Consider the following 56,647-nt stretch of genomic DNA (forward strand, 5'->3'; position numbering starts at 1 on the left):
GCTGGCGCAGTCTCTGCCGCACGCGGCTTGCCGTCCTTGCCCGTCTCCGCGCTGAAGCTCATCAGGCTGAGCTGTCCGCCTTGCGTTTCCGGCGCTCCTTGCGGTGGCTGGACAGCTCCGCCGGTGCCGACGCCGGGTCCATAGGCAGGTGGCGGTGGCAGTGGCGGCGCGGCGGCAGGTGCCTTCGCAGCTTCGCTCAGCTGTGATCGCAGATTGGCATTCTCGGCCGAGATCGCGTCGATCGCCGCCTGGCCGTCGGAGCGCATCTGCGCGTTCTCGCTGCGCAGGGCTTCGAGCTCCTGTTCGATCTCGGGGCGCGGCAGCTGGGCCTGCTGGAGATCCTTGATCGCGCGGCCCTGTGCATCGAGCCGGTTACCGTAGCTCGCGACGAACTCGCGCTGCGAGAGGTTACGATTGACGAGGCCGCCGGTGTCGATTGTCGCCGCACCATTGGCATCGGTGCCAGCCTCGTCGCCGTCGCCGCCGAAAATGAACATGCCGCCGCCGATGAGCGCGATGGCCCCGATCCCGGCGAGCAGCATCTTCTGGCGCTGTGCGATCTGCGAATTGAGGTTGCGCCGTCCGCTTTCTCGCGCTTCCGGCGAGCCCGGCAGAGGCCTCTTTCCGGCGTCCTTCTGTGGTGCCTCGGCCATCAGTCGAGTCCTCCCTTGGCAAAGACTAGGAAGGCACTGGTCGCTTCACCGGGAGCGAGTGCATCGCGGCCATAGGCAAAAGCGAGCGCGCCTGCGGCACCTTCGCGCTCGGAGCCAAGCGCAAGGCTTTCCTGGCCGAGGTTGCGCACGAGGAAGCGCTGTCCGGTAAGTTCATCGCCCTGGTATTCGGCGACCAGCTGGACCTCGATCCCGCCGGTACGGCGCGGATCCGACAGTTCGGCGCGGGCAGTGAATCCGGGCAGGACGGCATCGCTCGCCATCGCCTCGATCAGGCGGATCGCGGCGTCCTCGGGACCGGTCTCGGTCTCCCATTCGGTGGCCGCGGCTTTAGCGAGCGCGGGATTGGTGATGAAGAGCTGGGTCGCTTCCTCGCCGCCGAGACGGCAGGCGAACTTGTAGACGTAGCCCGCCTTGCTGGTCGCAAAGAAGCTGACCCGGGCAGCGGCAAATTGCGGGGGCACGGAGATATAGATGTCTCCGCGCACTGGCTCGTGCGTCACCTGGAAATCATTGTAGGGAAAACCGCTCGCGATCTTCGAGACATTGGCAAAGCCGTCATCGATAAGCGCGATCCGGGTGAGTTCGCCGCGAGCGAGCTCGCAGTCGATGGTCGCGTTGTCGGCCGCTTCGACGAATTGGTCGGCATACGCCGGGACCGGCGCGAGCGCGAAGGCAAGCACGGCGAGGCCGGTCAGCTTGAGCCCGGGATCGGGGCGCCTTGTCGCGCCGATCGCGAAACAGGCAAGGCCGGTTCCGGCAAGCGCAGCAGCGAGGGGAGATGGGAGAAGGCTCATTGGCCGGGTTCCTCCTTGTCGGTGGGAAGTTGCTCAAAGCCGGCGAGCGCAAGGCTGAGGCCACGCTTCGACCAGCGGAAACGGAAGGAGCGGCGCTGGCTCGCGATCACCTGCGTGCCGACAAAGGTCTTGAGCGTGCCGGTGACGGTCGAGGTCAGGGCCTTGGGGTCGACGTGCATTTCCGCGATCACGAAGGCCTGGCTGATGTCCGAGCCGCGCTGTTCCTCGACGATTTGGACGAGCTCGGCCTTGAGGCGGCCGTGCGCGGCGGGATCGGCGAGCTTCAGGATGTTCGTCATCCAGTAATCGAGGCTTTCGGGCGCCCGGTTGAGGAGCATCAGTGCCGTGTCGCGGGTGACAAGTTCGAGATAGGGCGCGTCGATCCCGCCGCTCGAGACGGTGATCCGCTCTGAGGTGATCGGCACCAGCACAACCTGCTCGTCGCGGGTGACCGCGGCGCCGAGGCTGACCAGCGTGGTCAGGCCCAGGACACCTGCCAGCACGGCAAAGCGGTTGCGTTGCCGCAGGTAGGTCTGCGCCTGTTCGTGCGCGAATTCTGCTCGCATGGTTCGCCTCCCTCAGCCCGCCAACAGGCGGCAGTGGGAGGGCGGCGTGGCCTTCAACCCGAGAAAGCTCCCGGGCAGGTACCAGTACGCAGCATGCACCAGTGCCGAACCGGCGCCGCGTGCCTTTGCCTTCCGCAAGGCAAGCCAGGCCCCGGCGGCCAGGCCGATACCGATGAAGATATGCTGCGAGAGAATGCCCCAGGCGAAGGGAATAAGGATCCCTGCAAACTCGTCGATGGTCCAGAAGCCGATGAGCTCCGGGTCGTCGAGCCGCCGTGGAACGAGGTACCTGTCGGCCATGCCGCCCTCCTGTCGTGACCGGATCCGCTGATCAGATGACCGCGGTCACGACCGAGGTGACGATCGGAACGCCGGTGCCGACACCGATGCCGACGCCGACCGGCACCGCGACCTGGCCGAGCGAGAAACGCCCGGAGGCGAGACCGATCAGGCCGCCCGCAAGGCTGAGCACAGTGATGATCTTGCCGCCCGAACCTTCGAGGAAGTCGGTGAACTTGGTCAACGCGGGATCGAAGGTGGTATCGGCCCCGGCAAAGGCGGCACCGGCGCAGGCCAGCGCCACGCAGGCGGGAAGAATGTAGTCGCGGCCGCGAGCCCCGTTGGGCGAGCGCTGCTGGACCGGAAGGGCAGTCTTGGTGGTCATGGATGGAAACTCCGAGGATTGAACATCAGCCAGCGATGCGTTCGCTGTATGTTCTTTCCTCTCCCCGGAGCCGGGCTGTAGGAAATCGGGAATTGGATTTTGGGGCTTTCGACCAAGCAAAAAGCGACATCGGGAGGTGCGATGCACGGGATTCGCGCAGGCTGATCGCGCAACAGCGCTGACTGTGCCGGCATCTGAGCGAAGAGAGCCGCGATATGCGCGCAGGCGACCGAAATTCGCGCGAATCGTCGGAGGAAGCTGATCGTTCCTTCCTCTATGTTCTCTAAATGTTCTTTTTGTTTTCCTACAGGCTTCCTTCGCGGTTAGCCGGAGAGTCGATCACTCTGGAGATAAGGATTCGTCGATGACCAACATGGCGCTCTTTGCCGAACAACAGGTTCGCGCCGACCTCGCCCGGCTGCTTTTGGCCGCCGTCGAAGCCAGCGGCCGTGCCCGCTGCGACATCGCTCGCGACGCGCAGATCCATAAGGATGCCCTGCGCCGTGTTCTTGCGGGCGAACGCTCGGCCAGCCTCGGCGAAGCCTTGCGCATTCTTGCCGCGAGCGGCGTCGCGCCGCACGCACACCTGCTCCTGTTCCTCGTCAGCGGCGGCGATCACGCGATTGCGTGGCTGCAATCGGACCTCGCGCAATTCTTCGAGGACTTTTCCGGCGAACTGCCTTCAGCGCTCGAGCGTGTCTTGGGCAACCAGGTTCACGATGTGAAGCCGCGCTGGGCCAAGGGGACCGCGCACCGCGTCGCCCGCTTGCTCTCCGACCACATCGACGAGCTCGAACGCAAGGATGCGCTGCTTGGCGATGTCTTTGCCGGTGCCGAGGGAGGCCATCGTGGGTGAAGAGATAGACAAAGGAGCGACCGAAACCCGGCGGGTGACGCGGCTCATTCGCCTGCCCGAAGTTCAGCATCGCGTCGGGCTTGGCCGTTCGACAATCTATCGCTGGATGGCCGAGGGCAAGTTTCCGAAGCCCGTGCAGCTGGGTGGATATGCGGTCGCATGGGCAGAAGACGAAGTGGAGGCCTGGATTTCGGACCGCCTGAAGTGACCGCTTATTGGTCTGGAGCTGACTGGTTGGAGGCGGACGTGCCATCGACAGGGGCAGTCAAAGGCATCCTTTGCGCGGTCGCCGGATCGAAGCAGTCGGCCCGATACCCTCGAGTATTGGGAGCGCTCGTCGCTGCAAGAACCGAGCTGATTTCGGAAGCCACCGGCGCCTATTAAGGAACATACAATATTGAGTAGGTCGAGCCGATCATGACAAAGTGCATCGAACAAGATTTCCCGTGTCAAAATCAAGAGTACGATGCGTTCGATCAAATAGCGCTCTTAGAACTAAGCCAGCCAATTTCTGCCCATGAGTTGGTGAACGAGAGCGCATTTTGTGCGGAACTGCCGGTCGACGACGAACTTCGTATTGGGAACATAACGTACAAGCTCTATCTTAAATTCCTCCGTGGTCAGACAGGCCTCTATCACCTGTGGGTAGACTATGACGCCTGCGACGACCATGGCAATTACACGATGTTATGCGTGTATGTCGGGAAAGGGTTTGCTGAGCTTCGCGTTGATAGCCACGTCAAAAAAATGGCCGAAGAATGCCCAGCTATACGTGACATTCACCAGCATGGAGAATCGTCTCTCTAAGTACTACGAGCAATTGTTTCTCGATGTGTACGATTTCGAATTAAACAACATTGAGAATTCTGGCGCAGAACATCTGTTTGCGGTTTGGGATGAGGAACGCCATCACTTGGAAACGCACTTGAATGAGGTTTCCAATCTGAGCAAAATTCAAAGTTTCGACGACTGGTAAGAAGTCGTAATCCGACCGGCCTCAGGTCGAACGAACTCCAGTCTACAGCCCACGCCGTTACCGGTCTGGACGTCTGGTGTTTTGGCGCAGAGCGGCGGCTATATTACACCCCAAAAGCGACCGCCGAGCACGAATATGGCCGCATGATTCTTCAAGAGATCGCACACCTGCGTGGAGCAATGAGAGCTTCCGGATCAGATCGGCTTAATGCCTTCGAATTGGACATCGGCAGCGTGTCCCCGCCAGATGGGCCTTTCAACGTTTTCCGCCAACGCAAAGCCAAAAGATGCGAAATTCCCCAAGTGACTGAGAGCTTCGCATTGCTTAGCGATGGCCTCTACGTTGCTCGGGATCTGAGCCACCTTTTCTGGATATCGCGCTGCTCGTACGATTACCCACTCGGGTCCATTGTCTCCGACAAATCAGATGTTCGGATCGACGTTGGGATTTGAGTGAGTGGACATGATCTCGAAACCCTTCCTTTGGAGCCATTGCTTGACAACTTGAACTGCAAAATCAAGTAGTTCCCAGTCGGTAACCTCAATGAGTTCATCTGAGGCCAGGGAAAACGGATCGACCGATTGCGCGTTTCTAAGGTCGATCAAGCCCCAACCGCCCAACTGCGGTTTCCAGCCTGTCAGCGTCCTTCCCATCGGCCAGAGGTGACCTTCCCCCCGAAAAGTGGTCCGTTTTGAGAGTTAGGATTTCGGCTATTTACGGCTTGAAAGGGGCTGATGAATGGCACGGAAGAGATACACGCCGGAACAGATTATCGGGATACTGCGTGAGGCCGAAGTTCGGCTCTCGCACGGAGAGAAGATCGGGGAGATCAGCCGATCGCTGGGGATTTCGGAGCAGAGTTACTATCGCTGGCGACGCGAGTACGGTGGGCTGAAGGTCAGCCAGGCTCGGCGATTGAAGGATCTCAAGAAGGAGAACCAGCGGCTCAGGAAGGCGGTGTCTGATCTTACGCTCGATGCGCTGATCCTGAAGGAGGTTGTCGAGGGAAAGTACTGAGCCCTTCACGGCGTCGGCTGGCCATCGACCATGTGCAGGAGGCATTGGATATCTGCCAGCGCCGTGCCTGCCGGGTCGTTGCCCAGCACCGCTCGACCCAGCGCAAGCTGCCCGCACCACCAGCCGACGAGAAGCCGCTGACAGCTGCAATCATCCGGCTGGCCCAGCAATATGGTCGCTACGGCTATCGCCGGATCACGGCGCTGCTGCGCAATGAAAGTTGGTTGGTGAACGCCAAGCGGGTCGAGCGGATCTGGCGCCGTGAAGGGCTCAAGGTTCCGCAGAGACAGCCAAAGCGCGGGCGTCTGTGGTTCAACGATGGATCATGCGTGAGGCTGCGTCCGCAATATAGTGGCCATGTGTGGAGCTACGACTTCGTCATGGATCGCACCCATGACGGCAAGGCCTTCCGCATGCTTACCGTGATCGACGAGTACAGCCGCCAGTGCCTGGCGATCCATGTCCAGCGCAAGCTCAAGAGCGATGATGTCCTGGCCGTGCTGACCGAGCTGTTCCAACGCCATGGTCCGCCTGATCACATCCGTAGCGATAATGGCGCTGAGTTCACTTCTCATGCCGTGCGCGACTGGCTCTGGCGGATTGGTGTGAAGACCCTCTACATCGAACCCGGATCACCATGGGAGAATGGCTACAACGAATCCTTCAACGGCAAGCTCAGGGATGAGCTTCTCAACGGGGAGATCTTCTACACTCTGAAGGAGGCAATCATCCTGATCGAGCGCTGGCGTATCCACTACAACACCGTCCGGCCACACTCTTCGCTGGGCTACCAGCCGCCGGCCCCACAAACGATCTTGCCTCGTCCTGCCATGCTGCCTTACGCTGCGCTCCAGGCCGCCCAGCAGGGCGACCCCAACCGCCGGAACTCTAACTTAACCGGTGGACCACCCTGATGGGGCAGGTCAGCAGCATGGTGGCGGCAGGCACCGCTTCGGCAGGTTTCTGTTCGGTCATTTCCACTCTTCTCCCTTGATGTAGCCAATATCGGTGCCGGGCGGCCGTGGTCTAAGCGTTCATTGTGTGTGGTCTTATCAGTTCCATCTAGGAATGAGTGCTATTCCCGCGAAAGCCAGAACAATTCCTGCCAGTAACAACGATTGGTCGGCCAGCAATGCGGCAGAGATGATCAACGCTGCCACCACCGGACCCTTGACGGGGGTGCTGCGGTCCTCTTCCCGCGTCAGATGGTTCAGACTGGCTGGGTCGATGGATACCTGAATCGTACCTGATCGAGCGACCGAGGCAACGTTATCGATTAGCTCGGGCAGCGATGCCGAGAAATCAAGCAGGCCACTGCGGACCTTGGCCAAATGATCCCGCGCGGCTCCGATCGAAAATCGCTCGGCAAACAATTGCATCACGATCGGCTTCGTTTCTTCGGCGATATTGTAGTCCGGCGCCAAAGAGCGAACGAAGCCCTCTGCGGTCAGCAGGGTGCGCAGCAAAATAGCGAGGTCGGGCGGCAATACGAGGCGATAATCGCGCAACAATCCGAAAACCCGATCGAAAATTGCCGCGAATTCTATCCCGGCAAGAGCTGTGCCGCTAAATTCCGCGATCAGCTCATCCAGGTCCATCACCAATTGCGCGCGATCCACGAGTGGATTGCCTGCCCAGTCGAGCAGCAGATCGGCCACCTTGTCTATCTGTCCGTTCGCGATAGCGAAAATCAGTCGGACGATTTCCTGACGCCGCGCGCCGCTGAGAAAGCCGACCGAGCCGAAATCGATGAAGCCTACCTGGTTCCCTTCCATCCAGAAGACGTTGCCGGGATGCGGGTCGCCATGAAACTCTCCATTGAGAAGGATCATCCGTAGCACTGCATCGGCATAGCGCTTCGCGAACTGGGCATTCCCTGCCGGATCAGTTGCCGGGTGCCGCGACGCGGGCTTTCCGCCCAGGGCTTCCTGCACATTGATCGTCAAGCCTGTGAGTTCCCAGTGGATCGCGGGCGTCTTCACCCCAAGCATCTCCAGATAACCGCCAATCCTTTCACAGGCACGTGCTTCTGCCGCCAGGTCCATCTCCCGCGCTAAATTCTTGGCGAATGTCTGAAGGAATTCCACGGGTCGATAGCGGGCAATGTCGCTTGACCGACGCTCGGCGAGGCCCGCGAGCCGTGTCAACAGCCTCATGTCCGCCTCGATCCTGGACGCCATGCCGGGTCGGCGGATTTTCACGATAGTCTCGCTTCCGTCCAGCAGGGTTGCGACATAAGTCTGCGCGATAGAGGCTGAGGCGATCGGGTTTCTCTCGAAAGCGGCGAATTCACGTTCCCAGTCGCTGCCCCAAGCCGATACAATCACCGGTTCGATCTTATCGAACGGCAGCGGTTCCACCTGGTCGTGGAGAGTGCCGAACGCGGAAATCCAGGGTTGTGTAAACAGATCGCTTCTGGTCGCCAGGAGCTGGCCAAGCTTTATTCCGACAGGGCCGACATCGCGCAACAGCGCCACCACCGATGCAGGACGCAAGTCCTCGGTATCTGGCTCATTCTCCGAAACCGGCATAAAGCCAAGCAAGCTTCCGAGATTTTTCAGACCGTGCCGGGCGAAAATCTGACCGAGTTCTGCTAGCCGCGTCAGTTCACCGACACTGTTTTCCAGATCATGCTTCATCGGCTTTCTTCGCAAGTGTCAGCCTGCTTCTGATTCTCCGCAACTTTTCGAAGCATCGTACGCAGGAGGTCGATTTGAGGCGCAGACATTCCCTTCCAGAGAATTTCGTGGAGTCGATCAGCCGCTTCGCGCAGTTCCGGCCAGATGGTTCTTACTTGCTCGGTGAGGTGGAGGTTCCAAACCCTTCGATCGTGCGCCGCCCGCTCTCGCTCGATCAAACCTTTTTCAACCAAAACTGCGACAGCCTGTCCTATCGTCGCCGATTCAAGCTCGAGCAGGCGAGAAATCTCGGTCTGTGTTAGCGTAGGTTCTCGCAACAAGGACGCGATGATCCGCCATTGTGTTTGATTGAGGTCGAGCCCCACGATCAGAGCGTCGAAGGTCCGCCGAGCGGTCCTGTTCACCTCTTCTAGCAAATAAAGGATGTCATCCTTTTCGTTGGGGGCGTAATCACGTATCTCATCTTTCGGCATATGCTTATCCATAGCGCTATCTTGGAAGGCTCGCGCATGCCTGGCGTGTTCAAGCTCAGCGTCAACCATATTCGCTAGCAGTGCCGCCATGCAAACACTCGCTGATTTCACGCTACAGCAGAAACTGAATCCGATGGTCGCTCAAGCTGATAAGGAACCGAACGGCGCTGGGTGAGTGCGGGGGCTCCGGCCACCTCGCCTGCCACGACTGCCGGGATGTTATGATCGCATGCGCTCGGCGTCCCTCATCTGAGCATCAGACCCCCTGAAGGGCAAACGCGGGCGTGAACGCGGGGCATGGGCTCGATTTCGAGTGATTATGGCTCGCTGCCCAGATTGTCATGCATCCTAGCCAGCGATCCGCGTAAGCGCTCCAGTTCCCCAAAACGGATCCCCCCGAGCAAGCGAGCATACATTGCATCAGCTTCTACTCGCATCTTGGGAAGTAGCTCGATTGCGGCAGGGCGTAAATGAACCCGCCAAACGCGCCTGTCGTTCTTCGCGCCTGCGTCTTTCCACCAGCTCAAGTTCTTCCAGGCGATCAATAGTCTGGCCGATGCTAGCGCGCTCTAGCTTCAGTTCCCGAGCCAGCTCTGTCTGGGTCATGCCTGGGCTCCGAAAGATAAGCCAATATACTCCATTGCGTCCGCGTGAGCCCGAATTGTTCAACCGAAGAATCGGCGGTCCTGCGCAAACGCCGGGTCACTTCCTCCATAAGAAAGAACAGCCGATCGGTATCGGTGAGGGAACTTGCCCCCCTTTGTATCCGCGTCATAGCCCGTCATGGCAGCCATCTAGGGCAACCTACCATAGCGGATCAGGAAATAAAGCCGTTTACTGTAAATCGATTTACAATATGAGGTTGCGGTATGCAGTCGCAAACTTTCCATATCGGGGGAAATGGTGGCATCTCCATAGCAGCCGAAGCGACCGGAAATGCCGATGCTTTACCGGTCTTGCTCGCGCATGGGGGCGGCCAGACCCGTCACGCATGGAAACGTGTCACAGCCGATCTCGCCAATGCGGGATTTCGTCCGATCGCAATTGATATGCGCGGTCATGGCGACAGCGAATGGTCTGCCGAGGGCGCTTACGAAACGCGCGACTTCGCTTCAGATCTCGTTGCGATCGCTTCAAAAATGGACCGCAAGCCAGCGCTCGTCGGGGCCTCCCTTGGCGGGTTGGCCGGACTGATCGCCGAAGGACACCTTGCGCCGGGCCGCTTCGCGTCGCTCACTCTCGTCGACATCGCGCCGCGTATGGAGACGGGGGGCGTTATGCGCGTAGTCGGCTTTATGGAGGAGCACGTGGAGACCGGTTTCTCTTCACCGGACGAAGCGGCAGAGGTCATCGCGCGCTACATGCCACATCGCCGCAAGCGCGGAGCCGGCAAGGGCTTACGGCGCTATCTGCGAGAGAAGGAAGACGGCCGCTACTACTGGCATTGGGATCCGGCCTTTATCCGCAACATCACACTAGCCAAGCGAAGCGATCCGGCTCATCAGGAACGCCAGTTTGATGCGCTGAACGATGCAGCCAGCAGGCTTTCGCTGCCATTGCATATTATTCGCGGCGGATCGAGCGATCTGGTTTCCGAAGACGCGGTCGCGCAATTGCTCGAACTTGTTCCACACGCTGAATACACCGACATCGCAGAGGCAACACATATGGTGGTTGGCGATGCCAACGATGCCTTTTCGGCAGCGATACTCGATTTTCTCAAGCGTAATCACAGTCCGCAGGGAGCCGTTACATGACCGATAATCTGACAAGGATCGATCCTAAGCGCCTCGAAGAGATCCTGCAGATTGCCCCGTTTCACCGGTGGCTTGGCCTCACTTTACGGTCATGCTCGAACGAGCAGCTTGAACTGGAGATGCCTTGGCGCGACGAGATCGTGTCAAACCCGGCAATCGGTTCAGCGCATGGCGGCGTGCTCGCCTCTCTGATCGATTTAACCGGGCTCTACACCTTATTGTCGCAAGGTACAGGGGCCAAGGCGACCGCCGATCTGAGGGTCGACTACCACCGCCCGGCAACCTCGGGACCACTCGTAGCATCGGGCAAAATAATCAAGATCGGTAAAAATATCTCGGTCGCTGAAACACGTGTATACGGTCCTACTGGCAACCTTTTGGCTAGCGGCCGCGGTGCCTACGTATGCTAACAGCGTTATCCTAATGGAACTAACTGCAGGGCGAAAATTAGCAGGTCTGTTCCTCGAAGACCTGCAAAATAGTCCCACGACTTTCAGAGCGAATTGCGTCGCGATAGCCGCCTTCCAATGAGTGACGTGACCCCCTGATCTTCCCCCCAGCCGGGATTAGAGCCGAGCCGCGTTGATGCGTATGAGCGCGGTTGAAGCAATGGGCTGCGCAGCGGAGCCCGTAGGGCGTGGCGAAGCAGGCCATTGCTTATCTAGTTCGGCGGCGAACGCCGCCGGTGTCGCGTAGCCAAGGGATGAGGGCGGTCTCTCTCGGTTGTAGTCTTCCACCTGACCTGCCCCATCAGGGTGGTCCACCGGTTAAGTTAGAGTTCCGGCGGTTGGGGTCGCCCTGCTGGGCGGCCTGGAGCGCAGCGTAAGGCAGCATGGCAGGACGAGGCAAGATTGTTTGTGGGGCCGGCGGCTGGTAGCCCAGCGAAGAGGGATTCCTGCAGCGAACACCGCTGCCGGCCTCTCCCTATCACATCATCGACGATATTGAGCACACGGAACTTTTGTTCGGACGCCACCTAGTCGTGAGCAAATAAAAGTTCGAAAAAGAGGGCTCGACACAGCGAAGCGCCGAACCCTCTTGCAATTAGCGAGTAAGTTTAAAACTTGCCGCGCACGGTGATGCCGTAAGTCCGGGGTTCCGCAAGAAAAGCGGAGAACGTTTGTTGCGGAGCCACGAAAGGCGTGTTGAAGGCCACCTGCGTATACCCAACGTCAAACAAATTATTGACCCATCCCTCGATCGCGAAGCGATCCGCAATATTGGTCAGACCCACACGCCCGTTCACTACGACGAAGCTGTCCTGTTCCTTGCCGAAGAGCAGGTCGGAGCCGGTGTTGTAATCACCAGCCATACGAGCGTTCACGAAGACCAGGCCTTCGAGCCCACTGTCGCCGATTGGCGGCGTCCACGTAAGCGACGATGTTGCCACGATCTCTGGTGCATTCGACAGGTTGTCGCCTGGCAGCAAGCGTAGTGCGGGGTCGAGCGGTGCCCCGGTATCGTCCCCGATAAGATTGTCTTCAAAGCTCGTATCAGAATAGGTGACGCCAAGGGTAATATCCAAATCACGAGCGGGCCGTAGATAGGTTTCGATCTCGACACCTTGAGCGATCAGACCTGGTGCAACTTCATCGGAAGAGCATGCACCGGTTGTCGCGCTTGCGTCTCTGTCGGCCCCGCCGAGATCGCTATCGCAACTATTGACCGTCTGCACAATGTAGAACGCCCCATTGAACGTGTTCAACTGGAAGTTACTGAACTCTTGCCGGAAGCCTGCAATGCTAACCCCGAACTCGCGTGTCGAGTATTTGAGGCCGATCTCATATGCATCGACTGTTTCTTCATCGAACTGCAGCGCGGCTGCCGAGATATTGGCCGGATCGAACGCAAGCGGATTTGACAGTGCAGACCTGTCGAGGTTGAAACCGCCCGCCTTGTAGCCGCGTGAATACGAACCGTAGACTAGCAGATCGGGAGTTGGCTTCCAGCTCAGGATAGCCGTGCCGGTAAACTCCTCTTCTTCGCGCGAGTCTTCGAGAGAAACTCCATCGAGCTCCGATGTCGAATTGCCTTGGCAGGAAAGGCTGATGATACCACCGGCCAGAGGTGCCAAAGTCGGAACACCCAGAAAGCCTCCGAGCAGATTGCGGTTTGTCGGACAAACCGTGTTGTCGTTGCGGAAAGTTGCGTCGAAGTCCTTGGTTTCGTTTGTATAACGAAGCCCCAGCGTCAAATCGAGCGTATCCGTGATCGCAAAGATATTATGCGTGAAGAACGCGAAGTTCTCACTCGTCTGATTGTAGACCTCGCTGACCGTTCCCAAATCGCTGATGCTTGCAAGGTTGTTGATACCTGCGAGGATCGCCGGGGTTGCAGCGCCGAATGCCGGGCTTCCGGTCAGCGTACCGTCCAATGCCGCCACGTTGGCACCCAGGCAATTGGAAGCCCCCGGATTGACCAAAGCCGGGTTGATCGCGATAGCGATGCGGCACGCTACGAAATTGCCGTACTGGGTGCCGAACCGCAGATTGTCACGCACCTGCAGTTCTTCATTGGCGTAATACGCGCCGATCAACCAATCGAGTTTGCCATCGAAGGCCTCACCGGTAAGGCGCAGTTCCTGAGTGAATGTTTCAAAGTCTCGAGCAAGAGCATTCTCGGTCGGAGCGCGGTAGAGAATATCGACAGTAGTGTAATCGGTGTCAGATCCCTGGCTGTTGGCATATTCACGGTAGCCCGTGATAGACGTCAACGTGACGTTCCCGAAATCCCAATTGATCTCAGCCGAAATACCGTAGTCTTCGGTTTCGCCTTCATAGCTTCTGCCCGGCGTAGGGTACAGGTCGCGGTTGAATGTATCCTGGGTGAGGGCACGCGGATCCTGCCCAAGCGCAAGCAACACGGGAACGATCGGATTTGCGGTACTCGTCAGGGCGGCCCCATCCGATGGCCTCGTAAAGGGATCAAATCCAGCGCTGATCCGTGCAAGCGGAGCAAACTCGGGCTGGACGAACGTCGCGGCACAGCACGCTTCGTCCTTTTTGGAATAATCCCCGACAAGGCGAATGGACAGGTCGTCATTGGGTTCGAACAGGAGCTGACCGCGGACCAGATAACGATCGCGATTGTTGATCGTCCCGCCGTTGGTAATATCGTTGTAGAAGCCGTCGCGCTCAAAGTAAACGCCGTCCACACGCGCAGCTACGGTGTCGCCAAGCGGAGCGTTTATGCCACCTTCGACGCGGATCGCATCATAGTTGCCATAAGTGAAGGCCCCGTATGCGCTGAAATCGAACTCGGGCGGTGCGGTGTAGATATTGATCAGGCCTGCCGATGAGTTCCGCCCGCCCAGAGTACCTTGGGGACCGCGAAGGATTTCGACCCTGTCGATAGGGCCGAGCTCACTCAGGGCGCTTCCCGAACGAGAGCGATAGACTCCATCGACAAAAACCGCGACCGAACTTTCCAGACCAGGGTTGTCGCCGACCGTGCCGATACCGCGAATACGCGCGGAACCGTTAGCTTCGTTGCCGGTGGAAGACACCAGCAGGGACGGTGCAACCTGGTTCAGCTCACGTATGTCGCTGGCGCCCGAATTCTGGAGGGTTTCTCCGGAAACAGCTGACACGGCGACTGGAACATCCGCCAAGACCTGCGATCGCCCTTGCGCGGTAACAATGATTACGTTTTGGTCTTCGACATCGGCCCCTTCAACCAGATCCGCATCGGGTTCGCCAACATCCTGGGCGAAGGCGGCTGTCGGTGTGAAGGCAAGTGCCGCTGCCAATGCACCAAGGGCGCAATGGTGGCGTGATGGAAATCTTTTCATGTGCCTCTCCTCTAAGAATGTGCCCCATCCTAGGCACTAGTCGATGTTAGAAACGATGCCGATAAGCGCGTTTCATTTCAAGACTTGGTAGATGAATTGACGGATTATTTCACATTGTCGACAAGCATGTGGCAAAAATGCCATGCAGGTCACTACATGCAGGTTTCTAGTAGCCAGAAAGCTTGGAAAATCGGTCCTTTAACCAGCTCGACGAACCGAAGCTCTGCTCCAGCACGCGGGCGCGCTTGAGATAGAAGCCGACGTCGTACTCATCGGTCATGCCGATCCCGCCGTGCAGCTGGATGCCCTCGTTTGCCATGGTGTGCATAACGCGGTTGGCTTCCGTCTTGGCGATGGTCGCCGCGCGCGCCACGCCGAAGCCGGCATCGACGGCTTGCAGGCCCGCCTCGACCGCGCTGCGCATCTGGGCGAGATCGGCGAAGAGGTCCGCCATGCGGTGTTGCAGCGCCTGTAAGCTCGCCAGCACCTGGTTGAACTGCACGCGCTGCTTCAGATAGTCGAGCGTGTCGTCGAACACCTGCTGCGCCATGCCGAGCATTTCGGCTGCGGTGAGCACGCGCGCGCGGTCGAGCACGTCATCGAGCAGGCTGTCGCCGCCATTGGCGAGCTTCTCCGCCGCCGCGCCGTCGAAGGTGACGTCGGCATGGCTGCGCTGGTCGGTCAGCTTGCGGGTGGTGAGCGCGACGCCGTCGCCTTTCTCGACCAGGTAAAGCCCGTCCTTCGCCGCGACGACGAACAGGTCCGCACCATGCGCTTCATGGACGAAGGCCTTGGTGCCGCTCAGCTTGCCGTCGGACACACTGGTCTCGATCTTCGCAGGATCGTGGCTCGGCCCTTCGTCGACGGCGAGGGTGGCGATGGCCTCGCCGCTCGCCAGCCTGGGCAGCCACCTGGCCTTCTGCTCGTCGCTGCCGCCAAGAACGATCGCCGAGGCGGCGACGGTGTTCATCACCAGCGGGCTGGCGGTGAGCGTCTTGCCGAGTTCCTCGACGACGAGGCCCGCGGACAGGAAGCCGAAGTCCGACCCGCCATGCTCTTCGGGGATGATGACCCCGGCCCAGCCCATCTGTGCCATCGTCGCATAGGCGTCGCGGTTGAAGGCTTCGGGCTCGCCGCTGGCGCGGACCTTGCGGAATTCGGTGACCGGGCTTTCGTTGACGGTCCATTCGCGCGCCATGTCGCGCAGCATTTCCTGTTCTTCGTTGAGAACGGCCATTGTCCTTGCTCCCCTCTCTTACTGGTGGTCGAGCATGCCGAGCACGCGCTTGGCGATGATGTTGTTCTGGATTTCGGTCGAGCCGCCATAGATGGTGGTCGCCTTGCCGAAGAGCCACGCGCGCACGGCCTCCAGCTCGCCGTCCGAAAAGCCGTCGCCTTCCCAGCCGAGGCCCTGCAACCCGCGGATTTCGATCAGCAATTCGCTGCGTTCCTGGCTCAGCTTGGTGCCGAGCTTCTTGAGCACAGAGCTGATTTCGGAGACGCCGCCAGCTGCCTTGCTCTCTTCCATCGCGCGGCGCGCGGTGAGCAGGAAGCTGTTCCAGCGGATTTCGAAATCAGCGATCTTGTCGCGCAGCACCGCATCGGCGAGTTCGCCGTCGGCGCCCGTCGGCTGGTACTTCTTGGCGATATCGCCAAGGCTCTGGCCCATGAGACGGGCGAGGCTGCCGCCGCCCGAGATATTGGTGCGCTCGTGCTGCAGCAGGCGCTTGCCGATGGTCCAGCCCTGGCCTTCCTCGCCGACGAGGTTTTCCTTGGGCACCTTCACGTCGGTGAAAAAGGTTTCGCAGAACGGGCTGGTCCCGCTGATCATGGTGATCGGGCGAACTTCGACACCGGGCTTGTCCATGTCGATCAGCATGAAGCTGATGCCCTTGTGCTTGTCGCTCTTGTCGGTTCGCACAATTGCAAAGCACTTGTCGGCCCATTGGCCGCCGCTGGTCCAGGTCTTCTGGCCGTTGACGAGGTAGTGGTCCCCCTTGTCCTCGGCAAAGGTCTGGAGGTTGGCAAGGTCGGAGCCGGCATTGGGTTCCGAATAGCCCTGGCACCAGCGGATCTCGCCGCGGGTGATCGGCGGGATGTGTTCCTTTTTCTGCGCCTCGTTCCCGTATTCGAGCAGCGTCGGCCCGAACATCATGACGCCCATGCCGCCGATCGGGTTGTAGGCACCCGCCTTGGCGAATTCCTGGTCGATGATCTTGGCCTGCGCCTTGGTGAGGCCGCCGCCGCCGTATTCCTTCGGCCAGGTGGGGGTGCCCCAGCCGCGCGCGCCCACGGCTTCGCGCCACTTGGTCTGCGCCGGCGTTTCATTGGTGGGGCCGTCCACGCCGGCCAGCGCGTTCGACTGGCCCTTGAGTTCGGCGGGAAAATTGTCCGCCAGAAACTGCTGCACTTCCGCGCGGAAGGCGTCTTCGTCGGTCTGGGTTGCGGGCTCGATTTGTGTGGCCATGGGTGTTTTCTCGAAGAATCAAGGAAAGACAGATAAGAATGTAGGCTACGGGGACGAGGATCCCTCCGTCAGTATTGTTGTTCGGGTAGGTGAAGAACCAATCCATCCAGCATCGGCTTCATCGGAATCTGACAGGCAAGGCGACTGTATTCAGTGGTGCCTTCGGCGAACTGCAAGAGGTCGGCCTCCATTCCATCATGCATAAGCCGACCCACCTTGTCGATCCATTCGGGATCGACATGCACATGACAGGTCGCGCAAGCACATACCCCTCCGCAATCGCCATCGATACCCGGCACGTCATTGTATAGCGCCGCTTCCCTGGCTGTCTCGCCTTCTTCTATTTCGACCTCCCGTCGCTCACCATCGCTAGCCACGAACGTAATTTTGATCATCTTGAACTCCGCATTTCGATCTCGAGAGTCAGCGGGCGCGGAGCCGCACCGGCAGCCTGGTGATTCCGCGGACGAGGTTTGAAAAAAGACGCTCTGGTTCACCTGTAACCTCGACCCGGGAAAAGCGCTTGTGAATTTCTTCCCAGATGATCCGCAGCTGCAGTTCCGCGAGCCGGTTTCCCATGCAGCGGTGAATGCCATAGCCGAATGAGAGGTGATGGCGCGGATTTTTGCGGTCGATGATGAACTGGTCCGCGCGCTCGATAGCACTCTCGTCGCGGTTGCCTGACAGGTACCACATCACCACCTTGTCGCCCTTCTTGATCTGTTTGCCGCCGATCTCCCAATCTTCCAGCGCGGTGCGGCGCATATGAGTGAGGGGGGTCTGCCAACGGATGATTTCCGGAACCATTTTGCTAATGAGCGAAGGATCCGCGTCGAGTTTCGCGTACTCGTCCGGGCTTTGGTTCAAGGCGAGCACGCCGCCGCTGATGGAATTGCGTGTTGTGTCGTTTCCACCGACGATCAGCAGCATAAGATTGCCGAGAAACTCGAGGAACGGCATGTCGCGCGTGGCGGGAGAATGAGCCATCATCGAGATGAGGTCGTTCTTCGGCTCCTCGTTTATCCGTTCGTCCCACAGAGTCTTGAAATACATCGCGCAACCGATGAGTTCTTCGCGCCGCGCCTCGTAGGATTCGACGATCCCGGTTTCAGGTGCCGCAGTTGCTACATCGGACCAGCGCGTCAGCTTGCGCCGCTCCTCCCAAGGGAAATCAAACAAGGTTGCCAGCGTCATCGTCGTCAACTCGATCGCAACCTTATCCACCCAGTCGAAATCTTCGCCAATCGGGAGTTCATCGAGAATCTCTCCCGCGCGCTTGCGGATGATCGGCTCGAGCAGTTGCAGGTTGGACGGAGCCACTGCCGGAGTCACCGCCTTGCGCTGCTGATCGTGCTTGGGCGGGTCCATCGCTATGAACATTTCAAGTTCGAGCGCGCCTTCCACCGAATGCATGTCCTGGATTGCAATTCCGCCTAGCTTCGCTTCCGAAGAGAAGACCTTATGATTGGTGTCCACCGACATGATGTCGTCGAACTTGGTAATGGACCAGTAAGGGCCGACATAGCTCTCGCGGCAGTAGTGGACAGGTTCTTCGGCGCGCAACCTGTCAAAAAATAGACCGATGGTATCGTTCTGAAACAGGCTTGGCCGGGCCACGTCGATTTCCTCGATCGGAATTGACGCGATCCTCGCCGCGGCATCCGGCTCGGCGATCTGGCTGTCCATAAGAACTATTCCTTCTACATCTCAGGCCTGATCGGCCTTCAGTCATCCTTAAGGGAGACATCTCGTGCAGTCAATAAATCGTATACTCTTTTAGTCCCTTGCAGACACCAATCCCATCGGATAGTGTGCCGATCCAGCGAAGGTTTGCTAATATCCTTATACTGTTTATTCGAGAGGTGCGGGTGTGCTGATGAGTGGCGGATGCCGGCGATGAAGAAGGCCAAGCGTGCCCTTTCTCTTGCGCAAAGCATCGTGAGGGACATCGAGGCGGGTCGCCATAACCCGGGTGACAGGCTTCCGCGCGAGGATGAAATGCTCGCGCGTTACGAGGTTGCGCGCGCAACTTTGCGGGAGGCTTTGCGGTTCCTGGAATTGCAAGGGGTCATCCATCTCCAGCTCGGCCGTGGTGGAGGTCCCGTCGTAGCCCGTCCGCAGACCGGCGATTTTGCAAGCAGTTTGTCATTGATTCTGCATTTCATGGAAGCCGATTTGCGTGGTTTGCTTGAATTGCGCGAAGCAATTGCTCCCGATGTCGCAGGGTATGCAGCCCAGCGTGCAACTACCGCTGATCTCAGCGCGTTGGCAGGGTGTCTGGCGGAATTGAGGCATCATGAAGCCTCTGATCAATTCGAGGAACTTAATCGCAGATTTCACGACTTGTTGGGTTGGGCGAGCGGCAATCCGCTGTTCGGTTTGCTGACCTCTGCGATGCATCTGTTGACCCGCGAGTTTTCCCATTCGCTGGGATATTCGGCACAGGAACGGGCGGTGCAGATGAAGTTTCTGGTGCGGGTGCTCGAGGCAGTGCGGACTGGCGACAGCGCCGCGGCCCGTCAAGCAATGAGCCGGTTGGTGGCCGGCTCTGCCGTCTATCTTTCGGAGCGCAGTCCCGAGCTGGTCTCGCAGCGGGTGCGGTGGGGGCAGCTGTAGAATTTTCAATAGTTTGAGTGTGCGTTTAGGCAAGTGGCTGGAGAGGAAGAATGGCGTTGAAGAGCCGAATATGCGAAATGCTGGGGATCCGGTACCCGATCCTGCTTGCCGGGATGGGCGGAGCGAGCGTTCCGGCGCTGGCGGCTGCGGTTTCGAATGCCGGCGGGCTCGGGGTCCTGGGTGCCGCGGCGTGTTCGCCCGATCAGTTGCGTGACTGGATTCGCCAGACCCGGGAATTGACCGACAAACCTTTCGGTGTCGATACGCTGCTCCCCGCGTCGGTCAGGCGCGGCTCTGCCCCTCAAAGCGGTGCTGCACCCCAAAATCCCATGGATCTGATGGGTGAATATCAGCAGTTCGCGCGCGACTTCATGGATCGTGAAGAGCTTCCGGAGGTCGATGCTGCCGCCGCCATGCGGGCGGCGGGCGCGCCTGAAATGGGCAAGGGCGGCCCGCAGTTGTTCTCGAAGGAATTCTTTGAGGCGCAGATGGAAGTGGTGATCGAGGAAAAGGTGCCGGTTTATGCTGCCGGCCTTGGCAATCCTGAACCCTGGATGGATCGGCTCCATGCCAATGGCACCAAGGTCATGGCGGTGATCGGCAAGGTCAAGCACGCCGAACAGGTCGTCGGGTCGGGCATCGACATGATCGTCGCGCAAGGGCACGATGGCGGAGGTCACAACTCGCCGATCGGGACTATTTCCTTGATTCCCCAGGTGGTCGACGCCGTTGGCGATCGTGTTCCTGTCCTTGGGGCCGGCGGTATCTCGGATGGCCGGGGTGTTGCCGCTGCGATGATGCTGGGGGCAGAGGGCGCGTGGGTCGGCACGGCATTTCTCGCGACCGAGGAAGCGGGCATCGAGCGCTTCCAGAAAGAGGCGATCACCGAAAGCGGCGATACCGATACGGTCGTTAGTCGATCGCTTACCGGCAAACCGGCGCGCATGATCCGGAACAAATGGGCCGACGCCTGGGTGCAGGCCGGAAAGGAACCTCTGCCGATGCCCTATCAGTCGATGATCTCCGGCCCGGTCATGGCCTCCGGGATCAAGGCCGAGCGCAAGGATGTCATCCCCGGCTTCGCGGGGCAAGGCATCGGCCTGATCGATTCGATCCGGCCTGCCGCCGAAGTGATGCGCGACCTGGTCGATGGAGCCGAGAAGGCGTTGGCGTCCGCTGGTATCTACAAGTGAAGCGCAGGAGGCAAGAAGATGGCTTACGCCAAAGGTCATGAATTGCGCCGCCCCGTAGAGCCTCTCAGAGCGCTGGGGCAATGAGGCAGTTGATTGCCGACAAGGAGGATACGGCGCAGGTGTTCCGTATCGTCAAGGCATTGTCGGGCAATTCCTATTATCGGAATTTCAATCGCTTCATGAAGTCGAGCGATGGGCGGCGTATCGCTTCCGACCGGGCCGACCTACTTGAAACCTTGTGCGATCGCAAACGCCTTGCGACCTGTGCGTCTGGCACGCTTGGCCGAGCCTACCTCGATTTTGTTTACGGGGAGGGTCTGACAGCAGAAGGTCTGGCGGAAGCCAGCGAGGCCGGAGGTCTGGAGGACCTCGGCGACCCCGATGTTTCCCTCTATCGTCGGCGCCTTCGCGATTCGCATGACCTGTTTCATGTCGTCACCGGATACGGCAGGGACGCACTGGGCGAATTGTGCGTGCTGTCCTTCGGAAACGCGCAATTCTATAATCACGGGATCGCTTTCATCGTGGGCGTCGGCATTCCCAAGATGAAACTGGAAGCTGCCCAGTTGCCAGTGGCGCGCGCTGCATTTGAAGCGTGGCGCCGGGGCCGGGCTGCAGCCGATCTGACCACCTTCTACTGGGAAGAAAATCTCGATCGTCCGTTGGAGGATGTCCGCCGCGAGTTGCGACTGCGTCCGCCGGAGACCTATCAGAGGGTGCGCGCTCTTTCCGAACAGCTCGAACGCGATTACCAGGCGGTCAGGCAGGCATGAGCTTAAGCGACAAATCGGCCATCACCGGAGTGGGCGAAACCGCTTTCGTGAAAGGCACCGAGAAAACCGCGGTCGACATGATGCTGGAAGCATCGCGCAAAGCCATAGCAGATGCAGGGCTGAAGCCGTCGGATATCGACGGCATGGTTCCTCCGCCGATCTACACCACCTCGGAAGAGATGGCGGCTAACCTCGGTATCGAAGTTCTGCGCTATGCCTCTACGGTCCACATGGGCGGGGCGAGCCCTACCACGGCACTCCAGAACGCCGCGATGGCAATTGCCAGCGGCTTATGCGACCATGTGCTGGTGACGCTCGGGTGGAACGGTTATTCCGCCTTGCGGCCCAAGCCTGGCGCACCGCCGACGCGGCCGATGAACATGAACACCCTGACGAATACGATCCAAGGCTATTACATTCCGTATGGCGTGTTCCTGCCGGTGCAGATGTATGCCTGGCTCGCCACCCGGCACTCCCGAATTTACGATATCGGCCCGGAAGCGATGGCGGCCGTTGCACTGGCGTGCCGTCGCCATGCGCAGATGAATCCGCAGGCCTTCACTTATGGCCGGGAACTGGATGCCGAAACCTACCATTCCGCGCGCTGGATATCCGAACCCTTTCGCCTCTACGATTGCTGTCTGGAGACTGACGGGGCATGCGCAGTCGTGGTTTCGCGAATAGACCGCGCCAGGGACATGCCGCATGTTCCCGTGAGCATCGCCGGTGCGGCTGAAGGGCATCCTTACCCCGCCGACGATATCCCTTCGCGTCCCGACCCCTTCAAGATCGGCCTGAGCTACGCCGCGCCGCGCGCGTTCGAAATGGCGGGGGTCGATCGCGAAGACATGGATTTTCTGCAGATCTACGACTGCTTCACCTACGTGGTTCTCCTTCAGCTGGAGGCCCTGGGCTATTGCGAACCAGGTGGACAGGCAGAGTTCGTCGCGAATGGCCAGATCGAGCTGGGCGGGCGCTATCCCGTCAACACCCATGGCGGCCTGCTGAGCGAGGCCCATGTTTGGGGACTGAACCATGTCGTCGAGGCGGTGCGTCAGTTGCGCCACGATTGTGGGGAGCGGCAGGTCGAAGGCGCCCAGACCGGCCTGGTGACCGGCTGGGGCGATCTGGGTGACGGCAGTATAGCGATTTTGAGGAGGTTTGCGTGAGCGACGAGAAAGATCTGCCGCCCAAGATGCGCCCCTCGGCGCAGGCCGCACCAGCCAAGCCAAAGCCGCGCCCGCAGGATCCGGTGGAGCAGGAATTCTGGAACCGGTGTCAGGACGGCAACCTTTACTTCCAGCAGTGCGAAGGATGCGGCAGTTTTCGGCATTTGCCGCGCTATATGTGCGCCCGATGCGGTTCTCCTGAATGGTCGTGGGAGCGTAGCACCGGCAATGGCACGCTGTTTTCCTGGACGGTGACCCATCAGGCACTGCATCCCGCCTTCGCCGGCGAGATTCCCTTCATCGCTGCGGTGGTGGAACTGGAGGAGGGAGTGCGCATGGCAACCCGGCTGGTCGATTGCGCGCTCGACGAGCTTGAGCTCGATCTGCCGGTCACGCTGGATTTCGAGCCGATCTCCGAAGATTTTCGCCTGCCAGTATTCCGACCCGTCGCGATCGCGCGCGCAGAAGGATAGACCAAGATGGATCTCGACTACGGACCCCAGTATGACGCGTTTCGCGAGGAAGTGCGCCAGTTCCTGCAAACCCACGGTCACCGCGCACCCGATGGCCAAGGCCGTGCCGCGCGCCCTTCCCCCGAAGCCGTCGAATGGCAAAAGCTGTTGATCCTGCATGGTTACACGGCGCGTACGATTCCCAAGGAATACGGCGGATACGGAGCCGAGCCGGACATCCTGAAATCGCGGATCATTGCCGAGGAATTTTCGCGCGCTGGCATCCCCGCAGGCCTTGCGAACCAGGGCATTTCCATGCTCGTTCCCACGCTGCTGGAACTCGGAACCGAAGCCCAGAAACGGCAATGGATCGAGCCGACCCTAAATGGCGAGATAGTCTGGTGTCAGGGATATTCGGAACCTGGAGCGGGATCGGACCTCGCCGCGCTCAAGACCAGCGCCCGCGTCGAAAATGGCGACTTTGTCATCAACGGACAGAAGATCTGGACCAGCACGGCCAAGCAGGCGGACATGATCTTTTGCCTTGTTCGGACCGAACCGGACGCGCCCAAGCACGGCGGCATCTCCTACTTGATCTTCTCGATGGACACACCAGGGATCGAGGTCCGACCACTCAAGACCATGACCGGTCATGCCGAGTTCAATGAAACGTTCTTTACCGACGTGCGGGTTCCCCTGGATCAGATCGTCGGGCAGCGCGGGCAGGGGTGGTACGTGGCCAATGCCACACTGGGCCATGAACGTGGCATGCTGGGCGACCCCGATGCACTGGAAAACCGGCTCCAGGCGCTGGTCAGGCTGATGCAAAAAGAACGCATCGGCCAGGGTTGCGCAATGGACAACGCCGTTCTGCGTGACCGGCTGGTTGCATTGCAAGCCGAAGTCGCGGCGATGAAATTCAACGGCATGCGCATCCTGTCGAACAGCCTTAGGGGGGATGCCGGCGGCATGGCGAAACTTGTCGTGAAGCTGCAGAGCTGTGAGCTCGCCCATCAGATTTCCGCGCTCGCGATCGACGCAATGGGCGAGATGGGCATACTCTATCACGGAAGCGAGCGCGAGCGCGAAGACGGTGCCTGGCAGTGGAACTACATGTTCCAGCTTGGTCTGATCATCGGTGGAGGCACCGCCCAGATCCAGAAGAACATCATCGCCGAACGCGGGCTGGAAATGCCGCGCGAACCCAAGTTCGCAACGCCTCCCGCCGTCGAACAGGCGACGGCCGTTGCAAGCGGGCAGAATAAGGGAGCCGCCTGATGGATTTCGGACTTTCGCAAGACCAAGAGATGCTCTGCGACGCGATCAGCCGCACTCTTGCTGATACTTGTCCGCTCGATCATGTGCGCGAATGCGCGGAGGGCTCGGTTCCCTTCAGCGACAACGTGCGTTCGGCGCTGGGCGAAATCGGCATTTGGGGAATGATGGTTCCCGAGCAACATGACGGGCTCGGGATGACAATGCTCGATGCCGCCGCTGTGGCCGAGCAGCTCGGCTATGCCGTCGCGCCGGTGCCTTTTATCGGTGCCCATGTACTGGCACCCCTTGCGCTGGCACAGGGCGGTAGCGAGGAGTTGAAGGCGCACTGGCTGCCGAGGATAGCGAAGGGCGAGGCGCAAATCGCCGTCGCGATCGCGGAAACGGTGGAGATCCGGGACCGGGCAGGCGTGGACTTCGACGGCGCAAAGCTCGACGGAACGGCTTTGTTCGCGCTCGACTTCCTGGAAGCCGACGCGTTTCTGGTAGCCGATACCGCCGGTCGTATGCACTTCGTAGCTGGCGATGCTGCGGGTCTGGAGAAGGTTGCTCTCAAAACGATCGACCGCACCCGGAGCGTAGGGGAGCTGCGGTTTTCTGGCGTAGCGGGCGAGGCTCTCGCGGACGATGGTGGGGCCACAGTCAGGCGCCTGCGGGACGCCGGCCGGGTGCTCCTGGCCGCCGATAGCCTCGGTGCGGGCCAGGCTATGATCGAAAAAGCGGTCGACTATGCCGGGCAGCGCGAACAGTTCGGACGAGTGATCGGCAGCTTCCAGGCGGTCAAGCATATGTGCGCGGAAATGGCTGCCCGCCATGAACCATGCCGTTCGCTGGTCTGGTATGCCGCCCATGCGTTCGATGCGACGCCCGACGAGGCTTCGCTGGTGGCATGCCATGCCAAATCACATACGGGCGAAGTCCACCGTTTTGTCGCCCGAACCTCAACCGAGGTGCATGGGGGGATGGGTTTTACCGATCTCCTAGGTCTGCATTTCTGGTTCAAGCGAATCGGTTTCGACCGCCAGGTTCTGGGAAGTCCCGAAGCGGTCCGGGCCGAAGCAGCGGCCTTGCAGGGGTGGACGCAGGTCGCATGAGACGATGAATTAGGCGCACGCTACCGACAAAATCGTGGCCACCAAGGAGAGAGGAATTAATACGTGATCGACTGGAACCTTGGCGACATCCTTGATGCAATCGAACCTGCGGTCCCGGAAGATGCTCCGGCGCTGATTCACGGCGACCGGATCATTAGCTGGCCCGAAATGTCGAAGCGTTCGAACAATTTGGCGCGCAATCTGCGCGCGCAAGGTGCAGGCGACGGGGCGAAGATAGCCTTCTACATGCGCAACCGTTCCGAATACGGGGAATTGATGGCCGCGTGCTTCAAGGGCCGCCTCACGCACGTGAACATCAATTATCGTTACCGTCCCGAGGAGGTTTTCTACATCTTCGACGATTCCGATAGCGAGGTAATTGTTTACAGTTCCGAGTTCCGCGACTGCATTCTTGAACTGAAGGAACGGTTGACCAAGGTTCATACATTTGTAGAAATCGGCGATGCTTCGCAGATCGCTTCCTTCGCGCTTCCTTACGAAAAACTTGTAGAAGGTAACGGCGCGCCTCTCGATATCGAGCGTTCTCCCGATGACCTGCTGTTCATATATACAGGCGGTACCACCGGCATGCCCAAGGGCGTGATGTGGCGACACGATGATATGCGCAAGGCTCAGCTCGACGCGCAAAAGCTGCTGGGTCCGGTTCCCCAGACCATGGAGGAAATGGTGGCCCTGGTGAAGCAGGGCGAGCTTGCGCGCATCACTTTGCCGGCGTGCCCGCTGATGCATGGAACCGGGTTCATTACTGCTATCGGCACGCTCATGTCGGGCGGGGCCATCGTCACGCTGTCCGATCCATCCTTCGACGCGGAAGAATTGTGGGATGCGGTGGACCAGCACAAGGTGCAGAGCATCGCCATTGTCGGTGACGCTTTTGCCAAACCCATGCTGCAGGCGCTGGACGCCCACCCGAAGCGCTGGGACACGAGCAGCCTGATTTCGATCATCTCGTCCGGCGTCATGTGGAGTAAACAGGTAAAGGCGGGCCTGTGCAAACATATCCCCCAGGTCATCCTCATGGACAGTTTTGGCGCTTCGGAAGGGCTGGGCTACGGCTTGTCGGTGACGACCGCACAGGGCGGCACCAACACCGCGAAATTCGGGATCGGGGAATTTTGCGACGTATTCGACGAGAACGACCGGAAGGTCGAGGCGGGGAGCGGCGTGCCCGGCTTTATTGCCCGCAAGGGCGCAATCCCCACAGGATACTACAAGGACCCGGAAAAGTCGGCCAAGACTTTCAGGACGATCGATGGCGTGCGTTACTCCATCCCGGGCGACTGGTGCCGGGTGGAATCCGATGGAAGCCTGACCTTGCTGGGCCGCGGCAGCGTCTGCATCAACACCGCAGGTGAAAAGGTTTACCCCGAGGAGGTGGAGGAAGTGCTCAAAACCCATCCCGCCATTGCCGACGCGCTTGTCGTCGGGGTGCCTGACGAAAAATGGGGCGAAGCGGTGACCGCTGTGGTGCATTTGACCCAGGATGCGGACTTCGACGCGCAAGCGATCAAGGATCACGTGCGCCAGCAACTGGCAGGTTACAAAACGCCCAAGGCGATTTGCCCAACGCAAACCGCCTTGCGCGCGTCAAACGGCAAGGCGGATTATACTACGGCTAAAGACATCGCGAAAGCGGGTGCCGGGGCCTCGTGAGCCATTCGCCCCCTCCTGACTATGATGTCGTAATCGTCGGGGCCGGGTTCAGCGGAATATACCTGCTTTACAAGCTGCGTCAGGCGGGGTTCGATGTTCTGCTGGTAGACGCAGCGGAGCAGCCGGGCGGAATCTGGTACTGGAACCGCTATCCGGGAGCACGGGTCGATTCCCAGGTTCCACTTTACGAATTTTCCATTGCGGAAGTATGGAAAAGCTGGACGTGGAGCGAACGATTTCCAGGCTGGGAAGAACTGCGCGCCTATTTCCTCCACGTCTGCGATACGCTCGACCTCTGGCCGGCAATGCGAATGAAAACACGGGTCGAAAGCGCGCCGTTCGATGAAGACACCGCCTGCTGGCGATTGAAGCTCGACGATGGCGGAAAAGTAAGCGCGCGTTTCCTCTTGCCGGCGCTGGGGTTCGCCTCGAAACCCTACATTCCCGATATCCCGGGCCTTAGCGATTTCGAAGGCGAATGGTGCCATACCGCCCGCTGGCCGCAGGAAGGCATCGACCTTTCCGGCCGCCGGATCGCCCTGATCGGCACGGGTGCCAGCGGCGTACAGGTGGCGCAGGAGGCGGCAAGCTGTGCGGAGCAGCTGACGCTTTTTCAGCGAACCCCGATTCTCGCCCTTCCCATGCGGCAGGAAAAACTGGACGCTGATCGTCAGCTTCGCGAAAAATCCGAATATCCCGCTGTCTTCCAGAAAAGGCTTACGACAAGTGGCGGTTTCGAATGCCAATCGCTGGACATCTCGGCCCTGGCTGTGACCGAGGAAGAGCGGACTACGCATTTCGAGGATTTGTGGCAGCGAGGAGGGTTGCGCTTCTGGTATCATAATTTCGCTGACATACTGACGAACGAGGACGCCAATCGCCACGCCTACGAGTTCTGGCGTGACGAGGTGCGCGAGCGGATCTGCGACCCGACCATTGCCGAGAAGCTCGCTCCCGATGAGCCGCCACATCCCTTCGGGACCAAGCGACCATCGCTCGAACAGAATTATTACGAGATCTTCGCACAAGACAATGTGACGCTGGTCGATCTGAACGACACCGCGATCACTCGCGTCACCGAGGCCGGGATAGAAACAGCCACTGGCATGATCCCGTGCGATCTCATTGTCTTCGCGACCGGCTTCGATGCCGGTCGTGGCGGGCTCATCGACATGAACATCACCGGCCGCGGTGGGCTGGCGCTGGCAGAAGCATGGAAGAGTGAGATCAAAGCCTATCTGGGCATGGCCGTCGCCCAATTTCCGAACATGCTGTTCGCCTACGGCCCGCTCAGCCCTTCAGGCTTTTCCAACGGTCCGACAAGCGCCGAAATCCAGGGTGACTGGATCTGCGATTTCCTGATCTGGCTGCGCGATAACAGGATCGGCCTTTTCGAAGCCGATGCGCTGGCCGAGCGAAGCTGGACCGATATGGTCGCCCAAGTAGGGTCGATGACGCTCTTCCCCAAGGCTGAATCGTGGTACATGGGCGCCAATATTCCCGGCAAACCCCGACAACTGATCAATTTCCCCAGCGTATCTGGTTACGCCGATCTATGCCACGATGTCGCACGGCACGATTATCGTGGTTTTATCAGGAATACACTATCCGGTATGGAGACTGCGCCGAAATGAATGAAATGAAACCAATCCACGACGGGTCAACAGATATTGATCCCGTATGGGCCGGCGACGGGGCGGATATACCCGAATGGTTCGCCTGGGCGCTGAGCGTGCCCCGTGAGGAAGGCTTCGTAGAGGTTGGTGGCGCGCGGGTGCATTATCTTCGCTGGGGCAGGCGTGACCGGCCCAAATTGCTCATGACTCACGGTTTTCTCGCCCATGCCCGCTGCTTTGCCTTCATCGCACCGTACCTTGCCGAAGACTACGACGTGGTGGCGTTCGATCTGGCCGGTATGGGCGATAGCGAGATGCGCGGCGTGGCCGATATAGCTGCGCGGGGAAAGGAATTTGTCGAGATCAGCGAAGCGCTCGATTTGTTTGCGGATGGAAGCAGACCGACGATCATCGCCCATAGCTTCGGCTCGGGTGCAGCGCTGACCGCCGTTTCCCAATCGCCGGATGCCTTCGCCGGCGTTATTGTCTGCGATCTCATGGTGATGCGGCCCGAAAAGCTGGAGAAATACTGGACCATGGGCAGATCGAGCCCCGGGTCGGGTAATCCTGACAAACCGGTGCGACGCTACCCCACCTACGAAGCGGCGCGCGAGAGGTATATCCTGTCGCCGCCGCAGGCAGTTGGTGAGCCGTTCCTGATGGATTACATGGCCTATCACTCTCTCCGCCGCGATGGCGAGGAGTGGACATGGAAGTTTTCTCCCGAAGTGTTCCGGCGCAGCAACAAGCCCGACGAATGGCTGACAGTAGGCCAGAGGCTGGTCGATGCGCCCGGGCGCAAAGCGATTGTGTACGGCGAGAAAAGTCAGCTCTTTGATCGCGATTCCGCCCGCTATATCCGGGAACTGGGAGGGGGAAAGATACCAATTGTTGCAGTGCCCGATGCACGCCATCATCTCATGCTGGATCAGCCGCTCGCGTTCGTCGCTGCGCTTCGGGCGGTACTGGCCTTTTGGAGCCTCTGAGATCCCCCATACTAAGAGGCTGGTTCCTGGTCAGAGGCCAGCGAGATGGGGGCAAAGGGCGTTCATATTCATCTTGTACTATATCCGAACCATTGTCGCCGTCGGCACGACGAACGCTTCGTTGGTCTCGATGCCAGCTGGGGCAAAAGCTTTATCGGGAGCAACTCGCTTAGCGCGCCAACCATTGCTGATCTTTAGCAAACGTTCACTCCGCGTGCGATCTGGATCGTGGCCCATGGGGTCAAAAGATAAGGCGCTTTACTAATATCACGCGGACGTATATGCCCATGGACGGGGATTGGGCTAATTCTTTCCCTCTCCTCTCCACAGACTAAGGGGCGACCCTCGAGGTCGCCCCATTTTGCAGTAAGCGGCGGAGCCAATTATCGTCGCACTGAAGAGATGGGAAGGGATGCTATATGACACTGAGAGCGATGGTGCTCGCCACTTCGGCCATCTTGGCTTGGCCGCAGATGGCTTTAGCGCAGGATTCCACAACTGATGAGGCGGAACCCCAAGGATCCGTAATCATCGTGACGGCCCAACGCCAATCTCAAAGTCTGCAAGAGGTGCCGATCGCGGTCAGTGCCTTCGATGCTACGGCTCTCGAAAGCCAGCAGATCGAAAACGCTGCTGACCTTCAATTGACGCTCCCGAACGTCTCATTTTCGAAGGGCAACTTCACCGGGTCGTCCTTCACCATCCGTGGTATCGGCGATCTTTGTGTTGGTGTGACGTGTGACGCAGCGACGGCTATCCATATCAATGGTTCCCCTCTTTTTGGTACCCGGCTGTTCGAAACAGAATATTTTGACCTTGAGCGAATTGAGGTCCTACGGGGGCCGCAGGGCACCCTCTTCGGCCGCAACGCTACCTCGGGTGTTGTCAACCTTGTGACAGCCAAGCCTGACCTCGGTTCTTTCGGCGCGGCCGGAGAGTTCGAGTATGGGAATTACAACAGCATCAAGGCCGAGGGGGTGGTCAATGTCCCGATCGGCGATTCTATCGGCGTTCGGGTAGCCGGATTCTTTCTGAATCGCGACGGTTACACCACAAACCTTTTCGACAATTCGGATGTCGACGACCGAGACATGTACGCTGTTCGTGGTTCTCTTCGTTTTGAACCCGGTGCCGATACCACTCTCGACTTCATGGCATATTATTTCAGGGAAGATGACACCCGTTTACGTAATCAAAAGCAGGCCTGCCAGCGTGACCCGCTCGGCGTGCTGGGTTGTCTGAACAATCGCCGCGACTTTGACATCACCAATGCCAATTCCACAGTCGGCGCAACGCTCAGTTCGCAAGAGTTCTTCGCTATTCAGGGAATTCCCTCAGTACTGGGATTGGGAAGCCTGTACGGCCCCGATGCATTTGCAGGATTCGATAAGCCCGACGATGTGCGCACGGTAAACACGGCGTATACTCCATTCTATTTTGCCGATGAAGTGCAGCTACAGGCCCGTCTCGAGCAGCGCATCGGAGCTATGACACTGACTGCAACCGGTCTTTATCAGGACACCGAAGTCGATTCCCGGCAGGACTACTTTCTGGGCATTCAGGATCGTACCGCCTTTGCTACGGCCTTGAACGTGTTGTCCGGCTTCGCGGCCAACGGTTTGCCTACCGGCCTCCCCGCACCTGCACCGGCGTTCGTGCCAGGTTCGTCGGCGTATTTTACCCCGATTGTGGAGGCTCTCATCCCCAATGGCCCAGGGGGCGTATTGTGCACCTCCGATAACGATGATGGGAACAGGGGCGCGTTCGAAGGTAATGTATTGTGCGGCGAAACGCCGCTATCCTTCGACAGGTCTTCAGAGCAACGCGAATCCTGGAGCGGCGAAATCCTCCTTTCCAGTGATTTCGACGGAGCATTCAATTTCCTGCTCGGAGGGATCTATGCAAAGTCCAAGACTACCGACAACAGTTACTATGTAAACTCATTCGCGCTTGACTACGCCAGTGCCATTCTGGGATCGTTTGGTACTTTGGCAGGCGGTGCACCGCCATCCTACTTCGCAACATCCATGTACCGCAACAATTCTCTCGAGGCTAATCTTGAGAGCTTCGGTGTGTTCGGGGAGATCTACGTCGACCTGACCGAGCGTCTGACCTTCACCGGAGGTTTGCGGTATAACGACGACAAGAAAGACGTGACTGCGCGCACGACCTTGATTAGCTTCCTCAATCCTTACGCGAATGACGGGGAGCCGTTCGACAGCCCGATCACTCCCTTAACCGGTCCCTCTGGTCTTTTTGATGCCGATCCTGGTACGCCAGGTGAGCAGCTGACGCAATTTAGAGAAGTAGGTTTCGATGAAATAACCGGGCGTGCGGTGCTCGACTACGAAGTTACGCCTGACAATTCGATTTACGCATCTTATGCCAGGGGCTATAAATCCGGGGGTATCAACCCGCCCCTTTCGCCCGTTTTCGATGTGGCTGAAAGCTTCGGATCAGAAACCATCGACGCATTTGAAATCGGATCGAAAAATACCTTTGCGAATGGCGCACTGCAATTAAACGCTACTGCATTCTACTATAAGTATAGCGGGTTGCAGCTTAGCCGCATCGTCGCCCGTACCTCAGTTAATGATACTATCGATGCCGATATCTGGGGTGTGGAACTAGAGTCCGTTATCCGGCCCGATCCCGATTGGCTTGTCAACTTGACGTTCAGTTATCTCAACGCGGAAGTTGCCGGCGACCAGTTCTTCTCCAATCCGCGCGACCCGGGTGGCGGCGATCCTGATGCCGTCATCATCAAGGATATCAGCAACGGTGCTAATTGTGCCGTAACCGGGCCAGCCCCCGGCGTGGCCGACGCATTCGTCGCCGGAGTGAACGCAGCTCTGGGTCTTCGTGGTCCCGAAGAATTTCCTAACGACGGCAATCTTGCGTCAAGCGGCGCATTCAGCATTTGCGATGTCTTGGCCGGAGCCGTTCCGGCGGGCAGCGGCCTTGCGGTATTAAGCCCTGGCGTAGAGGTCAACTTAAAAGGGAACAAGTTGCCGCAGGCCCCCGAAATGAAGGTTTCGATGGGTGTGCAGTACACCGCCACTTTCGACAATGGCATGACTCTGGTTCCTCGCGTGGACGTAGCGCTGACTGGTGAGCAATACGGCAATATCTTTAACGGCAGGGTCAACCGGATCGAGCCATTCGTGCAAGCCAACGCGATCGTGCAGTTGAACAGTGCGGATGAGCGTTGGTTCGTGCGCGGATTTGTTCAGAACATTTTCGACAGCAGCTCGGTGACAGGCTTGTACTTGACCGACGCATCCTCGGGGAATTTTACCAATATCTACACTTTGGATCCTCGTAGATATGGTGTTGCTTTGGGGTTCAGTTTCTAACAGGTCCAGATCGTGTTGGCGGGGAGATTGGTGGTCCTCCCAACGACCCGAACGGACAGTGCCAGCTAGTTCGTATTTCGACCCATGACTTTATAGCTTTTCCAGAGCGGCGTAATGCTCGATGACCGCCTCGTAAGCCTACCGACAAGGCGGTCATCGAACCGGCCAAATGCGAGCTGCACTCGAAATGCTTTTACGATCGCTCGTTGATGTCGCTACGAGATGCTCGCGGAAAGCTTAAGGCCTTACATAGATACGACAATGAAGAGTCACCGAATAGTGCAATCGGGATATCCGATGGTGATACTGGCAAACGCACTCTGCGAAAGGCGGAAACATGCTGACCCCTATGATCCAAGATTGGGTCAAAGTGCACGAGGTGCTGACGCGTTAGGAAAAGTTGGAAGGGGCTGCGGGGCAGACTTCTGAGAAAACTTATCCTAACTCTGTTCAGGTTTCATAACTGATTTTCGATCGACCGGAGCAGGCTCAACCGACGTGCGATTGTCGCGAGACAATTCGACCCATCCCAACCCAAGCGACTTCTGGATCGCGATCCAGCCATTTGTCATGGCGGCGATCGCCCGATCGAGATTTGCTCTGGCCTGTTCGCGCTTGCGGATCGAAGTGTTGAGTTCGCCTTGCGAGATTACCCCCGCGGCGCGGCGTTGCTCGTTAAGCTCCGCAGCCGTGTCGGCCTGTCGACTGATCTGCGCCAGCGCGGCTACGTTGGCTCTTTGTTGCCCGAACCGGGCAAGCGATTGTTCGGCGTCGCGCAGTGCGCCAAGGACCACTTCAACATAACGCGCTTCGGCCTCGTCGCGCGCACTCTCGGCCTGATCGATCGATGCTGCCGTGCGGCCGAAATCAAGCAGGTTCCACTGTAGCCGCGGCAAAGCGATTGCCGATAAGTTGCCCGGGTCCAGGATGTCGTCGGGCTCCGATCCGCCCAAACCGAGAATCCCCATGAAGGAAATCTTGGGGAAGCGAGCAGCCTCTGCCACGCCAATCCGCGCATTCGCCGCGGCCAGCATGCGTTCGGCGGCTCGAACATCCGGCCGCCGCGCTATTAGCGCTGCGGGATCGCCCACCGCGACCCGTTCGGGGGGAAGCGGAATTTCGGCCTGAGCCGCCAGGAGCCCGTCGAGTGCGCCGGGCGCTTCGCCCGTCAGCACCGCGAGCGTGTCTTTGAATACATCGATGTCCGCTTGAGCTTCCGCGATCTGCGACTTGAGCAGTTCGAGCTCGGCGTTCGCGTTACCGACCGGGAACAGCGCGAGAGCGCCCTGTGTATAGCGCTGATAGGTCAATTCGAGAATTTGCTGCTGCAAGTCGCGCTCTCGCTGGACAAGCTCGAGCCGCCCTTGCGCTTCTCGCAGGCTCACATACGCCCGCGCGATTTCGGCGGCGAGCTGGACTTTCGCATCCTCGGCGTTCGCCACCGAGGCCGCAGCCTGAGCGTTAATGGCCTCGACACGCCGTGCCTGCCCCCCAGCGAAATCGATCTCCCAGTTTGCGTTGAGCCCGAGGTTGTAGACGCTGAGGCTGTCCTGCTCTTCGGTGTCTGCAGGAGCGCCGGGCGATCCCGGGGGCGGGCCGCTGCCGATATCTAGCCCTGGGATATTCGCCTGGACCGCAGTCGCCTGCGCAGCCACGGCGGGTAGCCGGTTGGCGCGCTCCTGGCGGACAGAAGCCCTTGCCTGTTCGATGCGAGCGCGCGCTGCGGCCACGCCCGGATTGCCGGCCAGCGCACGCGCCTCAAGTTCATTGAGAACCGGATCGCCGAGCAGCGTCCACCAGTCGCCGGCAATCGGCGCCAACGGATCGATTTCGGGGCCGGCCCGTACGAACGCATTGCCTGCGTCGGTCGCAAGTTGCGGGGGGCCGGCATAGTCGGGACCGGACATGCAACCCGCGAGGAGCGCCATGGGAGCGAGGAGGGTTAGGGTCTTGCGCATAGAGTTCTCAGTGCATCGAAAGGGATAAGTTCTTCGGGAGAGGCTTGAGGAACAGTACCAGCGGCACCGTGACCAGGGTAATCGCGCCCATGGCGAAAAAGACATCGTTGTAGGTCATCACGAACGCATCGCGCTGAATGATGCCGGAAAGCATCTCCAGCGCGGCCTGTGGATTGCCCAACGACGCCGTCATGGTGTCCAGGTATTCCTGTAGCCGGGGGCTGTTGGCGTTGAGAGTTTCTTCCATCCGCCGACTATGATGCCACAGGCGCTGGTCCTGGAACGAAGCAAGCCCGGCGAGCGCGAAAGAGCCCCCTAGGTTTCGCGCCGCGTTGAAGATGCCCGAAGCATCGCCGGCATCCTCCTTGGCAACCGAAGCTACCGTCGCCTGGTTGAGGAACATCATCGTGAGGATCATGCCGATGCCGCGCAGGAACTGGCTTTCGGTGAACACTCCACCTCCCGATTCCGCTGTCAGATTTATGCTGACGAAACAGCTTAGCGCCATGATGAACATGCCCGCGCCGACCGCAATGCGGATGTGAATCCTGCGGATCATGAACGGGAGAACGGGCATCAACAGGAAAGCCGGAACGCCCATCCAGAAGATCACAAGTCCGGTCTGCAAGGCATTATAATCGGAAATTATCGCGAGAAATTGCGGGATCACGTAGGTCGAGCCATACATGACCATGCCAAGCGCCAGTGCCATCACCACGACGCTGGCAAACTGCCTGCTGAGCATCAGGCGCAATTTGAGCACGGGTTTGCGCGCGTAAAGCTGTCCGTAGGTCAGAAGTGCAAAACCCACGACCGTCATCAGTGTGAGCTGGACGATCAGCGTGGAATCGAACCACTCCTCACGGTGGCCTTCTTCCAGAACGATGGTCAGCCCACCCAACCCAAGGATCATACCAGCTATTCCCGCCCAATCAGCCTCGCGCAGGTAAACCCAGTCGGGCTTTTCATGGGGTAACCCGATGAATAGTAAAGCAAGGAGCAACGCGCAGACGGGCACGTTGACGAAGAAGGCGTAGTGCCAGCTCAGGTTCTCGGTAAGCCAGCCCCCCACCAACGGGCCCATTACCGGCCCAAGAACCACGGTCATTCCGAAGAGCGCCATGCCAATCGGCTGTTGCGATGGAGGCAGTCGCTTTGCGACGATGGTCATGGCGGTTGGAATAAGCGCGCCGCCCATGAACCCTTGACCGGTGCGACCGATGATCATCGTCGTCAGATCGGTGGCAATGCCGCACAACACCGAAAAGGCCGTGAAGGCAGAAACCGCGACGATGAGCAGCGTGCGAAGGCCGAGCAGTCTTTCCAGCCACGCGCTCAGAGGGATGATGATGATCTCGGCAACAAGGAAGGCTGTCGCGATCCAGGTGCCTTCGGTTCCGGTCGCGCCGATTTCCCCCTGGATCGTCGGCAGCGCCGAATTGACGATCGAGATGTCAAGCGTTGCCAGCATCGCCCCCAGCGCACCGGCGGCTACGGCGATCCAGGCCGTAGCATCGGCCTTTTCGACCGGCGGCGAAACCGCTGCAGCGGCGCCTGCCATCGGTCAGTCTCCGGCCGCGTTGCGGATCGAATCGAGTTGGTCTCTAGCGGCGCGCGTATCGACACTCGCGACAACAGACATGCCCGGCACCAGCAGACGCAGGATCTCGGGCGAAGCCTGAATGGATATGCGCACCGGGACGCGCTGAACGATCTTGGTGAAATTACCCGTCGCGTTCTGTGGCGGAAGGATTGAGAATTCTGCCCCGGTCCCGGGGGCGATGCTTTCCACTCTTCCTAATAGCTCGAGGTCCGGCAGCGCGTCGATTTCCAAGGTGACGGGTTGCCCCGGGCGGACAAGTCCGAGCTGCGTTTCCTTGAAATTTGCTGTCACGTAGAGGCGGTCGGTCGGTACGAGGCTCATAAGGCGTTGGCCAGGCTGGACAAATTGTCCAGGTCGGACCGTGAGGTCACCCACCCGCCCGGAAATACTGGCCTGGAGCGTGGTCGATGACAGGTTCAGACGGGCGGCCTCGAGTTGCGCACGAGCGGCGTTGGCTTGCGAATTGGCCTGGTCTATCTGCTCGCTAAGCGTGTTCTGTCGGCGCTGTGCCGCCGTGAGCGCGGCGCGCGCTGCCGCGACTTGAGCCTGCGCTTCTCTGGCCTGGGCCTCCAGCTGATCGAGCCTCTCGCGCGGCTCCGCTCCCGAAGCGGCAAGGGGGCGGTACCGGACAACCTGCTCAGCAGCGAGACCAGCCTGTGCAGATGCTGCTGCGAGCTGTGCACGGGCCTGGGCAATTGCCGCGTCCTGCTCTTGTTGCTGGGCGCGTACCGTATCTGCTCCGGCGAGCGACGCGGCGATCTGGGCTTCGACCTGGTTCGTTTGGGCACGATAATCTCGCACGTCCAGCTGGACAAGTGCATCGCCCGACGCGACCGTTTGATTCTCCGTCACTAATACGCGCTCGACGTAGCCCGCAATTTTGGGGGAGATGATGACGCTGTCGGCGGCAATATAAGCGTTGTCGGTGGACTGCTGGAATCTGCCGTACGTCTGATGATTGTAATACCAGTAGCTCCCGGCGAGCAGGACCAGAATGCCGGCGATCAGCAGACCCAGCCGGACCCGCGGACTGGACAACCCCGTCGGACGTGCGCCTTCATCGCTAGCCCCTGCTGTCTCGTCCGCCATGATTATTTCGCTCCTCGCCATCGTTTGAGCCGCTGCGCGAGCGATATAGCGGCCAAAACAAAATGCGAAAGTCCTTTACTATTTTTCTCCGATCGATAGGAATGTCTCATGCCAGAAGATGAGGGCACTCTCGCACTCGACAATGTCATCACCCACGATGATCGAGCGATCTTCATGATGGACCAGATCAGCCGCGCCGCGCGCAAGGCATTCGATGACCGAGCACAGCCGCTGAGCCTCAATCGTACGCAGTGGCGTGTGTTGGCGCAGCTCATCAGAGCTCCTGCCCTGAACCAGACGGACATCGCCAGGAGACTTGAAATCACATCCTCCAGCAGCGGCCTGGAAGACATGACGCCTTCGCGCTTGAGTGACCGGACGCGGCTTGCGCAAGTCATAGCAATATTCGGTCGCCACGGGCGGGGCGGCATCACGCCCGTGTTGGGACTAGGCCGATCTCAAACCAAAACACATTCGACGCGCCCGGATGCCCCGCTCGTGGCGATTGCGCCAGGGGACGAACCTCGGTCATGTTCTATAGCGGACAACCGAATGGAGCATGCGGGACGCGAACTTTCATTGCACCGGCCCTCTGCCGGACGAACAAACCGCTGGCGGCGTGCTAGATGGAAACTAACGCAAACTTCTCCCTAGTGGCGTGGATCGTTGGCATTCTGATGCTTACGACCATCGCTTTCGCGATGTGGCTAATCGATCCCAGACCAAATCAGGAAACATATCAGATCAAGTTTGATCGCTCCGTGGAAGGCCTTCAGTCGGGATCGACTGTAACACTATTGGGAGTCCCTGTGGGACAGGTAACATCGGTCCGTCTGGCGGAAAATGAACCGGAAAACGTGGTCGTTGTTCTGACTCTCGATCCTTCTGCGGCGAAAGTCCACGGCCTTGAAGCGACAATCAGCACGGATCTGATAACTGGAGAGGCTGCGCTCGTGCTCGAGGGCCGACGGGGTCGTGAGGGCATTTACACCGACAAGTCAGGAAAAAAGATCATTCCCGCCGCGGACGAAACCGGACTATTGGGGAGGGATGCGACCGCCACTGTAGAGACCGTGGCAAATAGCATTCGCGCTCTGAACGAAGGACTGGAGCCAGAAAAGCAACGGGTGATCACCTCCGATCTTGTCCGGCTTCGAGTCACGACGGCCGCACTCGCATCGGACGCCGAAGGTTGGGACGAACGATTGGCCTCAACAAAAGGAAGATTGTTAGACTTAGGGCAAAGGGTTGGTGGATGGGGAAATAATCTTCGAGATGCAGATCGGCGGATCTCAGGGCGGAGCGCTTCTGCTATCGCGCAACTACGCCTTCGCCAATTCAGGGAGGGGGTGCAGAACGCTGAAAACAAACTTTCCCAGATAAGGAGTGGCATTCCGGCGGTCGAAGATTCTTTGGTTGAAGGTGAAACGGACCTTCGCGAACTTAGTCGCGAACTTGCTCCTCTCAGTGAAAAAATCGAAGATATTCAGGTTGAGGGAATTACATCAAATCCTCCCCTCCCAGACTATCGGCCAAAAAGAAGAGAAGCTGGAACGAATATCGATGATTTAAAGTAAACCGAACGGATGACTGCTTCCGGGCAGAGCGCGCAGCCCGTAAAATAGCGGAGATTGGAGCGCAAAGCGGATAACGACCTACTCCGCGGTCAAGTTTGAAATTGAAATTCCGAGTCCTAAAAAAGGCATCGAACCAATACATTAGAGGGATTTTGCGGGCCTTTTGCGGGCTTTTCAGCTTGACCGAAATATCTAAACATCAGAAATTAAACGGAAAAGAAGTTCGAATGTGATGCCTCTTCTGGCACCATTTCCGGTCAAAGGTGGGCAATCCACCCTTCGACCGCGCGACTGCAGCAACTCCATGCTCAAGCGCTGCGGTCTCGCCCTTAATCTCAATCATGGATCCAATCTGAATGCGGCTGATGAAAGCTCGCGCGATGCGCTGCTTCACGTCGCTATCGCCGTGGATGAGGTTCTGGCGAATGATCTTTCCGAAATTGCGAACAGCAGTCGGCGTGATCCGGGCTGGTCCTCGATCCAGCTGCTGGCGCAGCACTTTCGCGGTGCTGTTCAGACTATCAATTTCCGCCTTTCGCTCCTTGATCCGCAAAGCGATGTCCGGATCACGGGCGGAGATCGTGCCGATCTCGATCCCATCGTGTAAGTTGGAAAGCCGCTTACGTGCTTCGGCGATCCTCTCTTCGCACTGTTGAAGTTCAAGCTGCTTGCGCTTGCGAGCCTCGTCGGATGTGTCGAGGACGCGACCGAGCAAACTCTCGAGTTTGTCTTGATCAAAGATCTTTTCGACAATCTCTCCCATAACGAGCGGGTCGAGCTTGTCCGTGCGCACATTAGGGCAGCGACAGGAGGAAGCGCCGCGGTTCGTGCGTTCATTGCACTTGTAGTAGCGATATCTACCGGAGCCTCCGGTCGCGACGGTCATTCCCGCACCACAGTTTGGCATGGCGCAGTGGGTGAGGCCGATCAGCAGCGTGGGACCGTTGACGATGCGCGGAGCAGTGGTTCTCGGAGCGCGGGTGGCGCGAAGGGCGGCCACGTGATCGAAATTCTCTTTCGATATAAGCTGAGGGCATTTGACCATGGTCCACTCAGCTTCCGGCAAAAGATTTCCCCGCTCGTCGAACTTGTTGCCCGGAAACTCTCCCAAATAATGAGGCCGCGAGAGGATGCCCGCGATGTTCGAGTTGTGGAACTTGCCGCCACGACGCGTATAGCCGTGCTGATTCAGATATTCAGCAATCGCTCGGCCTCCCATCGGAGTTCCGTCGATACCGAGCCTTGCGAGGTCGAAGATCTTGCGAACGATCAGCGCCTCTTCCTCGTTGATAAAGAGTTTCTTCTTTTCTTTCTTCCCTCTGATTTCCACCGTGCGAGATTCGTAACCGAGCGGAACGGTTCCGCCTGGCCAGAACCCCTCTTCGGCAGTGCCCCTGAGACCCCGGCGAGTATTCATTGACGCCTTCACAATCGCGTCTTGGTCCTGCCAACCGGTCAGCAACTGGTGGAGCATGCCAAAATGGCTTTCTTCGAAGGTCTGGTAGGCAAACAGACATTTAACGCCGGCTCGTTTCAGTTGCCCTTGGGTGGTAACAATCAATTCAACATCGCGTGCGAGGCGCGCCATGTCGGCTGCAACGACAAAGTCCACCGGATGGTCATCACCCGTGGCCAAGAGCATCATCCGGTTGAACTCAGGCCTTTTCCAGTCCGAGCCGGAAAGGCCAGGTTCAACGAAGATTTCGATGAGCTCGATTCCCTGCTTGTCACAGTAGTTCTGCAGGTCGACTTTCTGCTGACGCAGAGAGGTTTTGTGCTCCGCTTGCTCGCTCGTGCTGACGCGGACATATCCGAATGCGCGCTTCTTCCTCGAATTTTCAGCGATCATTCTGTGCACCTCCGTCATGTCCGGCCGTCGTTCCTAGATAGGACCAAAATCCGCTTGTGGACCAAGCAAAAATCTCGTCCGTCAGACCAATCCTATCCTTCCGAGCTGATAATCTCGATGCCAGCAGCACTGAACTTTTCCTCCAGCCTCCGCAGTTCCGCAATAGACCGCGAGAGACGGGTTTTGTTCGCGACTACGATCGCACGCACGCCGCTGCTTTCCGCAGTCTTCACGAGATGCTCGAGCTCGGACTGGCCGGAGTGCGCCGGACCAACGTCGGCGAACATACGCTGCAGATGCACTCCACAGGAAGCTGCTGCCCGTGTAATCGCGTCGTTCTGAGTCGCGATAGAAGCCGCCGCGCTCTGAGAGTTCGAAGAACAGCGCACATATCCAAAAGCCTTAGTCATTAAATATCTCCTTGATAGCGTCCTCGCCAATAAGTTCGAGCAACAGGCGGGCGAGGTCATCCTCCGAAGGAGGCGCCAGCCACTCGATTTCTGCATGTGCATTCTCGAGCGACAGAGACGTCGTGCGCGCGCGACGGGGTCTATCACACCCTGCTTTCGCCAGCATCCGATCCATCACTACCGTCCCGATCCGAGTCAGATCCGCGGCGGCGAAGCCGCGTCCGGATTCGTCAGGAAAGTGAGAAGCGCTTCGAGCGCGGCGTCGAAGTCTTTAGCGGGATAGCCGGGCTCGAAGTTGATGACCGGCCCACCTTGGCGCTTTCTGTCGACGCAGATCTTGGTCTTCAAGCCGGGCCGCCTGACCGGTGTCCCGAGCACACGGTTGCGCCGCTTGGGCTGGCCACGCTTAGCGTTGATCCCGAGCTTCGCGCGGAGGTCGTCGGCGCTAATCGGCTTATCCGCAGCGATCAGGTCTTCGACCAACTTCCTGAACCGATCTGCGTTAGGCGAACTGCCGTCAGCATCAGTCGCATCGACTTTCTTCAGCCGCTCTAGCGTCGTGTAGAGATCGAACCAGAAACTGCGGGGAATTTTGGAACGATCGACCAGCAGGTCTGCGAGACCTTCGAATTCCTCTTCGGCTTCTGCTGCCGAAATCATCTGCGAGACATTTCCGGCACTGACGCAAAGCTCTCTCGCGATCGCGTCCTGCGCCACGCCCTCCCGGTGACGCGCGAGCGCTTGGCGGGCCGGACCCATCGGCTCACGTTTGCGGCGATGCCGGGTGTCGGCGAGCCGTATCGCGAGGGCGTCCTTTTCGTCGAAGCGAACGACCTTGACCATCGCATCAGGGTCGCGAGCGATCAGAGCCTGAAGGGTGACAAACCCATCAAGAAGAATCAGTTCGTTCCCGCGCTCCACGACCGGGAAGGGCGCCACAAGGTGCTCGTGCGCAACGACGGCCTTAGCGTGTGCCAGATCATCATCGGAAAATGCCCGACGCTCGTGCAGCGCAGCATCAAGCTGGATGTCCCGCGCCAAAACATAGTTTGCGCCGACATCTCGCGCGATACTCTGAATGGAGCCGGCATGTGTCTCGGCTTCGGCGAGTTCACCGCCATTGGAAGCAGCGGGTTTGCCGTTCACTCCATTGGCGTCGTTCTGTCCGTAGTCGAATTCGTCTTGCATGCTGTCCTCGGGATTGATGAGGACAGCACTTATTCCGCGGTTTTCTGCGGGTGGCGCTAGTGATTTCGAAGCGGCTCAATATAGGGTTGTGCGCCGAAAATGTTGGAATTCAGGCATTTCTTCGAAGCGGGCAAACCGCGAATGTCCGATTTTTGTCCGAAATGAAATTTTGTCAGGTCATCATCGATGCCGATTAATCTCCCGGCGAACAGGCAAGGAAGTTCCAGATCGTTCGCGAATACGAAATCGGTCATGGGCGGGATCGGGGTTTCGCTGAGGATCAGAGCGCGATTGCGCGCATCCTTCAGTTCCTTACCCTTCAACCATGGCGAGGCGTAGTTCAGATCGAGCGTCCGCAATTCGGCATTGGTGCAAATCCATGCGTCAATCATCGCCTCGCTGCCAGTATCGCTGGTCCAGGCGTCGGGGCAATACCCGGCCCTGATTAGCGGGTTGCGGTCTGGATCTCGGAGTCCGGTCTCAACCATTGCCTCTTCTGCCTCGCGCAGTCGCAGGACAAGGTCGGTTCCAAAGAAGGTAAGCCCATCGTCAGCGACGAACTCGTTCCACGCGGGCACTCCTTTCGAATTCTCCGCGAACACGCTAGGCGGACCCATCCGCTCAATTTCGATGCGCAGCTCTTCGTGTTTCTCACCACGCAGACGCCGGTTCATGTGGAGGGCCGTGCGAGTCTGGCTGATGCCCGCCAGCATGTTGAGCGCGAAGCGGAATACGCTCGAAGCACGACCGCGCGAAAGCGCACGGCCGTTGGGGCATTCAGCAAGCATCGAAAGCAGCACGCGTATCAGATATCCGAGTTCATCGGTGCCAAGGCATTGCTCGTAGCTTTCGTCCTCTCGCACCCCTTGCTGCCGAAGCCGGAGACTGTCCAATATCGTCATGCTGCGTTCGGCGTGATCCGATGGTTCGCCGGTCGCCAGCCGATCGGCGCGGTAAACAGCGGACAGGATCGACAGCGGGGACAGGTCGGCAAGGTGTGCTCCGCTCGAGCGCCAACCGTCATTTGCCCTACGCTTGAGATAGCCCTCGACATACTCGCAAGCCCTTTCGAGCTCGATCACTCGCGTAAAGAGATGGGCGATGATCTCGTGGCGCTTGCCGCGAATGCCAACTAGCTTGGCGTAACGCTTCAGGCACCCCTTCGGAAAAGCTGTGCTTGCCGCGTGGCGATTGAGGTAACCTCGGATGTCGCGCTTCCACAGCAGGTCGAATGAGCTTTCTCCGCTCCGTCCGCCATGAATGCGGTTGCGATATTCGATTTCGAGCGCTTCGCACACGGTATCGAAATCGAAACCGGACAGATACCGTGTGACCTGTTTCATATCTAAGGGCTGGATGATCTCGAGTGCCAGATCGGGCTTCTCGGCATGATCGAAGAACCACTGCCAGCGTGCCGCCGCCAATTGCCTTATCAGTCGCGTGGCGCTGTCATCCTCGCAACAGGCGAGTGCATGGGACGGCGTATCCAGCCCGCAGCTCGGCCACTGAATTGCAACGAGCGCCGTCTTGTAGCGCTCAGTCGATGGCGCATCGGAGAATAGAATGATTCTCGAGCCCCAGGGGTAAAGCAACTCTTCCAATCCGTCCGTTGCCGCGAAATGGCCAGCGCGACGCGCGCCTTTCGTATCCCAGTGATATGATGGTATCCGGCGGTCGAGACCACTGCACGCAGCTGCGATGATCGACCGAGCCGGGCTCGTCGCTGAAGGCGCGGACGGCTTGCGATTATGAGCCCGCGACATTGGCCAATTCCTTGTTTAGCTGCATGCGCTTCGCACGGTAGTTATTGAGGTCGTGCTGTCCCGGGTTTTCCCCTTGGTAAAACTTCGTTGCCAGATCCCCGGCCATTTCAAGGCAGGAAGAAGCACTCGCAATGACCTCAGTTAGGTATTGAATTGCAATCCCGAGATCAGGGACGGGCACTCGGAACTCCGGATTACGATTGATGATCGCGGCAGCTTCTGCCCATGAGTGAGGCCAGAGATCTGCTGGGAGCCCCTTTAGTAGCGATCGCTGAAGCTCAGACACTTCGGCTACACCTTCATCTTGTGCAGCCGAATGATTCCACCAAGCTAGTGCCTGCTTGCTTCGCTTAATCAGGTCGCCAAGCTCCTTACGCTCGTCTTGATAATATAAGGCCATGCATAAGAGCCACTGTTCGTATTGCTGGTCGTATTGAACTTCCAAGGCGGCAGCTTTCATCTTCAATCCGGCTTTCGTTGCATCGTCATGCCGCGCCTTCAGGTCGTTCATGACCTCCGTAACTTTGTCGGGATGGTTGATCACGACTTCGGTCCTATCGGGCTTTCTCCACTCGAATTTCATGACCGAACCTCCCGGTATTTGACGTTGGCACCAATATCGCGCAGCCATTCGAAGGCAGCCCTACGATCAGGCACGGCGGGGAATGCTATGCCGTGATAGGCGCAAGTCACTCGGATCAGATGCATCTGTTTTTTGGAAGGCGGCCGTCCGGCAAGCCGGTGAAGGTCCCCATCGGTCAGTCCGTCGAGATACGGTCTCGTTTTCTCCATGTAGCGATCAAAGCCTCGCCGCCACTCCGCATACCGGCCGAACTGTTCGAGCCGGGTGGGCATCAGCTCCAGCAGTTTGAGAAGCCCTGAGCCCATGGTCTCGTCATCGTCATCGCTTTCCTTGTCGACGATTTGTAAAGCTTCGGCCGCAAGAGCCTTCAACTGCTCGAAGGTCATCGAGAGCAGGCCATCGAGTGCGCAAGCATGATGCGCGTTCAACCCATACTGAATCAGAACAGCACCGAGTGTGATCTGATGATAAGCATCCTTAGGATCGCGAAAGACTGTCTCACCGGGTAAGATTTGCGGAGAGGCTAGCCTCTGCTCGGTTCTCGCAAGCGTTGCCATCGCCCGATCGAGTTGAGAGGCTAGGTGCTCAAGGTCAGTGCCCGAGCTGGGATTGAAGTCGTGTTCCATCGACCAGTTATATTCCGGTTGGCCGAAATATCCAAACAGGTCAGCGCGGTAAGGGGCAGATTGTGCTGCCACTTAAGCAAATGGGGATTGCGGCGGAGGTGGGAGCAGCGGACAATACGCAGACAAGTTTAGCGCACTAAAGGATGAAGTGGGGGCGGTACGCGAAATAATGTTTGCCACTTAATGCAGCTCCGCCGCCCCCGTTTGCAAAGACCGCCCCCATGAAGATCAAGCAAGATCGCAAATGCCAATATGTCGAAGCGGGATCGAAGCAATGCGCGAGTCTCGTGCGGGCTTCGCGCGATCCTTGGCTGCGGATCGAATGGCAAGCTGAACAAGCGAGGTTACGCGCGGCCTGGAGCGAAGCGCAGCACATCAAGTCGATGAAGAAGTTGGAGAGGGAAGCTGAAATCCGGCATCGGGCGCGTGAACGTGCCTTCTTCTGGTTTCGGATCAAGGCGAAGAACTGGGGCGAAGAGAAGGGCCAAGGATACAAGGCTAGCACATCTTCACGGGCGATCCGTATCGGCAATACGAGGGGCTGGATGCCACGTTACACGACGCCGATACGAACCTCACAGGGGCTGCTCTTCCCCTTCCAGCGCACGGTCTACCGGAACGCAAAATCGAGCAAGCAGGGCGCCGCAAAGGATTTGGTTCTCTACGGCGCCGATGGCGCGCATGAATTCGATGACGGCGGCCTGGCGTTCTTCAGTTCCGTCGGCCTGTCAGTCGAGGAGACAGCCGAAGCTTTTGACGAACTTGAGCGCGTGAACCGGTCGGCGGCTGCCAATGCAAAGGTCGTCCATCACATGATCATCCAGTCGATGCACGAATTGCCGCCGGAAGAGCAATGGGCGATGCTGCTACGTTATTGTGACCAGACATTCGGCAGCCAGGATCTCCCCTATTCCGTCTGTCTGCACGCGCCATCGGAGCAAGGTGATCAGCGTAATTGGCACGCCCATGTCGTATTTTCCTATCGGCCCATGGTGCGCACTGATGAGGCAGAGTGGCAGATCGGTCGAGCAATCCGGACTGACCTCGACTGCCCGGAGCAATGGACCCGGATGCGATTCCTTTTGTCCGAGGAACTCAATCGGACAGCCGAAATGCACGGCGTCGACAAGCGTTACACGCACCTATCTTATGCAGCGGCGGGAATAGACTACATCCCCCAGGAGCATCTTGGCGCAGGCCTCACAGAGAAGGTCAGGCGCGGTGAGAGGGTTGAGCTGAACGAGCAAAACCTGGCGGTGGTCGCACGTAATTCAGCTCTTCAGGCAGTGCGGGAAATGCGCAGCGTCTTGCGAGCAGGGGTGGCCGCAGTTGCTGACTTCGTCCGGACCGAGCGCAATGCACTTCTCGCGGCAATGGCGATCCAGCCTGCTACACCGGCGAGGGGCACCAGGGCATTCGATATTCGTGGTGTCCGTATCCCGGTGATGCCGCCGACCTTGGAAGACGGCAACCATCGAGACGGCGTCGACCCAGCCAATGATGATATCGCAGCACCGGATCGGGGTGAAACGCCATCCCAGGTTGCTTTCGGAACTATAGTTCCTGATCCACGGGCCCCGTTGGACGGCGTGCGGCCTGGCACATCCCGCTTTGCTCATACATCACCGCCGACCCTGCCGGAGGCGCTGGTTGAGCCAAAGTTCCGGCCGGCAACAATAATTGCAGGGGCACCTGCTTTACCGGACAGCCTAACCGAGGTGGTGCCGCCAGACACGATGTGGAAGGCACCATGGATAGCACCCGCATTGCCCATGCCTTTGGTCGAGGACGAAGAAGAAACACCCTCCGTTTGGTGGCTGGCTACCAGCGCCCTAGCGACGCCAATTACGCCTGAACCGATTGAAGATGCGAAAACCGAGGCCGATAATGAGTGTCGAGTGGCCGAAACAGCCCCGCGACAGCCAGCGCCTCTGGCCAAAAGTGCCGAGAGTTCACCAGCGTGGGCGTTCAACACGTCTTCCAGTGCCGAGTGCGCGCCGCAGCTTCCCGCCCAGCTCGGCCCGGATGGGCAGGTATCGTTGAATTCAAGCGCTACGTGGAGCTTCCATCGCCGCGCGCCGCTATATCCTGAAGCGTTAGTTACGAACTCGGACGCTAATAGCTTAAGTTTGCACGAGCCAGCTGTCTCCCGGCCCAGCCAGCCTGAAGGGACTTCGCCGGACCAAGATTTCGAAAGCCACTTTAGTAGACTAAAGCCAGACAGGCCAGCATATCCCATCGACCTGACCGATGACCCAAAAGCGGATGAAAGCGGTCGTTCAACGCCGACCGTTCGCAGTGCGAGTGGCGCTACTGGGCTCGAAGGCTCTGGCATGAGCGAAAGACGCCGGAAGCGAAAAAGCGAAACGAAATCGAGCAAGACATCGCAGCGCTCGAAGGGATCGCCGTCCTGGCCTTGGGAAAACGGCGGCAACGACCTCCAGTAAATCCCTTATCGGAATCGGATTAACTTGTGCCTTAACGCTGTCGTTGAACATTTCCCCGGAGCATGGATCCACATCAGGAAAATTCCGCACCGGCAGGTGCGCCACTGAGCTGAAGAGCAGCGCTGTCCCATGAGGACAGTATGAGAGGGAAAATGCCTTCGGCTGTCCTCATCATCAAGATGAGGATTGAAGATGAATACAATACCAATCGAACGGCCACGCACGGACAGCGCCGCATCTGTGCGCACTCTTAGTAGGATACCGCACATCCATGAGTGGCCGAATACCACCAACGAATCCGTGGCAACCCGGCTTGCTATCGTCGATGTCGAAACCGATGGCCTTGATCCTTCGCGGGACAATGTGATCCAAATCGCCGTCGCGCTCGTCGATGTATCACAGGACGGACGCATCCTGCGGGTCGTGGACCACGGCACAGCCCTCGCGGACCCGGGACGACAAATTCCACCGAGGATCGCCAAACTTACTGGCATTGATAACGTCGCAGTGCGCGGCAAAAGGATCAGGCATGCCGCGCTGACCAAGTTCATTTGTCAGGCCGACGTGGTGCTCGCCCACAACGCCGGGTTCGATGCTGGATTTTGCAGGCGCTTATTGCCTGGCATCGAGCACCTGCCATGGATCTGCTCCTTCCGCGACGTCGACTGGTTGGGCCACGGGTTCGACGGCGCGAAGCTCGGCCACCTGCTGATGCAGCAGGGCCTATTCGCACCTACCGCTCATGATGCGATCGCCGACGTCGAAGCACTGCTGGCATTGCTCGACAGCGAATTACCGACCGGAGAAACCGTATTGGCCGAGGCAATGCGCACCGCGCAGGTGCCGACCGTCCGTATCTTCGCCGAGCGCGCGCCCTACGAGACGCGGCACGAACTCAAGCGGTTCGGCTATCGCTGGAACCCGGTCAAGAAGGTCTGGTGGACGGAAGTCGCAAAGGCGGATGTGCACGCGGAGCTGGCTTTGCTTCTGCGCATCGCACCAGATGCCCGGCCCGTTCAGCAAACCATGACGTGGCATACGCGCCATGGGCAGGACTGAGACCGATGGCTGGCGTCGCTGGGCAACCAGCGGCGTCAGGTTCGGAAGGGTCGAAGAGGGTGAGCAGGATCCGAGAAGGGAAAATGCTCCGGCCGAATACGGCCGCAACCTCAAGCGAAGGATTACGGAAATGACGAATACGAACGATCGCGGCCTACAGCAACGCAAGCGCCGCATGATGGCGCTGCGCAAGGAGCTCGGCTTCCCCAAGGAGGCGCCTATTACGAGCGGGCTGGCATTCGCAGCGATTGACGACCCCAACGATGAAATTCTGTGCGCCATCGCCCAGAAGGCGATCGCCGAAAGGCAGGATACACTGATCCATTGCTATCCCAACATCGCAGCCACAGATCCTTTCTTGACCGTCCTAGTGCTGCGAACAGCGAATGGGGCAGAGCTGCTGCCGGTGGAGATCGTCCAGCGCAGAGCGGCAAAGCCCCTGCAGCTGATCACCAAGGATCGCACGCGCTGCTTCCGCCTCGATAGCCGGTGGCTTCTCCAGCAGACACGGGTTCCATCGGCGGCGAAGCTTCCGAAGGCCATCTTGGCTGCACAGGCGCGTTACGATGCTGCCCTGGCGGACACGTTCGGTAATCATGCCGGGTGGGATCCGCAGGTCGTGATCTTCGAGCGCGGCCCCGCCAGCGTGACCGCGTAACCCACAACCCCATCCTGAAAACCCAGTCGCTTGCGGGCGGTGTCTCCTCGGAGATGCCGCCCGCGGCGCATCGGGGGAGACACCAATGCTGGAACACCCAAACCACGTGCTGGCCATTTCAACGGTGCGGACGGCCAGCGCCACCGAACTTGAATATCCCGCAGGACCGATTGTCTGTGTCGCCACATTCTCGGTCGAGCGCACCAATGACGATGAAGCTCGGTTCGCATCGACCCATGTAACCTTCGAGCCGGGGGCGGACTGGCGGTTCCCGGGCGCACATATTCGCTGCCTGTTGCACCGTCACACGTTTGCGATTGGATGCCGGTCGTTCTCGCACAACAATCGAGAGGCATACCGGCGTAACCGATGCCCATCCTACGAGGAGCTACCGGGCACAGCACATCTACCCTCCATCCAGCGCCACGTGATCCGCGCACGCGAGAAGACGCTGGCAAGGCTCGCCCGCGACCACGGCCTGACGGTTAGCGACCGACCTCCCCACCTTCTGCAGGCCCAGCGCGAAGCAGCCGATCGCGCACAGGCGGCCTGGCTGATGGCGCTTGGGTTTGTCCGCAATCAGGAGGAGCGAGCCCATCTCTACGCCGCGTGGGAAGCCTGGCGGGCCTTGGAGCGAGCGCGACCGCTACCTTTCTGAAGAAGTTGAAAGTGCCGAAGACGAATTGAAAGGAAAAGGCACATGAAAACGAATACTTACCTCGCGCTTGATCTCGAAATGTATTGGGACGAGCACCTCTTTGAAGCTCACCGCGCGATTGATCCGAAATCGGACCGGCGGGCAACAGCCGTCAAACGCGTGATGGCGGCATCCGTGTTCGAATTCTCCATCGACAACGAAGGCTGCATAACCACTGGTGAAATTGCATCTTGGACTGAGCACGACTGGGGTGATGAAGAAGCGATCATCGCACAGCTTTTCGACTATCTGCGTGCCCGTGGCGATAAGCCCGTGCTAACGTTCGGCGGCTTGGCCACCGATATTCCAGTGCTCGTGCTTGCAAGTATGGCGCACGGGTTGCCACTGCCTCCGCAGTTGCTCGATCAACCCGGACGCAAAGGGCCGCGCCCGCATCTCGACTTGGGCTTGATGTTGAAAGGAGGCGGGCGAACATGGTCGCATTTGAGCCAGGTTCTTCTTCGGCTCGGCATCCCGGAAGAGCTAGTGTCGGCGAAACCAGGGGTCGCACGTCCCAGACGGGATGGCGAATGGGTAGCGTTGCGTGATCATGTCGAGCTCGATTGCCTGCTGCTTTCGCTCGCTAAGGTCGGATGGCTCATTGCGCAAGGACACGACGGCTTGCGTTTCAAGGCAGCGGCGATTGGTCTGATTTCTGGTTTCCTGCGTCGGCGGCCGGATCATGCACTGGTGCCTTTACTCGCGGACTTCTTGACCGAGCTGGAGCGCGAAATGCGCGAATTGGCATGGTGAAATAAACGCTCGCCATTCAGAGGGGCGCGATGCTAGCTCGCGCCCCAAGGTTAGCGCTCTTTCAAAAAATTCATCCGCGCCAACGGGTCGAGAACTGAAGCACGCGTAGCATGGCGAAAGTGTCGCACCATTGCACGCCGGCGTCGGCGCAGACATCCGGCACACGCCTGTTTTGTCTTTGAAGGCGAGGCTTCGAGACCTCTGTGGTCACCACACAGCGGTTGTGAGTATCGGCCAGAGCATGAGCGATAAGGAAGGGGTCGCGGCCGATCGCTTCAAGTTCGTCGTCGGTTAGATCGGGAGCGTAGTGACCGGTTACCTGTTGAACCAACGGAGGTTGGACGTCGCCATCGAAAAGGATCGCTGCCTTGTTCGCGTCGTCCTGCACCCACGCGTAGAGTAAATCTCTATCTGCATCGTTGCTGCCGTCCTTGACCTCTTCGAAGGTCTCGATGGGCATCTTGATGTTGCCAGCTTCGCCTTGGTGCGCGAGCCAATCCCAGAATTCCGGCACGGCATCGACAGGGTAATATAGGTGGTGCGCGGTGATCAGGACGTTGGCATCGAGCAGATAGAGCATTCGTCAGGCGCCTTGCTCGATTGATAGCGAGGCACCACTCAGCAGTGTGTGAACGCTGCGCGGTTTGACGCCGAGCAGCTTACTGGCTCGCGTCGGGGTCAGCACTCCTTCGCTCATATTTCGGGCAACGAAGCTCAGCAATGCTGGGCCAAGCCGGTGGCGGCGAACGATGTAGTAATTCGGACCGCCATCTTGACCGCGCGCACGCTCGCGCTGGGCAGCGCGGTTACGCAGCCACTCGCCCTTGAATGTTTCGGTCAAATTGCGCCACGCGGTCTGATCGAGCGCGCCTGCGCGGAAAAGGCGGTATGCGACCAGCGATCGGCTAACTAGCCGCTCATTGGCGAACTCGGTGATTAGCCGGGCGATCGCTGCTTCATCCCCATCGATCCTAACGCGAAGCTGATCGAGTTCTCCTTCGGGCAGCAGGAATTTGCTGGCGACATCATTGCAAAATTGCTCAGTAGCGCCTTCGATGTGCCCTCCGCTGACTCCCGTCGCTCCGATCCAGAGGTGAGCAACCTCATGAAGCAGGGTGAACGACCAAGCGGTTTTGGCGTCCTGATCGTTTATAACAACAAAGGGCGCGATAGGATCAGCCAGAGCGAAGCCTCGGAACGCATCAACGTCGATGGCGGAATGGTGGCTTCCTAAATTGCCAATCAGCAGGACATAGACGCCTGCCATTTCTACCTGCCGTCGGAGCATGCTAAAGCCAGCCTCGGCGGAGCCCTGCGCACGGAACGCGGCAAGGTCCAATCCAAGCGTCCTGCGGATCGAATCCAGGACCGCGCCGACGCCATCGTTGCGCGACATCGAGCCAACAAAGGCAAGCGGCTGCGCTTCCTCCTCCTCAACCAGAACAGCCCGCACCATCGTTTGCCGGGCTCGGATATCGCGGACCAAGGCATCTACCAGCGGTTCGCCTGCGGTGTGCTGGTCTGGTAGCGTCCGAAAGTCTTCGCCGCGGTCTCCCCGCACGGGTGGCTTGTCCAGATAGAACGAAACCAGCGGGCGTCGGTAAACCTTTGCCATCTTAAGCAGGACCGGGCGCGATACCTCGCCCTCGTCGGATTCCAACGCAAGCAGGCGATCCTCGCCCGAAATGCCGCGCGCACCCCTAATACCGACCTTACCCGCCGCTTCCTCAAGGGAGAGTCCCGCGCTTTCGCGCGCCCACTTGAGGATCGTAGGATTAACGGACGGCATGTGACTGTCTTTCGCACAAACACATGGCGAGGTGTAAGCAGAAACTTCGGCGTAAACTCGCTGCGTGTCTGATAACAGGCCGGCGGCAGGGTCAGACGTCGCGATATCCGAGTAGTCGAAGCGCGTTGAATACTACGAGCAGGGTCGATCCTTCGTGCATGATCACAGCCGGACCGATGCCTAGACCGAGTATGGTCGCAGGGACCAGGATAGCGACTACTCCCAAACTGACGTATACGTTCTGCCTAATGATCGAGCGGGATTTTCGCGAAAGCCCCACCACGAAAGGCAAGTGGCGCAGGTCGTCTGCCATCAGTGCCACATCTGCCGTTTCGAGCGCGACATCAGATCCTGCCGCACCCATGGCGATCCCGACTGTCGCCTTCGCCATTGCGGGCGCATCGTTTACACCGTCGCCCACCATGGCGACTTTCGCCTTGCGGCTGAGCGCATCGATAGTATCAACCTTGTCTTGCGGCATGAGATCGCCACGTGCTTCATCAAGACCGACTTCCTTGCCTATCGCCGCAGCAACATTGGCGTGGTCTCCGGAAATCATCAGCATTCGCTCGATACCCAGTGCGCGCAGTTCGGCAAGAGCTTCCCTCGCGCCCTCGCGAGCGGTGTCCATCATGCCGATGACACCCAGGTCACGTTGTCCGCGTCGGACAACCATCGTGGTGCGACCCTGCTGGCGTAAAGCAGAGATCGCTTCAGCCGATGCGTCGCTTAGGGGCGCCGTCCCATCAACACCGAACATCTCAGCCTTGCCGATCCAGACGGCCTCGTCGCCAAGCCTAGCAGTCACACCTCTACCCGTCAGGCTCTTGAGGTCAGACGCTTCCGGAATGTCGGTGTCGCCGAGCCTATCCACTCCATCGCGCACGACGGCCTGAGCGAGAGGATGATCGCTCAATCTCTCCACTGCAACTGCTACGGATAGAAGCTCCGTCTCGTCGGCACCGTCGGTCGGGATTACCTCGGTTACCCGCGGCTCGCCCTCGGTGAGCGTTCCGGTCTTATCGAACGCCATCGCCTTGAGGGTGCCAAGGTCTTCGAGCGCTGCACCTCCTTTAATGAGCACACCGCCGCGTGCGGCCCGTGCAACCCCTGAAAGGACAGCACTAGGCGTGGCTATTGCCAAGGCGCAGGGACTGGCTGCCACGAGCACGGCCATCGACCGGTAGAAGCTTTCACCGAAGGTTTCGTCTATGACTAGCGGCGCGAACAGTAGCAGCACTGCCAGCGCAAGCACGAGCGGCACGAATATGCGCTCGAATTTGTCTGTCATGCGCTGCGTTGGGGAACGCTCGGTCTCGGCTGCTGCCACGAGTTCAGCCACCTTGCTGAGCGTGCTGTCGTTCGCCTTCTTGGTAACTTCGATGCGCAGCGCACCGCTGCCGTTAATTGTCCCCGCAAAAGCTCGCGAAGATGATGAGATAGCGGCAATGCTCTGCCGGGCAATCGCTGCGTCGGGAACCGGGCGTTTATCAACCGGTATGCTTTCGCCCGTGACCGGAGCCTGATTGATTGCAGATTCCCCTACAACGATAAACCCGTCAGCAGGCAGACGTTCGTTCGGCCTGACAAGGACCGTGTCTCCGACTTTCAGCTCCTCAACCGGCACCGTGACTTGGGCATCTCCGCGTAGAACCGTAGCCGTATCTGGTGCTAATTCCGCCAAAGCATCGATGGCGCGCTTCGCCCGGCCCATGGCAAAATTTTCAAGCGCGTGACCGATACTGAAGAGAAAGAGAAGCAGCGCACCTTCTGCAAACTCCCCGAGAATCGCCGCGCCGGTCGCCGCAACGAGCATCAGAGAGTCGATCTTGAATGTACGCGCACGCGCGTTGTCGATGGCCTCCTTGAGCGTATAGAAACCACCGAAGAAATAGGCTGCTAGATAGCCTGCAAGGGGCAGCCACTCGGCTGCATTTTCGGCCAGAATGTCTACTGCGAACCCGGCAGCGAGGAATGCACCCGACAGGATCGCAAAGATCAACTCCGAGCGTTCGCCAAATATCCCGCCATGACTATGGTCGTGATTGCTCGACGCGGTAGCACTATCTTTTGGATCCGCCATCACGGCCGTCCCCTTCCTGATTTATGGTTCGGCAGGGACCGCTCGCGCGATGGCCGAACTGAGTTGAGCTTGGGAGCAAGCGGGACCGTGTCTCCGGATGCAAACTGACCTGCGTCCACCGGAGTCTTTTGGCCAGGGTGGTCAAGCGAGACGTTCATCCGCTGATCCCGTCGCCTGTCTGGTGCCTGGTGTTCTTCTGGTCATGGACATCCCTGTGTGCGTCCCGGAGGATATCAACGCCGCCGTAGAGCGCGATGCCGGCAACTGCGATCCCAACCAGCAAATCAGGCCAGTTTGCGCCGGTCAGCATCACCACGATTCCGGCTACAATGATCCCGCCGTTGGAAATGAAGTCATTGAAACTGAACGTCGTCGCGGCCCGCAGATTGACACCTTTCCCATTCAGTTTCTGCAGTAGTCGCAGGCAAATGAGATTCACTACTGCCGCCACGGCAGCCATGGCCATCATCATGATGCCTCCGGGATCAGATCCTTCCAGAAAGCGCCGGATAGCATCGGCGACCACACCGGCCGCAAACACCATCAGCATGATGCCGGAGAACCGTGCGGCACCGCGCTTCCACTTCCGCGACCTCGTAAGGGCAAGGAGACTGAGAACGTAGACGAACGCATCCGAAGAGTTATCCAGCCCGTTGGCAAGCAGCGCGTTGGAATCGGCAAAATAGCCGACAGCGAAAAAGCCTATCGCAATCGCTACATTAAGCCAGAGGACGATCCAGAGCGTCTTTCGCTTCTCCGGGGTGTCAGGGTTGATGTTGTCATCACCGCTCATCGGGCGCTCCCTTCAGTTCGTGTTCCGGTCTTGGGAGTTCCAACCTCCAGTTCTCCCTCATGCGATGTCGGTTAGCTCGCGCTGTTCTTCGCGCGTCACGTTGCGCCGCAGTCGGTCCCACCACTTCTCGCGCCAACCACGCTCGTCGTCAGATCGATGCAGAACGAGCCGCGCAATCGCTGGCAAGACGAACAAGGTCAGCGCTGTTGCCGTCACTAGTCCGCCAATCACGACCGTTGCCAAAGGACGCTGCACCTCCGCGCCAGTTCCCGTTGCGATCGCCATCGGGACGAACCCAAGGGAAGCTACCAGAGCTGTCATCAAGACTGGGCGCAGCCGCGCGAGCGCACCATCCGCAATAGCTTCGTCGATCTCCATCTTGTCTTCGAGACGCTGCCGAATGGCTGTCATCATCACGAGCCCATTGAGCACTGCCACTCCGGAAAGCGCGATGAAGCCCACCGCGGCGGAAACCGAGAAAGGCATCCCTCGCAAGGCCAGAGCAAATACGCCGCCCGCCAAGGCCAATGGGATGGCGCTAAACACGGCGAGTGCAGGCACCCAACCTCCAAGTGCCATGTAAAGCAGGAGGAGAACTACTGCGAAGCAAATAGGCACCACGATTGCCAAACGAGCCTGAGCTTCCTGGAGATTTTGATACTGGCCGCCCCATTCGATGTAGGATGCTGGCGGCAAATCAACCTCGGCAGCAACACCTGCTTGGGCTTCTTCGACGAATGATCCGAGATCGCGTTCGCGCACATTGGCCGAGACGATCACGAGCCTGCGCCCCTGCTCGCGACGGACTTCTGCAAGGCCGTCGACAACCTCGAAATCAGCCAGCG

The 56,647-nt window shown here is 59.0% G+C and carries 52 protein-coding genes and 1 pseudogene (2 of these 53 only partly in view); 24 read left to right on the forward strand and 29 right to left on the reverse strand.

The window, feature by feature from the left end:
• The 5 genes in view from ACSH0F_RS14060 to ACSH0F_RS14080 are tightly spaced (at most 31 nt apart) and all read right to left on the reverse strand, a layout consistent with a single transcriptional unit that may run on beyond the window.
• Window positions 1–653: the 5' portion of a TraB/VirB10 family protein gene (locus ACSH0F_RS14060; protein ID WP_006834211.1), read on the reverse strand. It extends 664 nt beyond the left edge of the window; only the first 653 of its 1,317 coding nucleotides appear in the window; the start codon lies at window positions 651–653; its stop codon lies beyond the left edge, outside the window.
• Entirely contained in the window at window positions 653–1,468 is an 816-nt protein-coding gene (locus ACSH0F_RS14065; protein WP_435203768.1) for a type-F conjugative transfer system secretin TraK, read from the reverse strand. The genes ACSH0F_RS14060 and ACSH0F_RS14065 overlap by 1 nt, the downstream gene beginning before the upstream one ends.
• On the reverse strand, window positions 1,465–2,034 hold the full coding sequence (locus ACSH0F_RS14070) for a type IV conjugative transfer system protein TraE (protein WP_006834209.1): 570 nt from the start codon (window positions 2,032–2,034) through the stop codon (window positions 1,465–1,467). Before ACSH0F_RS14070 ends, ACSH0F_RS14065 begins: the two co-directional genes overlap by 4 nt.
• Window positions 2,035–2,046: 12 nt before the next feature.
• A complete protein-coding gene (traL, locus tag ACSH0F_RS14075; protein WP_006834208.1) occupies window positions 2,047–2,334 on the reverse strand; it encodes a type IV conjugative transfer system protein TraL in 288 nt (95 codons plus the stop codon).
• A gap of 31 nt (window positions 2,335–2,365) precedes the next feature.
• Window positions 2,366–2,698 (reverse strand): hypothetical protein, encoded by a 333-nt coding sequence (locus ACSH0F_RS14080; RefSeq protein WP_006834207.1) that lies wholly within the window; start codon window positions 2,696–2,698, stop codon window positions 2,366–2,368.
• A gap of 364 nt (window positions 2,699–3,062) precedes the next feature.
• On the opposite strand from ACSH0F_RS14080, the gene ACSH0F_RS14085 reads away from it, so the two are divergent.
• From ACSH0F_RS14085 to ACSH0F_RS14095, 3 genes are all read left to right on the forward strand, one after another.
• Window positions 3,063–3,554 (forward strand): hypothetical protein, encoded by a 492-nt coding sequence (locus tag ACSH0F_RS14085; RefSeq protein ID WP_006834206.1) that lies wholly within the window; start codon window positions 3,063–3,065, stop codon window positions 3,552–3,554.
• Complete coding sequence (locus tag ACSH0F_RS14090; RefSeq protein WP_006834205.1) at window positions 3,547–3,762, forward strand: helix-turn-helix transcriptional regulator; 216 nt, start codon at window positions 3,547–3,549, stop codon at window positions 3,760–3,762. The genes ACSH0F_RS14085 and ACSH0F_RS14090 overlap by 8 nt, the downstream gene beginning before the upstream one ends.
• A gap of 209 nt (window positions 3,763–3,971) precedes the next feature.
• Window positions 3,972–4,361: a hypothetical protein gene (locus tag ACSH0F_RS14095; protein ID WP_196793211.1), complete on the forward strand. Its 390-nt coding sequence runs from the start codon at window positions 3,972–3,974 to the stop codon at window positions 4,359–4,361.
• 591 nt (window positions 4,362–4,952) lie between these two features.
• Here the strand turns inward: ACSH0F_RS14095 and ACSH0F_RS14100 are convergent.
• On the reverse strand, window positions 4,953–5,183 hold the full coding sequence (locus ACSH0F_RS14100) for a hypothetical protein (protein ID WP_006834202.1): 231 nt from the start codon (window positions 5,181–5,183) through the stop codon (window positions 4,953–4,955).
• Between the two features lie 85 nt (window positions 5,184–5,268).
• Between ACSH0F_RS14100 and ACSH0F_RS14105 the strand changes: the two genes are divergently transcribed.
• Window positions 5,269–6,461 (forward strand): IS3 family transposase gene (locus tag ACSH0F_RS14105; protein WP_369765956.1). Its coding sequence is split into 2 segments (ribosomal slippage): window positions 5,269–5,518 and window positions 5,518–6,461, totalling 1,194 coding nucleotides; the frame shifts between segments, so codons are not numbered across the junction.
• 138 nt (window positions 6,462–6,599) lie between these two features.
• Here the strand turns inward: ACSH0F_RS14105 and ACSH0F_RS14110 are convergent.
• The 3 genes from ACSH0F_RS14110 to ACSH0F_RS14120 all read right to left on the reverse strand — a co-directional run bounded on the left by ACSH0F_RS14110 (window position 6,600) and on the right by ACSH0F_RS14120 (window position 9,265).
• Window positions 6,600–8,186: an ABC1 kinase family protein gene (locus tag ACSH0F_RS14110; RefSeq protein WP_006834199.1), complete on the reverse strand. Its 1,587-nt coding sequence runs from the start codon at window positions 8,184–8,186 to the stop codon at window positions 6,600–6,602.
• Window positions 8,183–8,671 carry a MarR family winged helix-turn-helix transcriptional regulator gene (locus tag ACSH0F_RS14115; RefSeq protein WP_094744504.1) on the reverse strand — a complete coding sequence of 163 codons (489 nt, stop codon included), beginning with the start codon at window positions 8,669–8,671 and terminating at the stop codon, window positions 8,183–8,185. The genes ACSH0F_RS14110 and ACSH0F_RS14115 overlap by 4 nt, the downstream gene beginning before the upstream one ends.
• A 408-nt stretch (window positions 8,672–9,079) precedes the next feature.
• Window positions 9,080–9,265 carry a MarR family transcriptional regulator gene (locus ACSH0F_RS14120; protein WP_228135198.1) on the reverse strand — a complete coding sequence of 62 codons (186 nt, stop codon included), beginning with the start codon at window positions 9,263–9,265 and terminating at the stop codon, window positions 9,080–9,082.
• A 263-nt stretch (window positions 9,266–9,528) separates the two neighbouring features.
• Here ACSH0F_RS14120 and ACSH0F_RS14125 point away from each other — a divergent pair, with 263 nt between their 5' ends.
• Window positions 9,529–10,416 carry an alpha/beta fold hydrolase gene (locus tag ACSH0F_RS14125; RefSeq protein WP_006834196.1) on the forward strand — a complete coding sequence of 296 codons (888 nt, stop codon included), beginning with the start codon at window positions 9,529–9,531 and terminating at the stop codon, window positions 10,414–10,416.
• Entirely contained in the window at window positions 10,413–10,826 is a 414-nt protein-coding gene (locus ACSH0F_RS14130) for a hotdog fold thioesterase (RefSeq protein ID WP_006834195.1), read from the forward strand. Before ACSH0F_RS14125 ends, ACSH0F_RS14130 begins: the two co-directional genes overlap by 4 nt.
• 156 nt (window positions 10,827–10,982) lie before the next feature.
• Here ACSH0F_RS14130 and ACSH0F_RS14135 read toward each other — a convergent pair.
• From ACSH0F_RS14135 to ACSH0F_RS14160, 6 genes and pseudogenes are all read right to left on the reverse strand, one after another.
• Window positions 10,983–11,162 (reverse strand): annotated as a pseudogene (locus ACSH0F_RS14135) (IS3 family transposase); the annotation flags it as partial.
• A gap of 311 nt (window positions 11,163–11,473) precedes the next feature.
• Entirely contained in the window at window positions 11,474–14,206 is a 2,733-nt protein-coding gene (locus ACSH0F_RS14140; RefSeq protein ID WP_067506369.1) for a TonB-dependent receptor, read from the reverse strand.
• 166 nt (window positions 14,207–14,372) lie between these two features.
• Window positions 14,373–15,443, reverse strand: coding sequence for an acyl-CoA dehydrogenase family protein (locus tag ACSH0F_RS14145; protein ID WP_067506366.1), 1,071 nt, complete (start codon window positions 15,441–15,443; stop codon window positions 14,373–14,375).
• 18 nt (window positions 15,444–15,461) lie between these two features.
• Window positions 15,462–16,673, reverse strand: coding sequence for an acyl-CoA dehydrogenase family protein (locus ACSH0F_RS14150; protein WP_063511641.1), 1,212 nt, complete (start codon window positions 16,671–16,673; stop codon window positions 15,462–15,464).
• Between the two features lie 68 nt (window positions 16,674–16,741).
• Complete coding sequence (locus tag ACSH0F_RS14155; protein WP_006834191.1) at window positions 16,742–17,068, reverse strand: 2Fe-2S iron-sulfur cluster-binding protein; 327 nt, start codon at window positions 17,066–17,068, stop codon at window positions 16,742–16,744.
• 28 nt (window positions 17,069–17,096) lie between these two features.
• A complete protein-coding gene (locus ACSH0F_RS14160; RefSeq protein ID WP_063511642.1) occupies window positions 17,097–18,359 on the reverse strand; it encodes a cytochrome P450 in 1,263 nt (420 codons plus the stop codon).
• A 210-nt stretch (window positions 18,360–18,569) separates the two neighbouring features.
• Here ACSH0F_RS14160 and ACSH0F_RS14165 point away from each other — a divergent pair, with 210 nt between their 5' ends.
• The 11 genes from ACSH0F_RS14165 to ACSH0F_RS14215 all read left to right on the forward strand — a co-directional run bounded on the left by ACSH0F_RS14165 (window position 18,570) and on the right by ACSH0F_RS14215 (window position 32,877).
• Entirely contained in the window at window positions 18,570–19,289 is a 720-nt protein-coding gene (locus ACSH0F_RS14165) for a FadR/GntR family transcriptional regulator (RefSeq protein ID WP_225982198.1), read from the forward strand.
• A 50-nt stretch (window positions 19,290–19,339) separates the two neighbouring features.
• Window positions 19,340–20,482 (forward strand): NAD(P)H-dependent flavin oxidoreductase, encoded by a 1,143-nt coding sequence (locus ACSH0F_RS14170; protein WP_063511644.1) that lies wholly within the window; start codon window positions 19,340–19,342, stop codon window positions 20,480–20,482.
• A gap of 80 nt (window positions 20,483–20,562) precedes the next feature.
• Window positions 20,563–21,255, forward strand: coding sequence for a Coq4 family protein (locus ACSH0F_RS14175; RefSeq protein WP_063511645.1), 693 nt, complete (start codon window positions 20,563–20,565; stop codon window positions 21,253–21,255).
• Complete coding sequence (locus ACSH0F_RS14180) at window positions 21,252–22,424, forward strand: thiolase C-terminal domain-containing protein (RefSeq protein WP_006834186.1); 1,173 nt, start codon at window positions 21,252–21,254, stop codon at window positions 22,422–22,424. Before ACSH0F_RS14175 ends, ACSH0F_RS14180 begins: the two co-directional genes overlap by 4 nt.
• Entirely contained in the window at window positions 22,421–22,897 is a 477-nt protein-coding gene (locus ACSH0F_RS14185) for a Zn-ribbon domain-containing OB-fold protein (protein WP_006834185.1), read from the forward strand. Before ACSH0F_RS14180 ends, ACSH0F_RS14185 begins: the two co-directional genes overlap by 4 nt.
• 6 nt (window positions 22,898–22,903) lie before the next feature.
• The gene (locus tag ACSH0F_RS14190) at window positions 22,904–24,154 is read left to right on the forward strand and encodes an acyl-CoA dehydrogenase family protein (protein ID WP_063506922.1); all 1,251 of its coding nucleotides are present in this window, start codon (window positions 22,904–22,906) and stop codon (window positions 24,152–24,154) included.
• Entirely contained in the window at window positions 24,154–25,245 is a 1,092-nt protein-coding gene (locus ACSH0F_RS14195; RefSeq protein WP_050599567.1) for an acyl-CoA dehydrogenase family protein, read from the forward strand. The genes ACSH0F_RS14190 and ACSH0F_RS14195 overlap by 1 nt, the downstream gene beginning before the upstream one ends.
• Window positions 25,246–25,308: 63 nt before the next feature.
• Entirely contained in the window at window positions 25,309–26,919 is a 1,611-nt protein-coding gene (locus ACSH0F_RS14200) for an acyl-CoA synthetase (RefSeq protein WP_006834182.1), read from the forward strand.
• Window positions 26,916–28,553 carry a flavin-containing monooxygenase gene (locus ACSH0F_RS14205; RefSeq protein ID WP_067505813.1) on the forward strand — a complete coding sequence of 546 codons (1,638 nt, stop codon included), beginning with the start codon at window positions 26,916–26,918 and terminating at the stop codon, window positions 28,551–28,553. The genes ACSH0F_RS14200 and ACSH0F_RS14205 overlap by 4 nt, the downstream gene beginning before the upstream one ends.
• The gene (locus ACSH0F_RS14210; protein WP_050599570.1) at window positions 28,550–29,521 is read left to right on the forward strand and encodes an alpha/beta fold hydrolase; all 972 of its coding nucleotides are present in this window, start codon (window positions 28,550–28,552) and stop codon (window positions 29,519–29,521) included. Before ACSH0F_RS14205 ends, ACSH0F_RS14210 begins: the two co-directional genes overlap by 4 nt.
• A gap of 419 nt (window positions 29,522–29,940) precedes the next feature.
• The gene (locus ACSH0F_RS14215; RefSeq protein ID WP_067506363.1) at window positions 29,941–32,877 is read left to right on the forward strand and encodes a TonB-dependent receptor; all 2,937 of its coding nucleotides are present in this window, start codon (window positions 29,941–29,943) and stop codon (window positions 32,875–32,877) included.
• A 440-nt stretch (window positions 32,878–33,317) separates the two neighbouring features.
• On the opposite strand, the gene ACSH0F_RS14220 is transcribed toward ACSH0F_RS14215, so the two are convergent.
• Genes ACSH0F_RS14220 through ACSH0F_RS14230 form a run of 3 tightly spaced genes read right to left on the reverse strand, consistent with a single transcriptional unit; the run spans window position 33,318 to window position 37,527 of the window.
• Window positions 33,318–34,805, reverse strand: a complete 1,488-nt coding sequence (locus tag ACSH0F_RS14220) for an efflux transporter outer membrane subunit (RefSeq protein ID WP_067506500.1) — start codon at window positions 34,803–34,805, stop codon at window positions 33,318–33,320.
• A 37-nt stretch (window positions 34,806–34,842) separates the two neighbouring features.
• On the reverse strand, window positions 34,843–36,396 hold the full coding sequence (locus ACSH0F_RS14225) for a DHA2 family efflux MFS transporter permease subunit (RefSeq protein WP_063511168.1): 1,554 nt from the start codon (window positions 36,394–36,396) through the stop codon (window positions 34,843–34,845).
• A gap of 3 nt (window positions 36,397–36,399) precedes the next feature.
• Window positions 36,400–37,527 (reverse strand): HlyD family secretion protein, encoded by a 1,128-nt coding sequence (locus tag ACSH0F_RS14230; RefSeq protein WP_063511170.1) that lies wholly within the window; start codon window positions 37,525–37,527, stop codon window positions 36,400–36,402.
• A gap of 177 nt (window positions 37,528–37,704) precedes the next feature.
• Here ACSH0F_RS14230 and ACSH0F_RS14235 point away from each other — a divergent pair, with 177 nt between their 5' ends.
• Window positions 37,705–38,181 (forward strand): MarR family transcriptional regulator, encoded by a 477-nt coding sequence (locus ACSH0F_RS14235; RefSeq protein ID WP_225082872.1) that lies wholly within the window; start codon window positions 37,705–37,707, stop codon window positions 38,179–38,181.
• Window positions 38,154–39,104, forward strand: coding sequence for an MlaD family protein (locus ACSH0F_RS14240; protein ID WP_082837520.1), 951 nt, complete (start codon window positions 38,154–38,156; stop codon window positions 39,102–39,104). Before ACSH0F_RS14235 ends, ACSH0F_RS14240 begins: the two co-directional genes overlap by 28 nt.
• 199 nt (window positions 39,105–39,303) lie before the next feature.
• On the opposite strand, the gene ACSH0F_RS14245 is transcribed toward ACSH0F_RS14240, so the two are convergent.
• From ACSH0F_RS14245 to ACSH0F_RS14270, 6 genes are all read right to left on the reverse strand, one after another.
• Window positions 39,304–40,953, reverse strand: coding sequence for a recombinase family protein (locus ACSH0F_RS14245; protein WP_435203769.1), 1,650 nt, complete (start codon window positions 40,951–40,953; stop codon window positions 39,304–39,306).
• Between the two features lie 92 nt (window positions 40,954–41,045).
• The gene (locus ACSH0F_RS14250) at window positions 41,046–41,363 is read right to left on the reverse strand and encodes a recombinase family protein (RefSeq protein ID WP_435203770.1); all 318 of its coding nucleotides are present in this window, start codon (window positions 41,361–41,363) and stop codon (window positions 41,046–41,048) included.
• Between the two features lie 195 nt (window positions 41,364–41,558).
• The gene (locus ACSH0F_RS14255; RefSeq protein ID WP_435203771.1) at window positions 41,559–42,551 is read right to left on the reverse strand and encodes a hypothetical protein; all 993 of its coding nucleotides are present in this window, start codon (window positions 42,549–42,551) and stop codon (window positions 41,559–41,561) included.
• Between the two features lie 56 nt (window positions 42,552–42,607).
• Entirely contained in the window at window positions 42,608–43,975 is a 1,368-nt protein-coding gene (locus tag ACSH0F_RS14260; RefSeq protein ID WP_435203772.1) for a hypothetical protein, read from the reverse strand.
• 322 nt (window positions 43,976–44,297) lie between these two features.
• A complete protein-coding gene (locus tag ACSH0F_RS14265) occupies window positions 44,298–44,897 on the reverse strand; it encodes a hypothetical protein (RefSeq protein ID WP_435203773.1) in 600 nt (199 codons plus the stop codon).
• Window positions 44,894–45,523, reverse strand: coding sequence for a hypothetical protein (locus ACSH0F_RS14270; protein WP_435203774.1), 630 nt, complete (start codon window positions 45,521–45,523; stop codon window positions 44,894–44,896). The genes ACSH0F_RS14265 and ACSH0F_RS14270 overlap by 4 nt, the downstream gene beginning before the upstream one ends.
• Before the next feature lie 221 nt (window positions 45,524–45,744).
• Between ACSH0F_RS14270 and ACSH0F_RS14275 the strand changes: the two genes are divergently transcribed.
• From ACSH0F_RS14275 to ACSH0F_RS14295, 5 genes are all read left to right on the forward strand, one after another.
• A complete protein-coding gene (locus tag ACSH0F_RS14275; protein WP_435203775.1) occupies window positions 45,745–47,970 on the forward strand; it encodes a MobA/MobL family protein in 2,226 nt (741 codons plus the stop codon).
• Between the two features lie 192 nt (window positions 47,971–48,162).
• Window positions 48,163–49,029: a 3'-5' exonuclease gene (locus ACSH0F_RS14280; protein ID WP_435203776.1), complete on the forward strand. Its 867-nt coding sequence runs from the start codon at window positions 48,163–48,165 to the stop codon at window positions 49,027–49,029.
• 130 nt (window positions 49,030–49,159) lie between these two features.
• Window positions 49,160–49,687: a hypothetical protein gene (locus ACSH0F_RS14285; protein ID WP_435203777.1), complete on the forward strand. Its 528-nt coding sequence runs from the start codon at window positions 49,160–49,162 to the stop codon at window positions 49,685–49,687.
• Window positions 49,688–49,772: 85 nt separating this feature from the next.
• On the forward strand, window positions 49,773–50,345 hold the full coding sequence (locus ACSH0F_RS14290) for a hypothetical protein (protein WP_435203778.1): 573 nt from the start codon (window positions 49,773–49,775) through the stop codon (window positions 50,343–50,345).
• Between the two features lie 42 nt (window positions 50,346–50,387).
• Window positions 50,388–51,137, forward strand: coding sequence for a hypothetical protein (locus ACSH0F_RS14295; RefSeq protein WP_435203779.1), 750 nt, complete (start codon window positions 50,388–50,390; stop codon window positions 51,135–51,137).
• Between the two features lie 70 nt (window positions 51,138–51,207).
• Here ACSH0F_RS14295 and ACSH0F_RS14300 read toward each other — a convergent pair whose 3' ends face one another.
• The 5 genes from ACSH0F_RS14300 to ACSH0F_RS14320 form a co-directional block, all read right to left on the reverse strand.
• Window positions 51,208–51,717, reverse strand: coding sequence for a DUF4411 family protein (locus tag ACSH0F_RS14300; protein ID WP_435203780.1), 510 nt, complete (start codon window positions 51,715–51,717; stop codon window positions 51,208–51,210).
• Between the two features lie 3 nt (window positions 51,718–51,720).
• Entirely contained in the window at window positions 51,721–52,926 is a 1,206-nt protein-coding gene (locus ACSH0F_RS14305; RefSeq protein ID WP_435203781.1) for an ImmA/IrrE family metallo-endopeptidase, read from the reverse strand.
• Window positions 52,927–53,017: 91 nt separating this feature from the next.
• Window positions 53,018–55,009, reverse strand: coding sequence for a heavy metal translocating P-type ATPase (locus ACSH0F_RS14310; protein ID WP_435203782.1), 1,992 nt, complete (start codon window positions 55,007–55,009; stop codon window positions 53,018–53,020).
• A gap of 154 nt (window positions 55,010–55,163) precedes the next feature.
• Window positions 55,164–55,802: a cation diffusion facilitator family transporter gene (locus ACSH0F_RS14315; RefSeq protein WP_435203783.1), complete on the reverse strand. Its 639-nt coding sequence runs from the start codon at window positions 55,800–55,802 to the stop codon at window positions 55,164–55,166.
• Window positions 55,803–55,859: 57 nt separating this feature from the next.
• On the reverse strand, window positions 55,860–56,647 hold the final stretch of the coding sequence (locus ACSH0F_RS14320) for an efflux RND transporter permease subunit (RefSeq protein ID WP_435203790.1). It continues 2,467 nt past the right edge of the window; 788 of the gene's 3,255 nt are visible here — the last part of the coding sequence; its start codon lies off the right edge, out of view — the gene reads right to left on this strand; its stop codon occupies window positions 55,860–55,862.

The sequence above is a fragment of the Qipengyuania sp. 902 genome, assembly GCF_051195295.1.
Lineage (GTDB): Bacteria > Pseudomonadota > Alphaproteobacteria > Sphingomonadales > Sphingomonadaceae > Qipengyuania.

What these genes read in the sequence shown, in the direction of transcription:
- ACSH0F_RS14225 (WP_063511168.1), bottom strand. Translation starts at nt 36,396, where the DNA reads ATGGCAGGCGCCGCTGCAGCGGTTTCGCCGCCGGTCGAAAAGGCCGAT.
- ACSH0F_RS14180 (WP_006834186.1), top strand. Translation starts at nt 21,252, where the DNA reads ATGAGCTTAAGCGACAAATCGGCCATCACCGGAGTGGGCGAAACCGCT.
- ACSH0F_RS14150 (WP_063511641.1), bottom strand. Translation starts at nt 16,673, where the DNA reads ATGGCCACACAAATCGAGCCCGCAACCCAGACCGACGAAGACGCCTTC.
- ACSH0F_RS14065 (WP_435203768.1), bottom strand. Translation starts at nt 1,468, where the DNA reads ATGAGCCTTCTCCCATCTCCCCTCGCTGCTGCGCTTGCCGGAACCGGC.
- ACSH0F_RS14305 (WP_435203781.1), bottom strand. Translation starts at nt 52,926, where the DNA reads ATGCCGTCCGTTAATCCTACGATCCTCAAGTGGGCGCGCGAAAGCGCG.
- ACSH0F_RS14280 (WP_435203776.1), top strand. Translation starts at nt 48,163, where the DNA reads ATGAATACAATACCAATCGAACGGCCACGCACGGACAGCGCCGCATCT.
- ACSH0F_RS14210 (WP_050599570.1), top strand. Translation starts at nt 28,550, where the DNA reads ATGAATGAAATGAAACCAATCCACGACGGGTCAACAGATATTGATCCC.
- ACSH0F_RS14170 (WP_063511644.1), top strand. Translation starts at nt 19,340, where the DNA reads ATGGCGTTGAAGAGCCGAATATGCGAAATGCTGGGGATCCGGTACCCG.
- ACSH0F_RS14110 (WP_006834199.1), bottom strand. Translation starts at nt 8,186, where the DNA reads ATGAAGCATGATCTGGAAAACAGTGTCGGTGAACTGACGCGGCTAGCA.
- ACSH0F_RS14115 (WP_094744504.1), bottom strand. Translation starts at nt 8,671, where the DNA reads ATGGATAAGCATATGCCGAAAGATGAGATACGTGATTACGCCCCCAAC.
- ACSH0F_RS14120 (WP_228135198.1), bottom strand. Translation starts at nt 9,265, where the DNA reads ATGACCCAGACAGAGCTGGCTCGGGAACTGAAGCTAGAGCGCGCTAGC.
- ACSH0F_RS14295 (WP_435203779.1), top strand. Translation starts at nt 50,388, where the DNA reads ATGAAAACGAATACTTACCTCGCGCTTGATCTCGAAATGTATTGGGAC.
- ACSH0F_RS14310 (WP_435203782.1), bottom strand. Translation starts at nt 55,009, where the DNA reads ATGGCGGATCCAAAAGATAGTGCTACCGCGTCGAGCAATCACGACCAT.
- ACSH0F_RS14250 (WP_435203770.1), bottom strand. Translation starts at nt 41,363, where the DNA reads ATGACTAAGGCTTTTGGATATGTGCGCTGTTCTTCGAACTCTCAGAGC.
- ACSH0F_RS14270 (WP_435203774.1), bottom strand. Translation starts at nt 45,523, where the DNA reads ATGGAACACGACTTCAATCCCAGCTCGGGCACTGACCTTGAGCACCTA.
- ACSH0F_RS14230 (WP_063511170.1), bottom strand. Translation starts at nt 37,527, where the DNA reads ATGGCGGACGAGACAGCAGGGGCTAGCGATGAAGGCGCACGTCCGACG.
- ACSH0F_RS14165 (WP_225982198.1), top strand. Translation starts at nt 18,570, where the DNA reads ATGAAGAAGGCCAAGCGTGCCCTTTCTCTTGCGCAAAGCATCGTGAGG.
- ACSH0F_RS14300 (WP_435203780.1), bottom strand. Translation starts at nt 51,717, where the DNA reads ATGCTCTATCTGCTCGATGCCAACGTCCTGATCACCGCGCACCACCTA.
- ACSH0F_RS14255 (WP_435203771.1), bottom strand. Translation starts at nt 42,551, where the DNA reads ATGCAAGACGAATTCGACTACGGACAGAACGACGCCAATGGAGTGAAC.
- ACSH0F_RS14070 (WP_006834209.1), bottom strand. Translation starts at nt 2,034, where the DNA reads ATGCGAGCAGAATTCGCGCACGAACAGGCGCAGACCTACCTGCGGCAA.
- ACSH0F_RS14285 (WP_435203777.1), top strand. Translation starts at nt 49,160, where the DNA reads ATGACGAATACGAACGATCGCGGCCTACAGCAACGCAAGCGCCGCATG.
- ACSH0F_RS14315 (WP_435203783.1), bottom strand. Translation starts at nt 55,802, where the DNA reads ATGAGCGGTGATGACAACATCAACCCTGACACCCCGGAGAAGCGAAAG.
- ACSH0F_RS14100 (WP_006834202.1), bottom strand. Translation starts at nt 5,183, where the DNA reads ATGGGAAGGACGCTGACAGGCTGGAAACCGCAGTTGGGCGGTTGGGGC.
- ACSH0F_RS14195 (WP_050599567.1), top strand. Translation starts at nt 24,154, where the DNA reads ATGGATTTCGGACTTTCGCAAGACCAAGAGATGCTCTGCGACGCGATC.
- ACSH0F_RS14190 (WP_063506922.1), top strand. Translation starts at nt 22,904, where the DNA reads ATGGATCTCGACTACGGACCCCAGTATGACGCGTTTCGCGAGGAAGTG.
- traL (WP_006834208.1), bottom strand. Translation starts at nt 2,334, where the DNA reads ATGGCCGACAGGTACCTCGTTCCACGGCGGCTCGACGACCCGGAGCTC.
- ACSH0F_RS14290 (WP_435203778.1), top strand. Translation starts at nt 49,773, where the DNA reads ATGCTGGAACACCCAAACCACGTGCTGGCCATTTCAACGGTGCGGACG.
- ACSH0F_RS14130 (WP_006834195.1), top strand. Translation starts at nt 10,413, where the DNA reads ATGACCGATAATCTGACAAGGATCGATCCTAAGCGCCTCGAAGAGATC.
- ACSH0F_RS14080 (WP_006834207.1), bottom strand. Translation starts at nt 2,698, where the DNA reads ATGACCACCAAGACTGCCCTTCCGGTCCAGCAGCGCTCGCCCAACGGG.
- ACSH0F_RS14140 (WP_067506369.1), bottom strand. Translation starts at nt 14,206, where the DNA reads ATGAAAAGATTTCCATCACGCCACCATTGCGCCCTTGGTGCATTGGCA.
- ACSH0F_RS14095 (WP_196793211.1), top strand. Translation starts at nt 3,972, where the DNA reads ATGACAAAGTGCATCGAACAAGATTTCCCGTGTCAAAATCAAGAGTAC.
- ACSH0F_RS14265 (WP_435203773.1), bottom strand. Translation starts at nt 44,897, where the DNA reads ATGAAATTCGAGTGGAGAAAGCCCGATAGGACCGAAGTCGTGATCAAC.
- ACSH0F_RS14145 (WP_067506366.1), bottom strand. Translation starts at nt 15,443, where the DNA reads ATGGCCGTTCTCAACGAAGAACAGGAAATGCTGCGCGACATGGCGCGC.
- ACSH0F_RS14125 (WP_006834196.1), top strand. Translation starts at nt 9,529, where the DNA reads ATGCAGTCGCAAACTTTCCATATCGGGGGAAATGGTGGCATCTCCATA.
- ACSH0F_RS14235 (WP_225082872.1), top strand. Translation starts at nt 37,705, where the DNA reads ATGGACCAGATCAGCCGCGCCGCGCGCAAGGCATTCGATGACCGAGCA.
- ACSH0F_RS14240 (WP_082837520.1), top strand. Translation starts at nt 38,154, where the DNA reads ATGGAAACTAACGCAAACTTCTCCCTAGTGGCGTGGATCGTTGGCATT.
- ACSH0F_RS14085 (WP_006834206.1), top strand. Translation starts at nt 3,063, where the DNA reads ATGACCAACATGGCGCTCTTTGCCGAACAACAGGTTCGCGCCGACCTC.
- ACSH0F_RS14215 (WP_067506363.1), top strand. Translation starts at nt 29,941, where the DNA reads ATGACACTGAGAGCGATGGTGCTCGCCACTTCGGCCATCTTGGCTTGG.
- ACSH0F_RS14155 (WP_006834191.1), bottom strand. Translation starts at nt 17,068, where the DNA reads ATGATCAAAATTACGTTCGTGGCTAGCGATGGTGAGCGACGGGAGGTC.
- ACSH0F_RS14245 (WP_435203769.1), bottom strand. Translation starts at nt 40,953, where the DNA reads ATGATCGCTGAAAATTCGAGGAAGAAGCGCGCATTCGGATATGTCCGC.
- ACSH0F_RS14275 (WP_435203775.1), top strand. Translation starts at nt 45,745, where the DNA reads ATGAAGATCAAGCAAGATCGCAAATGCCAATATGTCGAAGCGGGATCG.
- ACSH0F_RS14160 (WP_063511642.1), bottom strand. Translation starts at nt 18,359, where the DNA reads ATGGACAGCCAGATCGCCGAGCCGGATGCCGCGGCGAGGATCGCGTCA.
- ACSH0F_RS14175 (WP_063511645.1), top strand. Translation starts at nt 20,563, where the DNA reads ATGAGGCAGTTGATTGCCGACAAGGAGGATACGGCGCAGGTGTTCCGT.
- ACSH0F_RS14220 (WP_067506500.1), bottom strand. Translation starts at nt 34,805, where the DNA reads ATGGCGCTCCTCGCGGGTTGCATGTCCGGTCCCGACTATGCCGGCCCC.